Genomic DNA, 57,155 nt, shown 5'->3' with positions numbered 1-57,155 from the left:
AGACGCAGTCGCCCACCGCGAAGGCCGCTTCCAGCCAGTGGGGCAGCGCATGCTCGTGCTGCCAGGGATGCACGGGAATGGCAACGTGTGTCCGAGCCAGGCCCCGTGAGCTCATCTCCCGATCCAGCGCTTGACGGTCCTCATCACTGACGAGCCATGCCATCGGTGCCGGACACGCCTCGTCGACTCCAGCACCGGTCATCACCCGGTCGCGGGCCATCGCGACCCAGCGCAGCGTGATGGGCGCATCGAACTCTGCCATGTAGGCGCGATACTCGTCCTCACTGAGTCCCTGCTTGGCCTTCGCCGTGGGATGGTAGGGTCGGTCGAGCAACGACGCCCACTGCTCCATGATCGCGAAATGCTCGGCCGTATCGCGGCGCAGCAAGTCTCGTGTCGCCACCCGGTGCTCCACCGAACGTTCCGCCTGCCAGAGGCTGTCGGCAAGCGCCTCGAGAAACACTTGCTGCCCTTGTCCCAGGGCCTGATCGTCACCTTCTGCCATGGCACCGAAGACACAACGCATCAAGGTAACCGGATCGAGTGACGCCCACTCACCCCTCGCGTCATCCACCACGATCACCGGGGTCCGAGGCACCTTTTCCCACGCCTGGGCGATACCGGACTGCAGCAGCATGACCACGCGTTGATGCCGATCCTGGGGCCAGCTCCAGAACCAGCGCGAGGGTTGCCCGCCATGGGCCTGGAACACCGGCAGGCGGGTAACCTCGTCATCGACCTCGGAGGCGTCCTGCCAGACCGCGCCGAGATCGTCCAGCATGCCCTCTATCAGCAGACCATCCACCAATGACTGCATGATCTGCGCCTGGGCATGGTGCTGGGCATTGAAAGATTCCATGGTCGTGAACTCCGAAGCGGTATCAGTACGGTCGAGCGAGGGCACATGGCTCGCTCGATGATCAGAAAGGGGAAAATGCGTCATCGGTGAACTCATGATGGCGAGGCCTCTTGCTGCTCGGCGCCCCTGGCCTCGCCGAGCGCCTTCTGCAAGGCACGAAAGGCAATGCCACGCTCGTCGCCCAACATGAAGGTGCTGACGCCACGCGCCTGCCACCGGGCCTTGGCGCCTGGCTGACGCAGGAAGGCGCAGTAGGGAAGGCCCCGTTCGCTCGCCGTGCGCTGGACCGTCTCCAGCGCCTGGACAACATCGGGATGACCGGGCTGCCAGGTCACGCCCAGGGACTGGGACAGGTCCGCCGCCCCCTCCAGCACCATGTCGAGGCCCGGCACGCCGCAAATCGCCTCGATCCTTGCCACCCCTTGGCGGCTCTCGATCATGGCGACCACCATGATCTCCCGATTCGCCTGCACGACGTATTCCGCCAGGGAGGCGTTGCCGAAGGAACCGGGACGCCCGGCATTGAGGCTGCGCTCGCCTTCCGGGGCGTACTTGCACGCGGCCACGGCCCGCTCGAGGGTCTCGGGGTCTTCCACGTTGGGCAGCACGATGCCCTGGGCGCCGCCGTCGAGCAGGCGCAGCAGCGCCTTGGGGTCGGCATCCGCGACCCGAACCAGTGGCGTCAGCCGGTAACTCTCGGCGGTACGGATCATGTGCTCGACGGTTTCCGGGTTGATCAGCACGTGTTCGGTATCGATCACCACGAAGTCGAAGCCCGCCTCCGCGATCAGTTCGATGGAGGCCGCCGTGGGCAGGGAGGCCATGACACCGTGGACTTCCCGCCCTTCGGCCAACGCCCGCTTCAGTCGATTGGCCCTCAGCATGACACCGCCCTCTCCGGCGCAAAGGCCGCCAGCGGGTTGGGCACATGCTTGACCTGGGGATCGTCATCGCCGAAGAGACGACGACGGGTCAGGGCTTCCACCTCCCACCGGGGAGCGAAGACATCGAAGCGGCGGTAGCGCTCACCGTGCTGCGGGTGCGCCTCTTGGTAGGCCTTGATCACGTCCGCTGTCATGGCCCAGAAACGCGACTCTTCCAGGCCAAAGTGCCGACGCAGGAAGACGGCCATCTCAGCCAGGGCGATGAAGAAGAAGGCATCACAGGAGTAATCGCGCACCGCCTCCAGGTCATCGGTGACGATGAAGGAATTGCGGTTGAGGGCGGCATGGCGATCGGGCACGGGCTCCAGGACAGGTGCCAGCTCGGGCCGTGCCAGATGCGACGCACTGAAGCGCACGCCATCATGGAAGTCCTTCAATGCCACCCTGAGCGGCCAGCCGTCACGGTGGATGACCACGATATTCTGGCCATGGGACTCCATCCCCACCCCCTCGGCGAACAGCATGTGGATGATCGGCAAGGTGGCGACCTGCACGAGCTGCCGGGTCCAGGCTTCCAGCCCATGACGCTCCACCCAGGGGGCGATGAAGGGGGCGACGGGTTCCCCCTGGGCATCTCGCGTGAACTGGCTCAGCCCATTGAAGGGCACGGCCCGCTCGCCGTCCTGCAGGAATTCACTGACGTTCTGCCGCCAGATGGCACCGACCTTGCCATAGACGTCGTTGTATCGGGACTCGGGAAAGGCGCGCTCGTCCAGCGCCACGCCGGCGACCTCGCCCAGGATCACGAATCCCGCCGCCCTGGCGGTCGCGTCCGTGTCGATGAGCCGCTGAAGCCACTGGGTAATGACGGGCGCGTTGGTCACGGTATGGCGCGCCAGGATGCGCGTGCTGGACGTATTGGTGATGCTCATCGCCAGCTTGAGATACGGCTTGTCCGTATCCTGCGGGGCCAGGGTGCGGATCGACTGCTGGGCGGTATAGGTCGTCTCGCCCTCGCCCAGCAAAACGATCTCGCCACTGGCCAGTTCCGGGTAGAGCGCGGGCACCAGCGCGTTTTCCCACTGCCAAGGATGCACCGGCATCAGCACGACCTCGTCTCGCGCCAGCCGCCGCCGCGCCAGGTAGTCATCCAGACTCGCCAGCACTCGCGGCCCGGGATCCTCCGCGACCCGTTCGACCAGCGCCATTCCGCTGACCGCTCCCTGGTGCGCCAGGCGGGCCGGCACGGCAAGCCACCAAACCCGCAGCGGCTGCGCGAACTCCGGCCCATAACGCTGGTTGTCCCGCAGGGAAAAGCCGAGCCGTGACTTGTAGCAGGGATGATAGCTGTGCGCGTCGGTGAAGTACTGCTCCAGGGCATCGGCATCCAACGTCTGCGGTGTCTCACGATAGGACACCGGCCAGGCGGATGACTGCACGTCCTTGACTAGCGTCTGCGTCAGCTCGTTGACGAAGCCGGGCTGAATCGCGGCATCCCCCAACGCCGCCTCGAGGTCCTCGAGGAACCGCTGCAGGCTCAATGGCGCCGGGGTGCCCTCATGGTCCTCGACCGTCAGCGTGGAGTGCTCGAGACGAATCAACCGGAAACTGTGGCATTGCCAGCCGCTCACCTGATAGTGGCGCTCGCCCAGGGTCAAGGAGAACGAGGTGGCACCGGAGATACCGAATGACGGCTCGCCGGCGACCTCGTGGGGGAGCACGTCTTCATAGAGCAGGGTCTGTAACAGTTGGCCGATGACACGCTGCTCGATGCGGGCGTGATGCCGCCAGTGCTCCGGGGAAGCGAAAGGCGTGGAGACGAATCCCGGGGCGTCAGCGTCGCCCAGCGTTGCCGCGGCCTGCGGCAGAACACGTTCATGAGATGACATGATGTACCTTCAAAGCCTGATAAATGGAACGGCGACCCTCTCGGTCAGCTCACCGGCTCGGCGCGCCGTTGAGCCCTCGTCTCTGGGACGCTGCCCTCGCGGCTTGCGGAGACGAAGATCTGATCGGGACGTGGGTGGCACAGGAAGTCCGCGTGAGAGATGTTGTAGCCATAGGCGCCGGCCAACGGCAGCACCAGCAGGTCTCCCACCTCGACCCCTTGCATCGCCTGCTGGCGGCTCAACACATCCTTCGGAGTACAGAGCTGCCCCACCACGGTCCAGGCCCGGCGCTCACCCTCACGCGCCCGCCGAGGATCGCGCGGCACATGGATGACCGGGTGGTCGTGCCCCTGGGCCGCGGGCAGGCGAAACTGGTGCGTGCCGCCCCGACAGACGAGAAAGCCTTCCCCATGGCTGACCTTGGTATCGAGCACCTCGACCGCGTAGTAGCCACAGAAGGCCGAGAGAAAACGACCGACCTCGAAGCGCACCAACGGCGGCTCGTGCATGGTCGACAGGCATCGCTCCAGGGCCCGGCACAGGCCAGGCCAGTCGAACTGCTCGGACGGCTGGAGATAGTTCACGCCGATACCGCCCCCCACGTTAAGCTGGACCACCTGCTCCGGATGGCGGGACAGCGCGCGCCACTCGGGCCAGCGCTCCAGATAGAATGCCAAAAGCCGCTGGTGTCGCTGCTCGCATTTCTGGTGCGACATGGCATGCACGTGGAAGCCGACGAGCGTCAGGTTTGGGGCCTCATCCACCGCTTGCACGGCATCGGCCAACTGCGCCTCATCGATACCGAAAGGCGTGGCGGTGCCGGCCATCCTCAGGCGGCTGGAGAAATCCGCGGGCAGCGAGGGATTGATGCGCACGAGCACGGGCTGCACGCGCCCCAGCGATGCCGCGATCGCCTGCAGGCGAGCCACTTCGCCGAGACTTTCGACATGGAAAGCCTCGACACCTCGGCTCATGGCCTCACGCATGTCGGCGTCGAGCTTGCCCGGTCCCGAGAGCACCCAGGGGCGCGGCGTCGAACAGGCGCAGGCACGCTCGATCTCGCCGCCGGACGACAGCTCGAGCCCATCCACCACGGGCGCCAGCGTATCGATGATGGCCGCCTCGCTGTTGGCCTTGATCGCGTAGTAGAGCTCGACGCCCGACGGCAATGCCGCCTTCATGGCACTGCCCTTCGCCGCGAGCGCCGGCAGGTCATAGAAGAACGCTGCCATGGGATCGCGGCATGCCTGTCGATGCGCCTCGATGGCATCGAAGATGTGCCCGGGAATTGGAAAGTGCTCAGCCATAAGCCACCTCCCTGTCCACCGTCCGGGCGACCTGCCAGGGACTGGGCAGCGCTACGTACTCGGCCTGGCGGTCCGCCTGGGCCATGAGCCGTAGCTTGAAGTTGGTCTTGCAGGGCAGATCACCTCCCTCGAGCAGCGCATCCAGCTCGGGGGCCGGTATGTCCAGGGTCTGTCGAACGCGCCGCAACTCGTCCAGGGTGTCCTGCCACAGGGCATCGCCCAGCTCGGGGCGCTGCCAGCTCAGCGCCAGGATCGCCTCGGCGACATGGTTGACGAGCAGGCAATAGGCGATCCGGTTCCACCCCTGCTCGCGGCGGTAGGTCATCGACTCCCTGACGCGGGGATGCAGAGACTCCCCCGCGAGCCAGTCCACGCCCTTGTCGTCGGTCAGCTTGACCCCTTCGAAGTCACGCAGCAGCATCTTCCAGGGCATGCCCTCGTCGTGGATCAGAACGCAATTCTGCAAATGAGGTTCCATGACGATGCCATGACGGAAGAACAGCCCCATGACCGGCGCCACCAGCGTGCGCAGATAGGCCTGGAACCACTGGCGAACGCGGCGCTCCGACGGCAGTGCCTGCTCACCCTCGCCGTGCGTCGAACCGCCGATGAAGGACAACACCAGAGGCGCCAACTGGGTATCGCGGGCGAACAGCGTCGCGCTGAGCAGGCAGTGTTCGGGCGCGAATCGCTGACAGAAGTTTTCCCGCAGGATCACGCCGGTCTGCTCCCGGAACCAGCGCTTCACGGCGTCGTCGCCCTCGGTCGGCGCCCAGTGCACCGTGGCCGGTTCCTGGGCCACGCACAGCGCCTCCAGCACCGAGTCCTTCATCCGGGCGAGCCGGTGCATGATGCGGTCGATGACCAACGTGCTCTCCAGCTCGTACCAGGCGTTCTTGCGTACGCAATTGGTGATGCGCACATTGAGCGATCCCTTGAGGAACCAGGGATGGCCCTCGATATACCAGGTGCGCATGGAAGCGGTGGGCGCGGCGGACCAGCCGCTCTGCCCGAGATCGCCGATGATGCCGTGGCGAATCAACTCCGCCACCCGGGGATCCCGCCGAAAGAGATCGGCCTGCACCGGGTGCATGCTGAGCACCCTGCGCTCGTCACCCTCGGCATGGGTCTGGTCGGCCACATTCAACAGCACATCCCGGTCAGTCAGCCGATTGGCCTGGACACTCAGCCCCTCCACAGGGAAGGAAAACTGGTGCAGGGCCGTGGTCGCATTGAATTCCGGGGCATAGGCGGGCCTGTCCTGCAACAGGTGAGGCGGCCATTGCCTGGCCTTGGGCGTGGGGTGATTGGGATGGCCGAACCATAGCCCCTGCTCGCTCCGACGATAATCCGTCAATGGATGACGTCCGGGATGGTCGACGGCATGCGCGACGATCGTCGTCATGACCTCCTGACTTTGCACGACCTGATCGCGAAGCTCCTGATTGAGCGTGCCGTCATGCCACTGGCAGTGCGCCAGCAGGGAGTCGATCAACTCCGCCATCTCGGGGACATGCCAGCCGGCGGCCCCCGATTCCCGAAGGTAGACATCGGAAAGATAGAAATGGCTGCCGATCACCGAGCGCCGATCCACCATCACGAACAACGACAACGATGCCGACCACTCGATCAACAAAGGCGTGCCATGCAGACGCTCCGGCAGCTCCTCCCGCCGAACCGGCCATCGATAGGTCAAGGTGTCATGGGGAATGGCCACTTCCTTGATGATGCAATTCAGCAACGCATGCGTGGATGCATGTCGGCTCGTCTCGCCGGGTAAGCGAGAGATACGGGCATAGCTCATATGGCCTCCGCAACAATGCCTTCCTTTGAAGACCCACCCCCCCAGGTTTGCCGTACCGTCGGCGCAAGGCTCCTGTGGATGGGTGAATCCGCGCGTCCCTCGCTAGTCACTTGGCGAAGTCGTCATGCAGTGGTGGTTATCTGCCAGCGTTTTCTTAGATGAGAATGATTACAATAATCATTAATGTCAATGCATGCCCCGAGTTGCCAATGCATCGTTCGCCATCGCCTGACCTCCCAGCGTGGTGAAAGACCGAACAGGTGTCGGCCGACGTTGAAAATGAGAACTTTTTTCCTTAGAGTGATCCGGTCCAGGAGCCACACCGACGAGCCCCTATCCCATGCCCTCGATAGCAGCCAGGCCACCTCGACTAACGGGCGAAGCCCTACGCGCCGGGTACGAATCCCGCCGCGTGCTGGACGGCGTCGACCTGGCGGTGTCCGAAGGCAAGCTGACGGTGCTGCTCGGCCCCAACGGTAGCGGCAAGTCGACGCTGCTGAAGACGCTGGCGCGCACCCTGACGCCCAGCGCCGGGCGGGTCTGCCTCGATGGCCAGGACATCCACCGCCGCAACACGCGAGAGGTGGCACAGCGCCTGGGCATCCTGCCCCAGGGCCCTTCCGCCCCGGAAGGCCTCACCGTCAGGCAGTTGGTCGGCATGGGACGCTTTCCCCACCAGCGGCTATGGCGACAGGATGCCGAGCAGGATGCCCGCGCCATCCGCGCGGCGATGGCCTATGCCGATGTCGCGGACTTCGCCGAGCGCAGCGTCGACGCCCTCTCCGGCGGCCAGCGCCAGCGCTGCTGGATCGCCATGGTGCTGGCCCAGGAGACCGATCTCATCCTGCTCGACGAGCCGACCACCTTTCTCGATCTCAAGGTACAGGTCGACCTGCTGGAGCTGCTGGTACGGCTGGCCCACGAACGTGGCCGCACCCTGCTGGTGGTCCTCCACGACCTCAACCTGGCCGCTGCCTATGCCGACGAGCTGGTAATGATGCGCGACGGACGCATCGAGCATCGCGGCTCCCCGAACGAGGTCTTCACCACAGCCAACCTGAAGCAGGTCTTCGGCCTCGACGCCGAGGTGATGCGCGCGCCGAATACCGGCAAGCCGGTCTGCGTGCCGGCCCTTGGTCGGGCGGCGGCGCTGGGAGCCGTACAGGAGGAAATCTCGGCATGAGTGAGGCTCACCGCTTCTGCGCCTGTGAAAGCCTGGCGCTCGGCGACCCGCTGGCGGGCAGCGCCGCCCACGCCGAGCGTAACCTGCTGCTCAGCTGGCCCCGTGCCAAGTGGCGGCGCAACCTGCGCCAGGCCAGCGACATGCCCGATCAGGTGTCGGCACAACTCGAGGCCATCGCCGAGGCGGGGCGGCGGGTCAATCTGATTCATCGGCGCAGCCAACCCAGCGAAGACCACTGCCTCTACTTGATGCCGGAAAATCTCCGCTACGACGTAGCGCGTGAAGAGCTAGCCGTTTTTTTGGCAGCGCTACAGCGGGACGAACCGCTCTTCCATTGGGAGGTAGCCTCGCCCACAGGCCCGCTGTTGCTGTGCTGTACCCACGGCAAGAAGGACAAGTGCTGCGCAAAATTCGGTTATTCCACATACAAGGCTCTGGACGCATTAGCAACAGAGCGTGGACTCCCCTTCGAGGTTTGGGAAAGCACCCACCTGGGCGGCTGCCGGCTCGCAGCCAGCGCCGTGGTGTTTCCCGCACTACGCAAGTACGGTCGCATCGCGCCAGATGATGCGCCCTCCCTGCTCGCAAGCGAGATGGACGACCGCCCCTACCTGCCGTGCTACCGAGGCGATTCGCGACTCAGCCCGATACAACAGTGTGCCCAGGTCGCGGCGCTGGAGTGGCTGGCCGCACGCGGAATAAACGGAGAGGTGTCGGTGGTCCAGCCGACTAACGAGCGTGAATCGCGCCAGAGGTGGCTAGCCATACACTGGCGCGGCGGAAGCGATACCGGACAACTCGCGGTGCGCTGCGAACCGAGGATGCTACGGCGCTTCGACACCTGTGCCGATATGGACGCGGGCCCACCCACAGCGAGCCAAGTATGGGTTGCCACCGAGGTCATGCTCACCCAAGTAGGCTCGCTGCACTCATGAACTCTGCTCAAGTCACGTCATGCCCGTAATGCTGCTTTGCGGTTTTCGTCACAGGATACGCTCTCGATGCCTGGCCGGGATACTCGGCTGGCTATGGCTGGCAGCCACCCCTGCCGTGGCCAGTAATGGTGCTGGCCTGGCCTCGCTCGACTGGACCCTGGCCGAGACCCTGGTGGCCATCGACGCCTCGCCCCAAGGCGTTGCCCAGGTAGACGCCTATCATGAGTGGGTCGGAGAGCCCCGCCTGGCAGAGCACGTGCTCGACATCGGGCTGCGCTCGCAACCCAATACCGAGCTATTGGCGCATCTGGCGCCTACGCATATTGTCATCTCGCCGATGTTCGCCAACCTGGCACCACGCCTGGGAGAAATCGGTCGGGTCGATACCTTGCGTCTCTATACGCCCGGCCACGACACCTGGGAGGAGGCGCTAACGCTGACCCGCGAGCTGGGCGAGATGACCCAGCGCAGCGCGGCGGCCGAAGCGCTGATCGCCGCCACAGAAGCGCAACTCCAGGCGCTACGTAGCTGTCTGCCGGACGAGGGTCGCCCCCTGCTGGTGGTCCAGTTCATGGATGATCGGCACGTGCGGGTCTTCGGTGAGAACGGTCTCTTCCACGCGGTGCTGGATCGCCTGGGACTGGAGAATGCCTGGCAGCAGGAGACCAACGCCTGGGGGTTCAGCCTCGTCGGCCTCGAACAGCTGATGAAGCTCGACGGGCAACTCGTCGTGGTGGCGCCCTACCCCACCGGCGTCGAGGAAAAACTCCGCCGCAGTGCGCTATGGCAACATTTACCCAGCGTCCGCGACGGCACCTATATTACGCTGCCAGCGGTGTGGAGCTTTGGCGCCCTGCCCTCGGCACGGCGCTTCGCCGAGCTTCTGGCAGCCGCTCTGGCTGCCGCCCCCGAGGCCTGAGAATACGCTGATTCGCTTGCAGCGCCGGCGGACTGTCGCATCTACCCTATGCCGGCACCGGCGCCCCAACACATCACAATCGGCGGCGATATGATCCTTCCTGAGCCCAGCTTTAATATGAATGAGTATCATTGATATCATATTTTTCAATGCTATGCTTGCCCACTTCCAGCAAGAACCATTCACATCTTCCAGGCAAGGGAACCCCATGAAGAAGCGAGTGCCCCTTGGTTTCGCCGTGGTCGCCGGCTCGGCGACCATGACCCTGCAGGCTCAGGAACCGCAGGAAACCATGGTCGTGGTAGGATCACGCACCCCCACCCAGATCAGCCAGATACCCGGTGCGGCATGGATACTCGAGAAGAAGGAGCTGCAGCAGCAGATTGAAGCCGGCGCCGATCTCAAGACCGCCCTGGGCAGGCTCGTCCCAGGGCTCGACATGGCCCCCCAGGGCCGCACCAACTATGGCCAGAACCTGCGTGGGCGCAACGTGCAGGTGCTGATCGACGGAATGTCGATGAACAGTTCCCGGGGCCTGTCCCGCCAGTTCGACGCCATCGATCCCTTCAACATCGAGCGCATCGAGGTGCTCTCGGGTGCCAGCAGTCTCTATGGCGGCGGCGCCACCGGCGGCATCATCAATATCATTACCCGCAAGGGCCGGGCCGGCGGCCCAGGCTGGCGCACCGAGGTCGGCATCACCACCGGCTTCAATGACAGCGACGACCTCGACAAGCGCATTGCGCAGTCGGTCAGCGGCGGCAACGAGCGGGTTCAGGCTTACCTGGGCACCGCCTTTCAGGACAACGGCCGCCAGTACGACGGCCGCGGCGACGAGATCTTCCCCGATATCGCCCAGACCGACCTGCAGGACAACCGCAGCATCGACCTGCTCGGCAACCTCACCTTCAGCCTGGACGACAATCAGACCCTGGAACTGGGCGCCCAGCTTTACCGGTCGGGCTACGAGGGCGACCGTGGCGTCTACTTTCCGCACCTCGCCGCCGACAGCCCCAGCCTGGAGGATGCCCAGATCCGCGACGGCTATCGCTCCGACCGCGATCCGGCCACCGACCGCATGATGCTCAACCTGCAGTACCATCACGGCGACCTGCTGGGGCAGAACTTCTACCTACAGGCCTTCCATCGCCAGGAGGAGGCCAGCTTCCAGGCCTTCCCTTACCCCATCAGCGGAGGCTCCGAATTCCGCGCCTCCCAACAAAATACCGACCTCAGTGGCCTCAAGGCGCTGTTCGACGCTCGCTTGACCGACCGAGTCGACCTTACCTATGGCCTGGATCTCGACCGCGAGAGCTTCTATGCCAGCCAGATGACCTTCGACAAGGCCGTGTCCGATGCAACCGGCGGCCTGGTACAGGAGCAGGCCAGCATCGCGCCGCGCTATCCCGGTTACCGGGTCGACAGCCTCACCGCCTTCGCCCAGACCGACTGGCAGGCGACAGACGCCCTCAAGCTCTCCGCCGGTGTCCGGCGCCAGCATTCCGACGTCGAGGTCGACGACTTCAACGACATTCCCGGCGGCGAGAACGACTACGACGCCACCCTGCTCAACGCCAGCGTGCTCTACGACTACGGCAACGGCCACCAGAACTGGCTGCGCTACAGCCAGGGGTTCGAGCTCCCCGACCCGGCCAAGTACTACGGTCGGCCGGGCATCAGCGTCGATGAGAATCCGCTCTCTGCCATCGAGACCGATCAGGTCGAGCTCGGCTGGCGCTACCGGGGCGGGGAGTGGGTGGCCCAGGCGGCGGCCTATTACGCCTGGTCCGACAAGGCACTGGAGGTCAACAGCGGCGACCTGAGCGTCGACGTGATCGACGACAAAAAGCGCGACTACGGCCTCGAGGGCGCTTTGACCCGCTACTTCGATAACGGCATCGAGGCTGGCGGCAGCCTGCACCTGGTGCGCTCCGAACGGGAGAACGACGTCGGTGAGTGGGAGAAGCGCGACGCCCGTGACTCCTCGCTCTCCTCGGCCACGGCTTTTGTCGGCTGGCACAATCGGGTTCGCTCGGCACGCCTGCAGGTCAACCACACCTTCGACCTGAAGGACGATGCCGATCGTAAGATCGACGGTAATACCACACTGGATCTGGCACTCAGCCAACAAACCGACGTCGGCAAGTTCAGCCTCGGTGTGCAGAACCTGCTCGACGAGAGTTACTCCACCGTCTGGGGCCAGCGCGCGGCGATGTTCTATTCGCCCTACTACGGCCCGGAGTACCTCTACGACTACCAGGGCCGCGGGCGTACCTACAGCCTGACCTGGTCGATGGACTACTGATCCCCGCCTTCATCGCAATACCACTCGTTCGCCTCACGCCCACCCTCTTGGTGGGCGTTTCTCGTGCCCGCTCACGCCCCCTATTTCACAAGCCGAAACATTTCCCGCCTTGACGGCAACCGCCCAGATGATAACTACTCTCAACTGTATTTACCAAGGACTGGCCATGCCTCTTCCCCCCTATGGCGAATCAGCGCCTGGGCGGCACTGCTCGGCCACGGCCAGAACGGTCTGCTGGTCGCACTGCCAGTGCTAGTGGAACGCTTCGGCCTGCCATTCTCGCAGTGGGCCGGGTTGATCCTGCTGGGATCGATGCTGTTCCTGCTGGGCAGCCCCTTCTGGGGGGGGGGCGGGTCGCCGACCACCACAACGCACGAGGCGTGGTGGCGCCCTACCCCCCGAGTTCGACACTTTCAGCCCGATTTTGGCCTGAAATCGGTGTCCGCACTCTGAAAAATCAGTGGCTTAGCAAAATCCATTCGAATTCCTTGTAGTGACACGTTTTTCTCATGGTGTCTTGCCATCCGTGGTTTGGCCGGTCTATCGTGATGACATGTTCGTCAAAGTCACCAAATCCGGCCCGCGCCGCTACGTGAAGCTTGTCGAGTCCTACCGTGACGAGGCCGGCAAGCCGCGCCAACGCGTGATCGCCACGCTGGGACGCCTGGAGACCGTCACCGCCGGCGAATCCAGCGCGCTGATCAATGGCCTGCTGCGCGTCTCCGGCCAGCCGACGCTCGAAGAAGGCACCGGCGAGACTGACTTCGCGCCGGCGCGTTCGGTTGGTGATACCTGGCTGCTGACGTCACTCTGGAAAGAGCTTGGCCTGGATGACGCCTTCCGGCGTGTCTTGCGCAGCAAGCGCCAGTTCGATGCCGAGCGGCTGCTGCGGATCATGGTGTTCAACCGCCTCTGTGACCCGGAATCCAAGCTCGGCGTACTCCGCTGGTTGGAGGATGTCTTGGTGCCTGATGTCGACACGGCCTCGATCCGTCATCAGCACCTGCTGCGCACCATGGACACCCTCTCGGATTGCAGCGAAGCCCTCAATGACGTGCTGGCACAACAGCTCAAGCCGCTAATCGATCAAGAGCTGTCGATCGTCTTCTATGACCTCACCACGATCCGGGCAGAGGGCAAGACCTCGCTCGACAGTGACGTCCGCCACTACGGCCCTTCGAAGGAGGGCGGGATCGCCCGACAGTTCATGCTGGGTGTCGTGCAGACGGCGGAAGGCCTGCCCATCCACCATGAAGTCTTCGATGGCAATGCGGCGGAAACCAAGACGCTGCTGCCAACCATCGAGACCGTGACCAAGCGCTTCAACGTGCGGCGCGTCGTGCTGGTGGCGGACCGGGGGCTGCTCTCTCTAGACAATCTGGAAGCCCTGTCCGCCGTGAGGATCGAGGGGCGCCCCCTCGAATTCATTCTGGCGGTGCCGGGCCGCCGTTATGGCGAGTTCGATGACCTGTTGAAGGCGTTCCATCAAACGCACTCCTGAATCCGTGAGGCTGCCCCCCTGAAGCGCTTCTAACCCACTGACCTGCATGGCAATATACCTGATATCGCCATTCACCCAGACAGTGCCATGCCCAACGTCAAATTCCGCGCCAGTCGCCGCACCCTTACCAGCCACGCCGGGCTATCCATCATCGGGCAGTGCTTCGAGATCGCCGGCGTCGACAGCATCGACAGCCGCTTCCCCACCACGCTGGGCATGCGCACCAGCGACGTGGTCAAGAGCTACCTGGGCCTGCTGTGCCTGGGCATGAGCGACTATGATGCCATCGAAAACTTCCGTCGCGACAAGCCCTTCCAGCAACTGCTGACCCTGCAGAAGGTGCCGAGCACGGCGACGCTGCGACAGCGGCTGGAGAAGCTTGCCGCCAACGACCTGCAGGCACGCACCGCCACCTGGTCCACCACCCTGCTGTCGCTGGTGGAGGCACCGATCACCGCCGAGACGACACATGTCTGCCTCGACATCGACACCTTCGTCATGGACAACAGCAACTCGAAGAAGGAAGGCGTCTCGCGGACCTACAAGAAGGTCGACGGCTACACCCCAATCGCCGCCTACCTGGGCAACGAAGGGTGGTGTCTGGGCCTGGAACTGCGTCCCGGCAAGCAGCACACCATGAAGGAGAGCAACGCCTTCCTGGAGCGGGTGCTGCCCCGCGCCCAAGGCCTGACCGAGCGACCTATCTTGCTGCGTGAGGACAGCGGCTTCGACAGCCAAGCGCATCTGGCCCTTCTCGAACGGCAGCGGCTGGCCTTTGCCGAGGAAGGCCGCCAGCTGGACTACCTCGTCAAATGGAACCCGCGGGACTCGGCCACGGCCGATCAGGACACCTGGCTGGCCGTGGCGGCGGACTATTGGGAAGAATTGCGCCCCGGAAAGCGCCAGGCACTATGGACGCAGACCGTCTCGATCCGCGATGGTCGGTCTGAGTACGAGCTCAAGCGCGTGATGCGTCTGGTGGAGCGCACCGCCGATCACGATGGCCAGTTACTGCTCGAACCGGACTATGAGCTGGAAGGCTGGTGGACCAGCCTGGACGAGGCGCCGGAGGCGGTGATCAAACGCTACCAGGCGCATGCCACTCATGAGCAGTTTCACAGCGAGATCAAGACCGATCTCGACCTGGAGCGGCTGCCGTCGGGAAAGTTCGCCACCAATGATCTGATTCTGCACCTCGCCCAGCTGGCCTACAACATCCTGCGGCTGATGGGCCAGATGGGCATGACCGGCGAGCTGAGCCCGGTGCGCCATCCCGCCAAGCGGCGCCGGATCCGCACCGTGCTCCAAGAGTTGGTACATCGCGCGGCTCTCGTGATCCACAAGGCACGGCAGGTCATCCTCGACTTCGGGCAGGACATCGGGCGCATGACGGTGTTGAACACCCTGCGATGCCGCCTTCGCTATCCCCGAGGCACACCATGCTGATCGTCTGTCGGACAACGACATCACGCAGAGGGCTGACGGTCACCGGCAGCCAGCATCACCGTGCCCGGCGGGTAGAAATGCATGTCAAAACGGGCTGCCGTCGCCGGTCGACGCCGCCCTGGTCGGCCATGGCAGGTATGCGTTCGGCGGCTGAGACGGAATCGGAGGTCAAAAAATGCGCACTGGCGGTGATAGGGGAAGTGTCGGCGCCGACTTCACTGATTCAGGGCACTGTCAGGACGCCGATAGCGAAGCCTACGGCGAGATGGCCTGGAAGGATCATCGGTTGATCGTGGCGCACCGGCCTGAAGTGGCCAAGGTGCAGACGGCTGCGCGCGATCAGAAGATCGAGGCGCTCCAGGCCGACGCTCGCCAGTGGTTCGAAAAGCTGGACAACCAGGATGCCGGGCGCCGCTATCGTGGCAGAAAGCTCTCCGATGCCGGCGTGACGGCAAGATTCTACAAGGCCGTCACTGACGCCCATCTCGGCCACATTTTCAAAGTCGATCTGACCGCCGAGACGTTCAACTATGTGCTCGATCAGCGAGCCCTCGATCGCGCCCGCATGCTGGATGGCAAACTGCTGCTGGTCACCAACATGGCCGACCATGAGCCCGAGCAGATCGTGGAGCGCTACCGGGCACTGGCCGATATCGAGCGCGGTTTCCGGGTGCTGAAGAGCGACATCGAGATCGCCCCGGTCTACCACCGGTTGCCGGATCGCATCCGCGTCCATGCCTTGATCTGCTTCCTTGCCCTAGTGCTTTACCGGGTACTGAGGCTGCGGCTGAAGGCCAGCAATCATCCGCTGTCGCCGACGCGGGCACTGGAAATGGCCCGCAAGATCCAGTTCCACCAGGTCCTGCTTCACCGTCGTGAGACGGCGAGCGGCCTGACCAAGCTGAAGCCTGAACAACGCGACCTTTTCGAGGCCATTGGCCTGCCGGCACCGACTGCATCCCGCTTGTAGTGCCAATTTTGAAAGCATGTTTCCAGGCTAATCAGTGGTTTACGCTTATAACTGTCGAACTCGGGTACCCCACCGGCGTCGAGGAAAAACTCCGCTGCAGTGCGCTATGGCAACATTTACCCAGCGTCCGCGACGGCAGCTATATTACGCTGCCAGCGGCATGGAGCTTTGGCGCCCTGCCCTCGGCACGGCGCTTCGCCGAGCTTCTGGTGGAGGCCCTGCCCGCGGCCTGAACACCGCTCCTTAACGCGACTCGGGGGACTTGGCGGAGAACTTACCGAAACGCTGCTGGAAGCGCGCCACCCGGCCCTCGGCGGAGACACGACGCTGCTCGCCGGTATAGAACGGATGGGAAGCGCTGGAGACATCGAGATCGACCAGCGGATAGGTCTTGCCATTCTCCCACTCGATGGTCTTGTCCGACTTGCAGGTAGAGCGGATAAGGAAGGTGGCACCGCAGCTGGTATCGCGGAACACCACATAGTCATAGTCGGGATGAATACCTTGTTTCATGTCGGCCTCGCGTTATGAGATAACATATCAATTAAATATGATTCTCATTGCTATGTAAAGCCCCTCGCCGAGCCCCAGCCGCACCAGCGGCGAGGCGCTATCTGGGTATCCACGGCAAGGGAGGCTGAAAGGTCGTGCCTACTGCTCCACCCTGGCGACTGCATCCCTGCTCGCCGCCTTACGCTCCTCTCCGGTCAGCTCATGCAGCTGACCGCCGCGCATCTCCAGCAGGCGGTCGGCCTGGTCGAAATAGTGGTCATCGTGGCTGATCACCACCAGTGTCTTGCCCAGCGCCCGCAGACGCGGCAACAGCTCGCGATAGAAAACCCGCCGGAACTGCGGGTCCTGGTCGGCGGCCCACTCGTCGAGCAGCAGAAGGTCACGGTGCTCGGCCACCGCCAGCAGCATCGCCAGGCGCTTGCGCTGCCCCTGGGAGAGATTGATATTGGTGACGCGATCGTCTTCGATGTCGAGCTTGCTGTGCATGCCCAGGGCGGCCAGCCACTCCTCCACCAGCGTCGCATCGGGCGACTCGCCTCCCGGCCCCATCAGGCGGTCGAACAGGTGCAGGTCGGTGTAGATCGCCGAGAAGTGCTGGCGGTAGGTCACCCAGTCCGGCGCCTGCAGTGCCCGGCCATCGTCCCGCACCACTCCGCTCTGAGGCTGATAGAGCCCGGTGAGCAAGCGCGCCAGGGTCGACTTGCCACTGCCGTTGCCGCCGATCAGAAACACCACCTCGCCGCGCCGCAGGGTCAGGTCGATAGGCCCTATCGCGAAACCCGGCCGCGCCTCCTCATCGGGATAGCGGTAGGTCACCTGCTCGAGGACGATCTCCTGCCAGCCATGGCGCCGAGTATCGCTATCGAAGCTATCGCGGTAATCCGCCAGGGCCAGCGAGCTCAGCTTCTCGAACGCCACCCGGGCGTTGATCAGCGTCGGCACGGCCCCCACCGCCTGGATCAAGGGGGCACGCAGAAAGAGCAGCGTGAGCGAAAACGTGGTCGCCACCTGCACCGACGCCCAGCCCAGCCCATTGGCCAGAAAAAACACCACGCCAATGGCGCCCAGCATCATGATGTTGAACCAGTTGATCGCGCTGAGGTGGTAGGTGTCGCCGCGCACGATATGGTGCCGATAGGCATCGGCATTGGGCGTATAGACGTCACGATAGAGCCACTTGGCCCGGTCGCGGTTGAGCGCCAGCTCCTTGCGCCCCTCGATCACCGACTGATAGTCCGCGTAGAGCCGGTCCTCGACCTCGCGCAGCTTGGCCATATGCTGGTAGACCCAGGTGACAAGGCACATGCAGACCGCCACGGTGACCGCGGTCCATAACACCGTCACCGCCAATATCGAGGGCGACAGCCAGCCCAGGTAGAGGCAGGCCCCCACGGTCAGCACCCCACCCTGCACCAGCTCCGGCAAGCGCACGAAGGCTACGGTGATATAGCGCACATCGGTAGACAGGCTGGCCAGCAGGCGGGCGCTGCCGATCTGCTCGACGCGCTCGATGTCGGTGTCCAGGATGCGCTTGATCAACTGCCCGCGCAGTCGGAACACGAAGTGGTGGCCCAGGGTGGTCAGGGCCAGCTGCGACGCGAGGGTGATCACCAACAACAGCGCGATCAGGCCCAGGAACTCCGGCAGGATTCGCCAGGGGTCGGGAAAGATACCCAGCAGCCGCTGATTGATAAAGGCGATGACCCCAATGCCTAGCCCTGCACTGGCCAGACTCAGCACCACCACGGCCACGAATGGCCAGCGGTAATCCCGCCATACGATCCTGAACAGCTCCATTACCCTTGGCTCCTCCAAAGAGTTGAACGCGCAGCAGCGTGTCGCGCCGCCTTAACGGCGTTTCTTGGCCGGCTTGTTTTCCGGCTTCAGCGGGCAGCCGCCGCACAGCGGCTCATCGGGCAGCCGATACTTGACGCAGCAGAGTCGCCGCACCCGGGTGGGGGTCTCACCGCCCAGCTCGAGATAGCGCACCGGCTGGTAGAGCGGGTTGCGACGCCCATCAGTGAGCGTCTTGGTGTCGAGATAGCGCAACAGCGGCTCCCCCGCCCCGCTAAATTCAGGATGCTGCGAGCAGGTCTTTCCCACGAACTCCACGTAGTGCCCCAGGTTGCTCCAGAACACCTTGGGCGCCAGACCGGAGACCGCTGCCAGCGCCTCGATCAGCGGCGCGCAGTGCGCGTCGAACAGATAGTCAAAGCGCGCCGAGGGGAGCTGCGAAGGCAGCGGTTCGCCGCCATCTGGTAGCCAGATATGCGCCGGCTGCCCCCTGTCGCCAAGCTCGAGGCGCATCTGCTCGAGACCTACCGGCAGCGCCTGGCCCAGCAGCAGATTGGCCGCCAGGGTGGGGATCGAAACGCCGCTGAAGTGGTGTTTCGACCAGATCGAGGCCGCCGCCTTGCGGTCGGCCCCCTCGCCGAAGGTGGCCGTAAAGCGGCGTATCGTCTCCTCCAGCATCCCAGGCTCGAGCAGGTCGGACATCGCGGTGGTCGGCCCCTCCGGCACCCCAAAGCGGGGCGCCTTGAGCCTATCGAGGGGTGGCTGCCGATAGAGTGACAGCAGCGCTTCGGCCGCAGCGTTGCGGTACACCGGCAACTCCGCCATCCCTGTCATATCCGCCTCCTCTCTTCAGTGCACCATCATCTCTGGCTGGCCATGAGCGGCCACACCTCACAGCCTGCGCAGCCCCCACATGAAATAGGCGCCACCGATCAGCGACGCGACCAGCCCGGCCGGCATGTCATAGGGGAAGATCACTTGGCGCCCCAGCCAGTCGGCCAGCACCATCAGCAGCATGCCCACCAGTGCCGCACCCAGCAGGTGATGGCGGGCGCGTGACAGCCCCAGCAACCTGGCCATGTGCGGCGCCAACAGCCCAACGAAGGAGAGCGGCCCCACCACCAGGGTGGCGCAGGCCGTGAGCAGGGCCACCAGCAGCAGCAGCACCAGGCGAGCACGATTGAGGGCAATGCCCAGCGCCAGGGTGGTGGGCGCCCCCAGGGGGAGAATGTCCAGCCAGCGGGTCAGCGGCAGCGTGCACAGCGTGAGTAACGCGGCCAGCGTTCCCACTATCAGGGCACTGGTGAGATCGACGTAATAGGTGGAGCCCGCCAGCCAGGCAATCACCTGCTGCCCACGGGGATCACCGCCTGCCAGCATTACGCTGCGCACCGCATCGAACAGCGCCGTGACCGCTACCCCGGTGAGCAGCAGGCGCTCCGGTACGAAACCGCTGCGGCGATTGAGTGCCACCAGGATCAGCAGCGTGGCAAAGGCCCCTAGGGTGCCGACCCCGACCAGCATGCCGCTGGTCGGCGCGGGCAGCAGGAAGATCCCCAGGATCAGGGCAATCGCACAGCCACCGCTGATACCCAGCACCTCGGGGCTGGCCATGGGGTTGGCGGAGAGGCGCTGCAGCAAGGTGCCGGCCACTGCCAGCATCAAGCCGCTGGCCGCCGCCGCCAGCACCCGGGGCATACGCCACTGCATCACGTTCCAGTTATCCGGCGACAGCCAGTACCAGCCATTCACCCCCTGCCCCAGTAGCAGGCCCAGGGCGGCAGCCAACAGCAAACCAATGGCCAAGCGCGTGGCCAGGCGCCTGGGAGCAGGATGCCGGCTCGCGATCACGGCCGACGGCTGGGGCGCCTTGTTGCCGTGCAACTTGAGGCGTGGGATCAGCCACATTAACAGCGGCGCCCCCAGGGCGCCGGTCACCGCACCGGTAGGAATCAGCATCGGCACCAGGCCGGTGAAGTTCTGCAGCAGCAGGTCCGTGGTGGCCAGCAGCACCGCCCCCAGCAGCGTGCCCCACAGCAAGCGCTCGCTAAGGCGACGCGCCCCCGCCAGGCGCACGATATTGGGCGCGGCCAAGCCGATAAAGCCGATGATGCCCACCACACTGACGATACTGCCGGTGATGAAGACCGCCAGCCCCATGCCCGCAAAGCGCAGATGGGTAAGCGACACCCCCAGGCTCTTGGCGCTGGCATCGTCCAGTTCCAGCACCGCCAACGGGCGCAGCAGGAACCAGGCCAGCACGCAGCTGATGGCCATCCGCGGCCAAAGAATCACCACGCCATCCCAGCCATTCTGAGCCAGTGAGCCGGCGCCCCAGATCAACAGCCCCGACAGCGCCTCATGATTGAACAGCAGCAGCGCGGTGGCCAACGCGCCCAGGTAGAGGTTCACCACCAGCCCGGCAAGCACCACCACGATCGGCGCCAAACCGCTCCGCCAGGCCAGCATGAACACCAGCCCCACCGCCAAGGCACCACCGGCCAGCGCCACCCACTCGCGGCCAAAGGCCAGCAGCCCCGGCGCCAGCAGGGTCGCCGTCATCAACGCCAGGTTGGCCCCCGAGGCCACCCCCAGGGTGGTAGGCGACGCCAGCGGGTTGCGCAGCACCTGCTGCATCAGCACTCCGGCCAGCGCCAGGCCGCCGCCGGCCAGCAGCGCAACCGAGAGCCGTGGCCACCACGCATAGTGCAACAGCAGCTGGTCGACATCCTCGAACGAGGGCGACAACAGCGTCTTGAAGCCCAACGCCATGCCTCCCTGGGCCTCCAGCCCCAGCCAGAACAGCACCACCAGCGGCAGGCTCAGCAGCCAGCAGGCAAGTGCCGGCGCCCCCCTGCGCATCGCATACCCCGTCATGCCCACTGCCCCTGTTCCCACCGGTGGCACAAGCTACCTTCAGTCATGCGTTCTGCCCCTTTGCCTGGACGATACGGACGGGCCACATCTTAATTAAAAACGATTATCATTGAAATGCGCATGCGAGATGAAGTCGCATTATGGGATGACGCATCGCGGCTGATTTGACATAGTCGCCACCAAGGACCAGAATGCAAATCAATCTCATTGAGATGACCTATGGTGCTCTATGACCGCGGAACGCTCCCAGCTTTACTACACATGCGTTTTTCTGCACGTCTCCTTCCAGGCGATCCAGAATTCGGTCGCCACCTCACCGCGGGGCGACGACACGCCCTGTTGGCTGGATGCTCAGACGCTGCGCATGCTGCTGGGTGAGCTGCAGCGCTGCCGTCAGGAGGCGGCGCCCTTCAAAGAGGTCAACCAGCCGCTGGATACTGCGATTTACCACTGCGGCCTGCTGATGGCACAGTGCCCCGCGGCCCTCAACCGGCAACTCTGCCAGCACCATCTGTCGGCGATCATGGCGCCTCTCAAGGAAGCAAGCGCACAACTCTCGAGTAGCACCCAGCACACCAGCGCCGCCTCTTCATCTACTCGCCAGCGGCTGCGTGGTTGGCTGGGTTGGTAAGCGCGGTCTACAGCTGCCGCGTCTGTTTGTCACCGAGAGCCGCACCAACGACCTGATCGTCCCCGACACCCCGCCAGCTTGCCCCATACCCTCTCCCTGCTGATGCCCCCCTAATGGATCACCAACCCCTGTGGGGCCAGGAGCCCGAGGAGAAGCGCTACACCGGCCACCCAACCCTGTTTACCGCCGACGAGCAGACACTGCCTGAGGTACTGCGCACAGACCGCTTGGGGGAGCGGGTGCGACTAGAGCAGGAGCGTATCGCCTTCAGCGTCGTCGAGCGTGCGGTGTTGGCGACCGAGGGTGTGGCATGGAGGCGTTGAAGCGCACCGCTATCGCGGCGCTACGATGGGCCTGACACTGCGTCGAATCTCGGTAACTGGCCAGCGGAGTATGGGCAATGGAATGGGCCGGCATTGAACCGTGTCGCGCGACGCGCTACAGTATGATCTGAAGCAGGTGAGCACGAGTTGGTATATGGGATGATTAAAAGCATCAAACATAAGGGGCTGAAACTGTTTTTCGAGCAAGGAAACACCAAGGGCATCCGTGCCGATCATATTGACCGCCTCCGTGATCGCCTGACCGTACTTGACGCCGCCACCTGCCTTGACGATATAGCCGCCAACAACTGGGGCCTGCACCCTTTGACTGGAAATCTGAAGGGCCAATATGCCATCAAGGTGTCGGGTAACTGGCGACTATTCTTCGAATTCCGTGACGGCAATGTTTACCTGCTGAACTATGACGATTACCACTGATGGGAGAAACAAACATGGCGATGCATAACCCTTCACACCCGGGCCGGATCATTCGGCAGCGCCTGATTGAAGACGAAGACGGCCACAAGATAGGCAGCGTGGCCATGGTCGCCGAGCAACTTGGCTGTCACCGCAATACCCTAAACCGGGTGATCAACGGTAGCGCCTCCGTCACCCCTGAAATGGCATTGGCACTGGAACAGTTGGGCACTGGACGCGCCGAGTTCTGGCTGTCCATGCAGGCCAATTATGACCTCTTCCAGCTTCGCCATAGCCGAGGCGCGGCTTAGCTTAGATAGTCGACGGTCCCAATGCTCAATTGCCCCCTCCGCCTTACACCTGCGCAACCGGCTGGGTTGGTAGAGACCGCGAGAGCACTGTCTCGAGCCGCTTACTCTTCGGTCCCAGCAGGGCCGCCACCGCTAGCATGCACAGCGCCAGCACGCTGAACATGCCCGAATAGCCCACCCGGTCGAGCGCCATTCCGGCCAGCAGCGGCACCGCCAGGCGTGACGGGGTGAACAGGCTCGCCTGCAGGCCATAGTCCAGCGCCCGGCGCCCCGGCCTGGCGACGTGCATCATCAGCCCGAACACCAGCCCCGAGATGGCTCCCATGGCACAGGCGATCAGCCCCGCACCCAGCAGCCATAACGCCTGCCCTGCCGCCATATGGCTCACTAGCCCCAGGAGCGCCAAGGCCAGCGCCCCCAGGCCTGCGCACAGCGGTAGCGCGCGGCCAATGCCGATACCCCGCGCCAGGCGTTGCCCCGCCAGGCTAGCCAGGGCGCCCACCGTTCCGCCGCCTACCCCCACCCACCAGGCGACTTGCTCCGCTGGCATGCCAAGGTCGAGCATCAGCGGCTTTAGGTAGACCCAACCGGCGCCGACGAAGGGAAAGAGCAGCAGCAACAGCGCTACCCAGACGCCGGCGGCGGGTTGGCGAAAAAAGCCCATCGCCCCGTCATGGCCATGCGCCGAGGCGGCCAGCGTTTCCGGCTGGCTGCGTGTCTCGGCGGGCACCGTCATGCCCCATAGCATAAGGCCCCCCATCGCCAGCAGCAGCGCCATCAACACGAAGGGCGCCGCCCCACCCGCTCGCTGGTGCAGCACCAGCAGCAGGCCACCACCCACCACCGCGGCCAAAAACAGCGCCGCCGAGCGAATGCTGCCGGCGCGCAGCCGTTCCCCGGCGGGCAGGCAGCGAATCGCCAGGGCGTTGACGGGCACATCGGCCCAGGTCGCCAGCAGGCTGATCAGCAACACCCAGGCGTAGAAGCGCAGCGGCTGCGTCATGGGCAAATCGTACGCCAGCCCCAGCAACATCAGCCCCAGCAGCCCCCCAAGCAGGGCGGCCCAGGCGTGGCAGCCACCGCCGCCGAGGTGGCAGCGCTCCACCGGGACCGCCATCACCAGCTTGAGTATCGCTGGCAGGCCCGCAAGCTGTAGCAGGCCGATCTGGGTACCGCTCCAGCCCTGCTCGCGCAGCACCAGCGGCATCCCCAGCAACAGGTAGATGCTGGGCAGCGCCAACACGAAGTGGAACCAGCCGAACGCCAGCTGCTTAGCCGTCATCTTGCCCATCACGCTCTCCTCCGCCGTGCAATTAGGGCGGTGGCGGGAGCCATGGGCAGAGAGATCGGGCGCTCCTCACACACTTCGAAGCCCTGGGCCAGCAAGGCATCACACAGTTCACCGGTATGGGTTACCCGGCGCCCCTGCCACAGCAACGGCAGGTAGTAGGAGAGCATGCGGCGTGCCGCCTCGGGCTCGCCGGGAATCTCAGCGTGCACGCAGATCAGCTCGCCACCGGGCCGCAGCGCGGCATGCAGCTTGGCCAGGCAGGCCGCGAGATCCGGCACGAAGTGCAGCACCGAGGAGCACCAAATCAGGTCGTACCCGCTGCCGAGGGTATCCGTCGCCAGATCGCCGCCGCGCGCCTCGAGTCGTGATGCCAAGCCCGCCTCGGCGATATGCCGGGCGGCCACCTCGGCGGCCTCGGGCAGCTCGAAGACGACGCCGCTCATGTGCGGAAACGCCTTGGCCAGGGCCACGGCCACCCGCCCGGGGCCACCACCGAGATCCAGCAGTCGCCAGGGTGTTTCATGCGCCATCCGGCGTGAGACCAGCTCACAGGCGGCAGGCGCCGTTACCGCGACCTGCTCCCGCGCCAGATGGCCACGCGCCGCCGCGGCCCAGCGCTCACCGCTGGCGAGCGGTGCCGGCCGGCGCTGTTCATCCAAGCCAGCCCCCAGGTTGTCAGCGAAGTCCCGCAGTGAGGTGAGCCGGAAGCGCCAGGCCTCGCCACACGCCATATCGGAAGAAGCCACCAGATAGCGACGTGCCACCTCGCTGCTGGTGTAGTGCCACTCGTCGGCGGCATCCCGCTGGCGGTCGACCAGCCCCATGCTCCATAGCAGGGTCAACCAGTGCTCGACGCTCGCTGGCCGCCAGCTCCTGGCGCTGGCCAGGGCCGCCAGCGTGTGAGGCTGCTGCAGCGTCTCAAAGAGCGCCTCCGCCAGCGCCAGCTGCAGTGCTTCGGCCTGCACCGCGGCGAGGGCCAGATCCCAGTAGGGTTGCAGCGCATGGCCAGGCGCATCGGCAAGCAGGCTCATAGCGACACCCCCAGACGCAGGCCGATCTCCCGGGGCGGGCTGTACTCCCGCACGCTGCCGTTGAGCAGGCCGACGGCATCGAAGCGGCGATCGGTGGCGTTATTCACGTAGAGCCCCAACTGCCAGGGCCCGTGGCGATAACCCGCGGACAGGTCCAGCTCAGCATGTCCGGCGCGATGGAAGTGGTTGGCCGCATCCAGGTAGGTCTTGCCCATGCCGCTGAGGTTGGCCTGGGCATACCAGTCCTGGGGCGAGTCGTAGCGCAGCCCCAGCCTGCCGCTGATGTCTGGCGCGAAGGGGTTGCGATTGCCAGCATGGTCGCCAGTGACATCCACGAACTGACGAAAGCGGGTGCGATTGAGCACCAGCCCCGCCTGCAGCGTCCAAGGGCCGCCCAACCAGTAATCGAGATCCAGCTCGACACCCCGCGAGCGTGCCGCGGCAGCGTTGCTGATCAACACGCTGCCAGGCTGGAGGACCTGCTGCACCTGCATATCGTCGATACTCATCCAGTAAGTGGCGAGCCCATAGCGCAGCCGTTGCGACAGTGCCGTCCCCTTGATGCCCAGCTCATAGGCGGTGACTTGCTGCGGGTCGTAGCCGGGGTAGCCACTCTGGGCCGAGAAGGCGTTGAAGCCCCCGGCGCGGAACCCTTCGGCATAACGGGCGTAGAGCCAGTCGTCATCTCCCAGGCGGTACTGCAGGGCCAGCTGCGAGGTAACGTCGCGCCAGCGCTCGCTGCGCCGCTCGGCTCCCTGGGGCGTCAAGGCCACGCGGCTCTGCTCCAGGCGCAAGCCAGGCGTCAGGCGCCAGCGCTCCCCCAGCGGCAGCGTCCACTGCCCGAACAGCGCCAGGTTTTCTCCCTCCAGCAGCGCCCAATTGCGCTGGGTGCCCATTGGATTGCGTTGCTCGAACTGCAACCGATGGTCGTCACGGTCACCATAGAGCCCCAGCACCCAGCTGCTTTGCCCCTCGTCGCCCTGGCGCTCCAGCCGCAGCTCCTGGGAGAGGGTGGTCAGACGCTGGTCGCGCCCCATGGCAAAACGCTGGGCCGGCGTTAGATCGGTGTCCTGGGTGATGCGGTCGCGGATCTCGCGCCGCGCCGTGATCGAGCGCAGCGTCAAGCCCGGTGCCAGGGCATGGCGCACATCCAGGGACGCATCCTCACCCGACGAACGGTTGCTGCCCGGGTCTGGGGAGGTCACTTGGCGTGCCCCGCGTTCGGCTCGCCCCCAGGGGGCCGCAGCGTCACGATAGGCCAGCCGGCCATAGCGCAGGGTCACGTCAGTGCCCGGTGCCGGCAGCCAGCGCAGGCTCAGGCGCCCACTGTGGCGCTGACGGTCGTCCGCTGCACCATCACGGGCCAAGTTCGCCACATAGCCATCCTGCTGGCGCCATTCACCGCTGACGCCCAGATAGAGCCGCTCAGGTACCAGCGGCTGGGCGGCATCGAGGCGCAAGGCCGCCAGATCGCGACTGCCAAGCACACCCTCCAGCTCGGCATAGGGGCCCTCATCCGGTTGACGGGTATGTAGGCTGATCACCCCGGCCTCGGCATTGCGGCCATAGAGCGTCGACTGGGAGCCATGCAGCACCTCGATCCGCTCCACCCCCAGGAGGTTGTGATCGAAGCCTTGTCCACTCACCACCGGCACGCCGTCGACCAGCATCAACACCGATGAGGAAAAAGCCGTGGCCCCCGAGGTCAGCCCACGCATCACCGGCAGCGCGGTGCCCGACTGGCCGAAGGGTTGAAAGCTCAGCCCGGGTTCATGGCGCGCCAGATCCTCCACCCTACTGGCCCCACTATCCGCCAGCGCCTCACCCCAGACCACCGCCAGGCTCGACGCTACCTCCTCCTCGGCCTGGGCGACCTTATTGGCCGTCACCGTGACCGCCGGCAACACCGCCTCCTGGGCGACCACGGCGCCTGCCCAGCCTGCCACCAGCAGTATCGCCGCGCCGCTGCTCCAGCCAGTTCGTCGCATCGCTTGCCTCCTTCGATTCGGACCTCTGGCGCCCCTGGCATGGGGGCGCTCGAAGGAGTAGGCTAGCGACAAATACGATCAATTATCATATTCACTCATATGCAAAGCGACCCACATCCTATGCGCGACGATGCATCACGCCCCAGCCGCGGCTCACTGCATCAAGACACCCGGCTCCATCGACTCGACGACGGTCTTGCGGTAGCGCTCACGCGCTGCCGCCCGTCCCGGGCACTGATCGAGACAAGCCACGCTCCTCATGCAGACGCTGGGGTGATTATGACCTTCGGCCTAGAGGGTCGCTCCGAATACCGGGAGCGCTGCGGCCCGCGGGTCGACTTCTACCGCGACCACACCACGGTCACCGCCTTCCACCACAGCCAAGGCGAGCGCCATATGCCGGGCGGTGACGCCGTACTCCAGCTTCGCCTGGTCGCCACCGCCGGTTGGCTGACCCGCTATCTGGGCGAACGCTGCCAGGCTGTGCTACCCGCCTCCCGCGGCATTCGGTCGCTGGCCTTCCAGCCCACGCTGGCGAGCAGTCGTGCGCACCTTGAGGCGCTGCGCGCCCTTCTGAAGATGGGCGGATCACATATCCAGCGGCACATCCACGCCCTTAGCCTGCTGGGGGAGCAGCTCGAAACCTTGCTACCGGCGCCGCCTGCGCGACGTATCACCACGGCGGATGCCGAACGCATCAATCGTGCGCGGGAGATTATCCTGGATGAGCTGGATCGCCCCTTGACCCTGGCCTACCTGGCGGTGCGGGTGGGGCTGGGAGAGCAGAAGCTCAAGGCGGGCTTTCGCCAGCTGTTCGCGATTACTCCGGGGCGCTTTCTCCACGAACAGCGCATGCGCCACGCCCACGCCCTACTGGAAAGCGGCCAGCAGGTAGCCCAGGCCGCCTATGCCACCGGCTATTGCCACCCCGGCAACTTCAGCACGGCCTTCGCGCGTTTCTTCGGCTATCCGCCCAAGGCAGTCAAACACGGTAGATAAAGACAACGATTCTCGTTTACTCTATGGAAATCGACTACCCGCGCAAGGAAACCATCATGTTCGAGGTCAAGGGCGCTACCTTCGAGGTCAACGGCACCTGTCTGCTCCATCCCGTGGAGCACCGTTTCGAGGAGGGAAAGATCTACGGCTTGATCGGCCATAACGGCTCGGGGAAATCGACCCTGATCAAGCTGCTCGCCCAACAGCAGCCCGTCAGCCAAGGCGAGGTGCTGCTGGATGGCCGCCCCGTGCGTGACTGGAGCCAGCGTGAGTTCGCCCGCCGGGTGGCCTATCTGCCCCAGCACCTGCCTAGCGCCGAGAATCTCATCGGCCGCGAGCTGATCAGCTTCGGGCGCTACCCCTGGCATGGGCTACTGGGCCGCCACACCCAAGAGGACAAGGCCGCTGTCGAGCGCGCCATCGAACTCAGCCATACCGAGGACTTCGCCGACCGGCTGGTGGACACCCTATCCGGCGGCGAGCGCCAGCGGGTGTGGCTGGCCATGCTGCTGGCCCAGGAGAGTCGCTTCCTGCTGCTCGACGAACCGCTGGCTGCACTGGATATCTCCCATCAGATGGAAGTGCTGGCACTGATCCGCAAGCTGTGCGACGAACTCAAGCTATGCGTGATCATCGTGCTCCACGACATCAACATGGCCTCGCGCTACTGCGACGAACTCCTCGCCCTGCACAGCGGCCGGGTGCTGGCCCACGGCTCCCCCACGGAAATGATGACCAACGACACTCTGGAAGCGATCTACGGTCTACCGATGCAGGTGATGCCTCACCCCAATGGCGAGCATCGCATCGCCGTGGCGTGCTAGGTGCAGGCCACTCCATCATCCTTCCGCGTGAAGGGGAGTGACCTGAGAGCGTAGACGGACAGTACGCGCCAGACGGGTCTACATCCGGGAGATCCTCGAGCATAGCGAGTACGACAAGGGCAGATGGAAGGACTGACCATGAACGCCATTCTTGATCAAGCGACAATGCACTGGGCATACATCGCCCCCCTGCTCAGCGAACCTGAGAGTGAAGCGGATTACGACACCAAGGTCGAGGCCCTGGATGAACTGCTCGACATGGTAGGTGACGACGAGAATCACCCACTGGCAGGTTTGGTAGCGCGCCTCGGTGACATCATCGAAGCCTATGACGAGGAGCATCGTCCCATGCCGGACGTCTCCAACGTCGATGTGCTCCGCTATCTCATGGAAGAACATGGCGTCACCCAAAGCAACTTACCCGAAGTTGGTGCTCAACCCGTCGTATCTGCCATCCTGGCGGGTAAACGCTCCCTGAACTGGCGTCAGATCTGCGGGCTCTCCGAGCGATTCGGGGTGCCGACCGATGCATTCAAGGGCCGCGCGGCTGGCTGACCACCCATGCAGCATGAATGCTGTCATGATAATTCTGATTACACCACCTCCGCTCCAGCCACCGCCTCAGCTGCCAACAGCTTGCCGCTCTCCAGCCGCACCAGCCGGTCAGCGAGGGGGAAGTAGCGGTCGTCGTGGGAAATCACCAGCACCGCCTTGCCCATGCGCTTCAATTCGGGCAACACCTCGCGGTAGAACACCTCCTTGAACAGCGGATCCTGATCCGCTGCCCACTCGTCGAAGACCAGGAAGGGGCGACCCTCCAGATAGGCCACCACCAGTGCCAGGCGTTTGCGCTGGCCTTGGGACAGCGCCTGGGTGGAGAAGGCGCCGTTCTCGACCCGTACCTTGTGCTGCAGATGCAGCTTGGCCAACAGGCGGTTGCCTTCCTCGTCGAGATCGGCACGCGGCGCCTCCAGCAGCCGCTCGAACAGTGGTAGGGCTTGGCGCCCTTGAAACCGGGCAGCAGCGAGTGGTGGATATTGATCGCCCGGCCCGCCAGCTTCTCGCTCATCTCGCTGGAGAGCACCTGCATGTAGCGCGCCAGGATCACCAGCTCGGCACCACTCTCCTCGATCACCTGCCACACCTGGGCTTCCTGCTCGGCCTTGGTCTCCGGGGTGATAGGGAAGTGGTAGTAGGGCAGCCCGTGCCAGGCGGCCAGCGAGGGGCAATCAGCTCAGCCCACACAGCAAAAGCTCTCGCGTCAATGGCGCCAAAGGCAGTCGCAGCGCATCTCGTCGATCGACCCCACGTATCTCGGCAATCTCCGCGGCCGCCGCGACACGCTCATCGGTCACCAGTCGAAACAGATGGGCTTCTACCTCATGCCCCGCCTCATTGGCTGCGGGAGCGCGGCGAATACCGCACTCCGTCAACCGGTCGGGCTCGACCCGAAGACCCAGCTCCTCCGCGAGCTCACGACAGAGCGCCGAGTCAGCCGCTTCACCTGCCTCGATCTTGCCTCCTGGCTGCATGAAATAACGGGTATGCCGCTTACGCACCAGAAGCCATCGCTGGCCAGAGTCGAGCACAATGGCAGCAGCGATGCGGATCAACAGCGGCGAGTCGATATCGTCGGACACGGTCGATAACTCCTTGTTCATGTCAGAAGGCCCAGTCTTCGTCCTCGGTGGCCACCGCACGCCCGATCACGTAGGAGGAGCCGGAGCCGGAGAAGAAGTCGTGGTTCTCATCGGCGTTGGGCGAGAGCGCGGCGAGGATGGTCGGATCGACGTCGGTGACGCTTGACGGGAACAGCGCCTCGAAGCCGAGGTTCATCAGCGCCTTGTTGGCGTTGTAGTGGAGGAACTTCTTGACGTCCTCGGTCAGGCCCACCTCGTCGTAGAGCGACTCGGTGTACTTGACCTCGTTGTCGTAGAGCTCCAGCAGCAGCTCGTAGGCGTACTCCTTGACCGCCGCCTGGCGCTCCGGGGTGGCCTCGGCCAGCGCCTGCTGGAACTTGTAGCCGATGTAGTAGCCATGCACCGCCTCGTCGCGAATGATCAGGCGGATCAGGTCGGCGGTGTTGGTCAGCTTGGCGTGGCTCGACCAGTACATCGGCAGGTAGAAGCCGGAGTAGAACAGGAACGACTCGAGGAACACGCTGGCGACCTTGCGCATCAGCGGGTCGTCGGCGCGGTAGCGCTCGAGGATCAGCTCCGACTTGGCCTGCAGGGTCGGGTTCTCTTCGCTCCAGCGGAAGGCGTCGTCGACGTCCCGGGTGGCGCACAGGGTCGAGAAGATCGAGCTGTAGGAGCGCGCGTGCACGGCTTCCATGAAGGCGATGTTGGCGTAGACCGCTTCTTCGTGGGGGGTACGCGCATCAGGCATCAGCGCCGGGGCGCCGACGCTGCTCTGGATGGTGTCGAGCAGCGTCAGGCCGGTAAAGACGCGGATGGTGAGCTGCTGTTCCTGGTGCGTGAGGGTGTTCCACGACTGAATGTCGTTGGACAGCGGCACCTTCTCCGGCAGCCAGAAGTTGCTGGTCAGGCGGTTCCACACCTCCAGGTCCTTGTCGTCCTGGAGGCGGTTCCAGTTGATGGCATCGACCCGCGAGAGGCGCGGCGCCGTGCCCTGTGCTGCGTGTACGTTGGTCATGATTCGCTCGCTTGTCAGAGGCTGCAGGAAACGCAGCCCTCTACTTCGGTGCCTTCCAGGGCGCTTTGGCGCAGGCGCACGTAGTAGAGCGTCTTGATGCCCTTGCGCCAGGCGTAGATCTGGGCCTTGTTGATGTCGCGGGTGGTGGCGGTGTCGGGGAAGAACAGCGTCAGCGACAGGCCCTGGTCGACGTGCTGCGACGCCTCGGCATAGGTGTCGATGATCTTCTCCGGGCCGATCTCGTAGGCGTCCTGGTAGTAGTCCAGGTTGTCGTCATTGAGATAGGGCGCCGGGTAGTAGACGCGCCCCAGCTTGCCCTCCTTGCGGATCTCGATCTTGGCCGCCACCGGGTGAATGCTCGAGGTGGAGTGGTTAATGTAGGAGATCGAGCCGGTGGGCGGCACCGCCTGCAGGTTGCGGTTGTAGAGGCCATGCTCCATCACCGAGGCCTTGAGCGACTGCCACTCCTCGCGGGTCGGGATGGCGATGCCGGCGCGCTCGAACAGCCCCCGCACCTTCTCGGTACGCGGCTGCCACTCGCGCTCGGTGTACTTGTCGAAGAACGCCCCGCTGGCGTAGTCGGAGTCGGCGAAGCCGGCAAAGGCCGCGCCGTGCTCGACGGCCAAGCGGTTGGAGGCGCGCAGGGCGTGATAGACCACGCAGTAGAAGTAGAGGTTGGTGAAGTCCAGCCCCTCGTCCGAGCCGTAGTGGATATGCTCGCGAGCCAGGAAGCCGTGCAGGTTCATCTGCCCCAGGCCGATCGCACGGGAGTGGGCGTTGCCCTCGGCGATCGACGGCACCGAGGCGAGGTGGCTCATCTCAGAGACCGCGGTCAGGCCGCGCACGGCAATCTCGACGCTGGTGCCAATATCGCCGGCGTCCATCACCTTGGCGATGTTCATCGAGCCCAGGTTGCAGGAGATGTCCTCGCCGGTGTGGCGATAGCCGAGGTCGTCGTCATAGAGGCTCGGCGTATTGACCTGGAGGATCTCCGAGCAGAGGTTGCTCATGTTGATACGCCCGGCGATGGGGTTGGCGCGGTTGACGTTGTCCTCGAACATCACATAGGGATAGCCCGACTCGAACTGCACCTCGGCCAGGATCTGGAAGAATTCCCGGGCGTTGATCTTTGACTTGCGGATGCGCGAGTCGTCGACCATCTCATGGTACTTCTCTGTGACGCTGATATCGCCAAACGGCACGCCGTAGACGCGCTCCACGTCGTAGGGCGAGAACAAGTACATCGCCTCGTTGCGCTTGGCCAGCTCGAAGGTGATGTCGGGGATGGTCACGCCCAGCGACAGCGTCTTGATACGGATCTTCTCGTCGGCGTTCTCGCGCTTGGTGTCGAGGAAACGCAGGATGTCCGGGTGGTGGGCGTTGAGATAGACCGCCCCGGCGCCCTGGCGCGCGCCCAGCTGGTTGGCGTAGGAGAAGGCATCCTCGAGCAGCTTCATGATCGGGATGATGCCCGACGACTGGTTCTCGATGCGCTTGATCGGCGCGCCGAACTCGCGGATGTTGCTGAGCAGGAAGGCCACCCCGCCGCCGCGCTTGGAGAGCTGCAGCGCCGAGTTGATGGCACGGCCGATGGACTCCATGTTGTCCTCGATGCGCAGGAGGAAGCACGATACCAGCTCGCCGCGCTGGCGCTTGCCGCAGTTGAGGAAGGTCGGCGTGGCGGGCTGGAAGCGGCCGCTGACGATCTCGTCGACCAGCGCCCGGGCCAGGGTCTCGTCGCCGCGGGCCAGCGCCAGCGCGACCATGCACACGCGATCCTCGTAGCGCTCGAGGTAGCGCTTGCCGTCGAAGGTCTTCAGCGTATAGCTGGTGTAGTACTTGAAGGCGCCGAGGAAGCTCGGGAAACGAAACTTGTAGGCGTAGGCCTGCTCGAACAGCGACTTGATGAAGGCGCGGTCGTACTGCTCGAGCACCTGGGGCTCGTAATAGCTCTCCTCGACCAGGTAGTCGAGCTTCTCCTCCAACGAGTGGAAGAACACCGTGTTCTGATTGACGTGCTGCAGGAAATACTGGCGCGCCGCCTCGCGGTCCTTGTCCAGCTGCAGCTCACCCTCGGGGCCATACAGATTGAGCATGGCGTTGAGGGAATGATAATCCAGCGTGCGTGCCGCCTCGCCCTGGCCGGCGGGCCGGTGGGTCTCGCTCATGGCTGTCGTTTCCAAAACGCGTCTACTCCCTGTTGAACCCTGGCCACGTCTTCATCCGTGCCCAGAAGCTCGAATCGATATAGCAGCGGTACGCCGCACTTGTCGGCGATGATGCGCCCGGCCAGGCCGTACGCGGTACCGAAGTTGGTATTGCCGGCGGCGATCACCCCTCTGATCAACCCGCGGTTGTGCGGGTCGTTAAGGAACTGGATCACCTGCTTGGGCACCGCACCGTCGGCGCTGCCGCCCCCGTAGGTGGGGGTGATCAGGATATAGGGGCGGGTCACTCGCAGCGGCAGCTCATCGCGACTCAGCGGGATACGCCTAGCCGGCAGCCCGAGCTTCTCGACAAAGCGATGGGTATTGCCCGACTTGGTCGAGAAGTACACCAGCTCGCCATCCGGCTGAGCGGCGCCGAGCGCTGCCTGCTGTGCTTGTGCGGCCGACATGGCGGTCTCCTGCGAATGGCCTCGAAGCGATTTACGACAGCGCCTGGATGCGGTCCGGACGGAAGCCCGACCAGTGGTCGTCACCGGCCACCACCACCGGCAGTTGACGGTAGCCCAATGCTTCCACGGTACGCCGCGCCATGGGGTCGTCATCGATATCGAGCACGCGGTAATCGAGCCCCCGGCGATCCAGGGCCCGGTAGGTCGCGGAGCACTGTACACAGGCCGGGCGGCTGTAGACATGGACTTCCATCGTTCTCTCCTCCATCTCTCTGCTTGCTCCTCGCCATGGAGCGGACATGACAAACGGCAACCCAACAACACCATATATTGTGCCATTACAGGTTAAGATACCTACATATAGGTCTGTCAAGGAGAAAACGAGAAGTCTTCGATACGCGCTGACGTCGCATCGTGTGCCTACTTCGACCGGGGCGCTTGCGCCCCTGGCACGGTGCCGTACTACCTGCCTCCAGCGGCATTCGACCGCTGGCCTTCCAGTACATGCTGGCGAGCAGCCGTGCGCATAATGAGGCGCTGAATGTCGGAGAACACCACCGAGAACAGCTGCCGGTAGGCATCGCGATTATGCGCCTCGATGCGCTCGTCATTCAGAGCCGGATCAATCTCGATCCAGCGACACTCTTTCCAGTCGTTCGCCGAACCACTGCTGCCTGAGCCCGCGCTGCTGGTCTAAGATAAGCGCCAGGTAGTCTCGCAACAGATGGCCACCAGGCGATAGGCTCATGCGGGCAGCGCCAGCTGTAGGTGGACGTCGTGGATCAGACGCAGGTGGTTGAAGGGACTCGCCTGGGTCTCCTCCTGGCGCAGGTGGAAGGCACGCTGCTCCCCTCTGGGCAGCCCCTGGTACTCGGCAATCACCTGAAAAAGCCAGATCTCGTCGGTCCACGCCATGTCGCTGGCCTGCAGGTAGGCCAGGGCGCTGAGCGCCTCGCCGTCGCGGTCGATCACCGCTAGATAGAAGCGCTCCACGTCCTGCTTGAGGGCCTGCTGGCGGGCGGCCACCAGGCTCGCCTGCTGGGCCTCGGCGGGGCCCGCGGCGCTGACCGCCTGAGGCTTGTGTGGCGGTGCGGGCAGCTGGTGAAGCAGCTCGGTCAGCACCCTGGCATCCAGATGGCGGTCGACCGCCGGCGACGCGGCGGCGGTCAGGGGCGCGGCCCGATTCACCAGCGTCGGTACTTCGCTGCGCCGGGCGTAGTTGCCGGGCACGAAGCCGGGTTGCTCGCGCAGGAAAGCGGCCATGCCTGCTACCAGGCGGCTGCGCGACTGCTGCTGGCGGAAGCGCGCCATCAGCTCGATGAGCCGCCGCTGAACCTCCCGCAAGCCGGTATAGTGCTGGCTGAGCTGCTGCTGCAGCTGGCTGATCAGCAGCTTGCGCAGGGCGCCGTCGCTGCCCACCAGCTCGATCAATTCATCGAAATCGATCAGCGCCAGCCCGTCGAGCAGGCGCACGATCTGCTTCTGGGCGCGGTCGTTCTCACGGATCTTGTCGTTCAGGCGACTGACGAAGCCGAAGTCGCTGTTGAGGCGCTGCCAGAGACTGTCGATGGCATCGGCGAAGCGACCGTTGAGGTCGTCCACCTCCTGGCGCAGGCGCAAAAGGTGCTGCTCCTGGCGCCAGTGCTCGCCGGCATCGCGTGCTTCGCGGTAGCTCTGCACCAGGCCGCGCAGCAGCTCCAGGGTCTCCGCCACGTCGGCATTGACATGGCGGCGGGTCTCGTCGGCGAGCATCTCGGCGATCAGGTCACGCACCTTGGGGGCGAGCTTGACGCCACCCTGCTCGTCCGGTCGCCACAGGACACGCGCCGCCAGCAGCTTGCGCAGCGCCGTCTCGCTCAGCGCCGCCATTGGCACCTCATCCCGGGCATAGCCAGCCATCAGCGCCTCGGCATGCTTGCCGAGCAGCGCCAGGCGCTCGGCGCCGGTGGTGATCAGGCGGCTCTCCAAGGCATGACCGTCGCTCACAGCAGGCTCTCCTGGGTGACTGGCGCCTCCTCTTCGACAGGCAGGTTCTCCTCGTCACGGATAAAGCGCACCAGGTCGACGAGATAGTCGATCTTGCCGGTGACCAGGTACACCTGGCGCTCGGCATGGGGCTGGAGCAGGTAGCCGTGCTCCCTCAAGCGCTTGAAGAGCTGCTTGATCTGGGCGTCGAGCTGGTCGCTCTGGGAGCCGAAGAAGCCGTCGGTAGCCAGTCGCTCCAGGCGTTCGCGCAGACTCTGGTTGTCCTCGCACCGGGCGCTGAGCTCGGCGGGCTTGAGAATGTCGCCGGGGGCGATCAGGGCGTCGCGCCCCAGCGCCTCCTGCACCAGCTGCAGCCACTCCAACAGCGGCAGCAGGCTATTGACGGTATCGCCGAGCTGGCGCGACAGCTGCTCCCGAGCGTCGTCGTTCAGCTGTCGCCAGGCCAGGAAATAGACGCTGCCGCCCACATTGGCGGCCAGCCGACGGTTGAGCGGGCGCAGGTAGGTGTCGATCTGCTCGCGGAGCTGGTCATCCTGAAGGCGACGAAAGGCGTGCTCGTCACTCACCGCACAGATGAACTCCCCGGCCAGCAGACGTTCAAGCAGTGGACCGTGCTCGATCATGCGGTCACCTCCTCAGCGGCGCGGGCCTGCAGCCGTTCGGCCAGACGGCTCAGTCGCGGTTCGATACGCTTGAGTCGACGCAGGGAAGGATCGGCCTCATCCCGGTCGATCAGATAGCGGTTGTCAAACAGCAGCAGCACGTCCGACTCCGGGTTGGGAAAGGCGCCGACGATATGGATGCGGTTGCTGTCGCAGGCGTCGAACAACTTCTCGACGTTGTGGTAGGCCAGAGTGCCGATCTCGTCGATGGGCCAGTGGATGGCGATCTCGGCCCGACCTCGCAGCAGCCGAGTGAAGGCGAGCAGGAACTTGCACAGGATCAGGTAGGCCATACCGTGACTGGATGACTCCAGCAGCTGGCGGTCGTTCTTGATCACCAGGTCGGTGCCTCCCTCGTTGAGGTGCAGCTCCAGGCGCAGCAGGCTCTCGAAGCTGTACTGCTGGTCACTGCGCAAGAGTTCCACCACGTCGGCCAAGGCGTCGAGGTAGTCGTCGCTGGGCAGCGGCTGCCCCGATTCGCGCCACTCCCGATAGCGCTGGGCGAACAGCTTGAGCGGCTCCCAGAAGCCCAGCTCGTCGATGGTGGACTGGATCTTCACCTCAGCCTTGCCGATACCTTCCAGGGTCAGGTCGTCGGCGACCTCTTCGGAGAGGCGACGACTCTGGGCGCTGATGCGGCGGTTGAGGTCGCGGAACACGGTGAAGAACTTGTCCAGGTCGTCACTGAGATTGCGCCCCTGCTGTACCAGCTGCTGCTGTTGATCCTCGAGCAGCTGGAGCATGCCGCGCAGCAGCGGCAGCAGCCGCCGGGGCGAATCAGACTCACCGGCGAGCTTGCCCCGCTCGGTGTCCAGGGCCTCGACGAAGCCGCTGCTGGCTCCCTTGATCAGCTCACCCTCCACCTGTTCGCAGCCCTTGCGCAGGGTCTCCAGCTCGCGGCTGCGGCTGGCCAGCGCCTGACGGGTCCGCTCGATACGTTCGTGCACATCCCCCGGGGACTCGCGGATCGGCTCGACCGCCGCGCTCAGCCCCAGGCTCTCCACCTGGTCCAGCAGCGGTTCGAGAGCGCCCATGACCTCCTGCTCGGCGTGCTGACTGCCTTTCAGCGCGTTGAGCGTCTGCTGATAGGCCGCCTTGGCGGCCTGGAAGTCGCTGCGCAGCTGGTCTCGCTCACGCTGTACCTCCTGCTGCTCACGGGTCAGCGTGGCTTCCTTTTCCACCAGCCGCGGTTTGCGCTCGCCCCACTCGACGCGCATGAAGCGCCGATAGGCCGCCAGCTCCTCCTGGCGGGCCGCGGTGATGCGCATGCGCTCCTCCAGGGCGGCCAGCCGTGACTGGGTCTCCTTCAGGGTGACCGGGTCGACGCCCTGGGCTTCAAGCTCCTGGTTGAAGGCAGCCTCCAGCTCGTCTCGCTGGCGCCGATGCTCCGCCTTCAGGTCGCCAAGCTGGCGTTTGCGCTGGTGGAGCTGCCCTTCCAGGCTGTCCAGCTGGCTCTGGGCATCGGCCTTGAGCTCGAGCAACTGCGCCTGATGGGTCTCGGTCAGCGCGTCGAGCGCCTCGTGCTTCTCGTCACGCAGCGCCTGCTGGAGCGCTTCCTGCTCGGCCAGCGCCGCCTCTCCGGCCGCCCGCCGCGCCTGCTGCTGCTTGACGTGGCGATCATGCAGCTGGCGGCGGGCTTCCAGGGCGTACTCCACCTCCTCGTCGGCCCGCTTGAGGGCGCTACGCGCCTGCCCCAGCGTCACCTCGGCCCCCTGGACCCGGTCGTGTTGCGCCTTGAGGCGTTTTTTCGCGGCCTGGACATCCGCCTCGGCGCGAGTCAGGGCCGCCTCGGCCGCCTCGATGGCGGCCAGCAGGCTCGCCTCATCCTGGGCGTCATCGGGCAAGGCAATCGCCGCAAGGTCCAGGACCACGCCAAATAGGTCGTCGCCAGCCTCCTCGGCAAGCTGGGGGGCAAGATCCCGTCGCTCCAGCAGCTCGGGAGCGATCACCTTACCCAGCCGCTGCTCCCACCCCGGACGGTGATAGCGCAGGAAATGACGCAGACTGCCCTGGGCGGGGTCGCGCTGCCGGTAAAGCGCTTCGCAGTGACGCTCGGCCTGGGAGCGCTGCTGGCGAGTCTGCTCGAGCTCACGCTCGGCGCTGTCACGCTCTTTCTTTCCGCTTTCATGCTCGCGGCGCAGTCCATCGAGGGTCGTGGCGGCCGCGCTGCGGTCGCTCTGGGCCCTGTCCAGGCGCGCCTGGGCCAGCTCGGCTTCTTGAGCCTCTTCCGAGGTCTGAGCAGTATGCATCAGCTGTGTCTTGAGCTCGGCCAGACGCTCGACACCCTGCTCCAGGCGCGCCTGGTAGCTAGCCTCCAGGTCGCCTCGCTCACCCTGGCTGCGCGCCTCGAGGCTTCGCTGCGCCTCCCAGTGCCGTTCGCGACAGCTCTCCTTCTCCTCGCCCAGGGCATCGATGAGCGCCTGGGCCTCGTCGGTCTGACGGGCCAGGGTATCGGCTAGCTCGCGAAGCCGCCCTTCCCGCTTGGCCTGACTGGCCTGCACGGCCTGCTGCATGAACTCGAGGTGGTCGCGCAGCTGCTGATGCTGTTCACGCCATTGCGGCAACGCCTCCAGGTCGCGCTCCAGGGCGGGCATGTCCGCCTCGGTATACTGCTCATACTGGCGCTGCAGGTCATTGAGATCGCGCTGGGTGTGATCCAGCTCGCTGCCCAGCTCGCTGGCGCGATCATTGAGGGCATCCCGCGCCTGCTCGTACTCCTGCTCACGCGCCTGAAAATCACGCTGGTGCTGGCTGAGCTGTGCCTCCAGATCGGCCAGGGTGCGCTCGGCGCGATGGCGATCTGCCTCCAGCTGGGGTTTCAACTGCCATAAGGTGGCTTCAAGCTCGGCAAGCTCACGGTCCACCCCGCCCAACTCCCCAAGCCGCTGCTGGAGAGGCGCCAGACGCATCGACTGGCGCATCTGGGCGATCCACTCCCGCGCCTTGGTGTTGCGGATACGAGTCACCGGCAGCTCGACCCCATCCTCCTCGAAGATCGCCGCCAGCATGGTCTTGAGGGTATCCATCTTGCCCTCCTTGGCGTGAACCGCCGAGACCAGCTTCTCGATATGACGTATGCGCCGCTCGGGCTTGACCAGACTGAACTGGGCGGCGATCTGGCGCAGCTTGAGTCCGTCGCGGCGGTTGCCCTGGGACTGGGCCGCACCCTGCTGGGTGAAGTCGTTCTGGATGACCGAGCGGTATTCGGAAGTGGCACCCAGCTTCGCCGACACGCTGATTCCCTCGCGACGCAGCCCGCTGGCCCACTGCGCGTAGTCGAGCGCCACTACCCCGGCATCGCTCTCGATCAGGTAATCCTCGGGACGATAGGGGGCGCCGACGAAGCGATACTCCACCCCGCCGTCGCTCTTGCGGGTCAGCACCGCCTGGCAAACGTTGCCCGCTTCGCGGCGGTACTCGTAGACCAGGTAGCTGTTCCGATGCGGCAGGTAGAAGGCGTCGAACTTCATCCGGGTCTTGGGCACCACCCGGTTGGGTAGCTCACCATAGAACACCGGCACCAGGCGCTGCAGAGTGGTCTTGCCCGACGCATTGGTGCCGCAGATATTGGTGTGGCCGTCCACACTGAGTTCGACCACTCCCTCGAGATGGCCGTGAATCATCACGATGCGTAGCAGGTGAGCCATGCCGCGTCCTTGATCCTGTCATGTCCAAAGCGCCCTATCTTGCCAGAGACCCGGCGTCGTGGCATTCACCCTTCTGCAGCGAGACGCTTAACCACCGCGGCGCTGCCCTAAGCAGATCGCCGCGACCCAAAGGCCACGGCGATCGTCAGGACGGTCGGCGGAGGTACGACGCGATCAGGAAACGGCGGCCTGGTAGCGCCGCTCGACGTCTTCCCAGTTGATCACGTTGAAGAAGGCGGCCACATAGTCCGGGCGTTTGTTCTGATATTTCAGGTAGTAGGCGTGTTCCCAGACATCCAGGCCCAGTACCGGGGTATTGCCGTGCATGATCGGACTATCCTGGTTCAAGGTGTTCTCCACCACCAGCGTCTTCTCCGGGGTCACGCTGAGCCAGGCCCAGCCACTGCCGAAGCGCCCCAGTGCCGCCTTGGTGAAGGCGTCCTTGAAGGCATCGAAACCTCCCAGCTCGCTGTCGATGGCCTGAGCCACCTTGCCCTGGGGCTGGCCGCCCCCTTTGGGCGACATCATCTGCCAGAACTTGGAGTGATTGGAGTGGCCGCCGGCGTTGTTGATCACCGCCTGGCGCTTGTCCTCCGGTACCCGGTCGAGATTGGCGAGCAGCTCGTCCACCGGCACTTCTTCGAGCCCCGTCCCCTCCAGGGCGCCATTGAGATTGTTGACGTAGGTCTGATGATGCCGGCCATGGTGAATTTCCATGGTCGTCGTGTCGATATACGGCTCCAGCGCATCATAGCCATAGGGAAGGTCGGGCAGTGTATGCGGCATGATCTCTCCTCCTTAAGGATGGCAAAGGGGGCTGGCCCCGTGGACTTCATCCCCAAGGATGGCAGATCATCGTTCACCGCGCTAATAAAAATCGTTATCAGCTTATATAGGCTCTGACAATCTCCCTCTGCCGGCTTCCCCATGGCTATAACCCCAACAGCAGCGAGCCGGCCCTCTCAGGAGGGCCGGCTCGCTGCCGGGGTAGCGCCTCGAGGCCACCGACCGTTGAGAGCGCTACCGGGAAGATCCCGGTCTTTTTTAGGTTCTTCGCCGACTGGCGTGAACAGGCTATGTGGGAGGGAGCTTCAGCTCGCGAAGTAGCGCTCAGCGCTACCCATGGGGCGCCTGCGGCGCCTTCGCCCGGCAGAGCCGGCCTCCCACCATCAAACCTGCCAAACATGTTCACGCTAAAGTGCGATGAACCATTTTTTACAGCTTGCTTTCCAGCTCCGGCAGGGCCTCGAAGAGATCCGCCACCAGACCATAGTCGGCCACCTGGAAGATCGGCGCCTCCTCGTCCTTGTTGATGGCGACGATCACCTTGGAGTCCTTCATGCCGGCCAGGTGCTGGATGGCTCCTGAAATGCCCACGGCAATGTAGAGCTCCGGCGCGACGATCTTGCCGGTCTGGCCCACCTGCATGTCGTTGGGCACGAAGCCGGCGTCCACTGCGGCACGCGACGCGCCGATGGCCGCACCCAGCTTGTCGGCGATGCCCTCGAGCAGCTTGAAGTTCTCGCCGCTGCCCATGCCGCGACCGCCGGAGATCACCACCTTGGCGGCGCCCAGCTCGGGACGGTCGGACTCGGCCAGCGCTTCCTTGACGAAGGTGGACTGGGCGTTGTCGGCCACGACGTCCACCGCTTCGACCTCGGCGCTACCGCCTTCGCCAACGGCATCGAAGCCGGTGGCACGCACGGTGATCACCTTGAGCGGATCCTCACTCTGCACGGTGGCGATGGCGTTGCCGGCGTAGATCGGGCGCTTGAAGGTGTCCGGGGACTCCACCGCGATGATCTCGGAGATCTGGGAGACGTCCTTGAGGGCGGCGACGCGGGGCAGCACGTTCTTGCCGGTGGTGGAGGCGGCGGCCAGCAGGTGGCTGTAGTCGCCGGCCAGCTCGGCGAGCAGCGCGGCGGTGGGCTCGGCCAGCAGGTGGGCGTAGGCGGCGTTGTCGGCCACGCGCACCTTGCGCACGCCGTCGAGCTTGGCGGCCGCTTGTGCCACGGCGCCAACGTTCTCGCCCGCCACCAGAATGTCAATGTCGCCGCCGATGGCTTGCGCCGCGGCAACCACGTGGGCAGTGGCGCCGACCAGGGCGCCGTCGTGATGTTCGGCGAGTACCAGAATGCTCATGAAATCAGCTCCCTCAAAGCACTTTGGCTTCGTTTTTCAGTTTGTCCACGAGCTCATCCACGGAGCCCACCTTGATGCCGCCCTGGCGCTCGGCCGGCGGCTCGACCTTGAGCAGCTTGACCTTGGAGGCCACCTCAACGCCCAGGTCTGCCGGCGACTTGACGTCCATCGGCTTCTTCTTGGCCTTCATGATGTCGGGCAGCTTGGCGTAGCGCGGCTCGTTCAAGCGCAGGTCGGTGGTGACGATGGCGGGCAGGGATAGCTCGACGGTCTGCAGGCCGCCATCGATCTCGCGCGTCACCTGGGCCTTGTCGCCGTCGATGACCACCTCGGAAGCGAAGGTGCCCTGGGGCAGGCCGGTCAGGGCGGCGAGCATCTGGCCGGTCTGGTTGTTGTCGGTGTCGATGGCCTGCTTGCCGAGGATCGTAAGGCCCGGCTGCTCCTCGTCCACCACCTTGGCCAGCAGCTTGGCGGCGGCCAGCGACTCGACGCGCTCGTCGGTCTCGACATGCACGGCACGGTCGGCGCCCAGCGCCAGCGCGGTACGCAGCTGCTCCTGGGCGGCCTTGGGACCGATGGTCACCGCGACGATCTCGGTCGCCACGCCCTTCTCCTTCAGGCGCACCGCCTCTTCCACGGCGATCTCGCAGAAGGGGTTCATGGCCATCTTGACGTTGGTGAGGTCGACGTCGGAGTTATCCGGCTTGACCCGGATCTTGACGTTGTAGTCGATGACGCGTTTGACCGCGACGAGTACTTTCATGGTGTCCTCGCTTGGTTCAGTGTAGGAACCGTCTAGTTAGGGAGCGCCGATACGCCCGACTCGCACCGGACCTGCTGGCGTTTCCTTAGAACCGGCTGGCATGCCTTTGTGTGTTTCATGCAAGCGTTTGATAGGCGCCGCAACGCAAAACCCTTTTAATGTGCCACAGGCAGACCCGCGGCAACAATCCCAGCCGATCGGAGCTTCTCGCGGCTCCCGCCGCACATTACCCATCGTAGGGGTGACCTGAGTCGTCTATTATGCCTATCATGGAGAATATCGAGAAGCAAACGACCGTTTTAAATTCTTTCGACGTTGGTGGTAGACCGTAGCCGTGACGTCGATGGCGAGGGAGGAGCAACCGGATGTCAGAGCAAGTAGAGCGTGATTCGATGGAGTTCGACGTGGTCATCGTCGGCGCCGGCCCTTCAGGCCTGTCGGCGGCCTGTCGGCTGATGCAGCAGGCCAATGAGGCCGAACAGGAGCTGTCGGTGTGCGTGGTGGAGAAGGGCTCCGAGGTGGGGGCCCATATCCTCTCCGGCGCGGTCTTCGAACCCCGCGCCCTGGCCGAACTCTTCCCCGACTGGGAGGAGCGCGGCGCGCCCCTCACCACGCCGGCGACCCGCGACGAGGTCTACCTGCTCAAGGACGCCGAGAAGGCCCAGAAGCTCCCCAATGCCCTGGTGCCCAAGTCGATGCATAACACCGGTGGCGACATGCCCCGCTATGTGATCAGCGCCGGCAACCTGTGCCGCTGGCTAGCCGAGCAGGCCGAGGCGCTGGGGGTGGAGATCTTCCCCGGCTTCGCCGCCCAGGAGACGATCGTCGAGGACGGCGTGGTCAAGGGCATCCTGATTGGCGACATGGGCGTCAGCGCCGATGGGCAGCCCAAGGACGGCCATATGCCGGGCATGGAGCTGCGCGCCAAGTACACCCTTTTTGCCGAGGGCTGTCGCGGCCATCTGGGCAAGCGGCTGATCGAAGAGTTCAAGCTCGACGAAGGCAAGGACCCGCAGCACTATGGCATCGGCTTGAAGGAGCTCTGGGACATTCCCGCCGAGCAGCACGAGCCCGGCCTGGTGCTGCACGGCTCCGGCTGGCCGCTGGACAAGAAGACCCACGGCGGCTGGTTCCTCTACCACGCCGAGAACCAGCAGGTGGTGGTCGGCCTGATCATGGACCTCTCCTATCAGAATCCGTGGCTCTCGCCCTTCGACGAGTTCCAGCGCATGAAGCATCACCCGGTGCTCGCCAAGCACCTGGAAGGCGGCAAGCGGGTCTCCTACGGTGCCCGAGCCATCACCAAGGGCGGCCTCAACTGCCTGCCCAAGATGACCTTCCCCGGTGGCCTGCTGGTCGGCTGCGATGCCGGCACCCTGAACTTCTCCAAGATCAAGGGACTGCATACCGCCATGAAGTCCGGCCTGGTGGCCGCCGAGGCGGTGTTCGAGGCCGTCGCCGCCGGTGATGAAGGGGGCACCGAGCTCGCCGCCTTTACCGAGAAGTGGGAGGCCAGCTGGGCTTATGCCGAGCTCAAGGAGAGCGCCAGCTTCGGCCCAGCGATCCACAAGTACGGCACCGTGGGCGGCGGCGCCTACAACTTCGTCAACCAACTGCTCGGCGGCAGGCTGCCCAACGTCCACGACACCACCCCGGACCACGCCACGCTCAAACCGGCCAGCGAGTTCGAGAAGATCGACTACCCCAAGCCCGACGGCAAGCTCTCCTTCGACAAGCTCTCCTCGGTGTTTTTGTCGAACACCAACCACGAGGAGGATCAACCCTGCCACCTGAAGCTGGCCGACCCCGAGCTGCCGATCCGCGATAACCTGCCCGAGTACGCCGAGCCCGCCCAGCGCTACTGCCCGGCGGGGGTCTACGAGGTCGTGGAAGACGACGAGGGCAAACCGCAGTTCCAGATCAACTTCCAGAACTGCGTGCACTGCAAGACCTGCGACATCAAGGACCCGGCCCAGAACATCACCTGGGTGGCGCCGGAGGGCGGCGGCGGGCCCAACTACCCCAATATGTAAGACTCTAGACGGACAGGCGCGAAACGAATTTGTGGGAGGGAGCTTCAGCTCGCGAAGTAGCGCTCCGCGCTACAAACGGGTCGCCTTCGGCGACTTCGCCCGGCAGAGCCGGCCTCCCACCATAAGGCTGCATCACTGATTCAGCCCACTGTGCGATGAACCATCCGCAAGCTCCCTCACGGTGTCGCCGCCCCCCTCAGATGGGACCGTTTCCTTCCTCTTTCAGGGCCTTCGCCAGCGCCTCCACCACCCGCTGCTGCTGCGCCTCTTCCAGATAGGGGTGCATGGGCAGGCTGAGGATCGTCTCGCAGACGGCCTCCGACACCGGCAGCCGGCTCTCCGGGTCCGCTACCGCCGGCTGGCGGTTGAGCGGCTGCGGGTAGTGAACGGCGGTCGGAATGCCGGCATCGGCAAGCCGGCGCTGCACTGCCTCCCGGTTGGCCACTCGGAGGCTGTACTGGGCATAGACGCTGGTGTTGCCAGGCGCGAGCACCGGTGCGGTGGTGATTCCCGCCTGCTGAAGCAGCCGGTCATAGCGCCCGGCCGCCGCCTGGCGCAGCGCCACCTCCTCGTCGAAGATGTCCAGCTTGGCCAGTAGCACGGCGGCCTGCAGGGTATCGAGCCGGCTGTTCATGCCCAGGCAAACATGATGGTAGCGCCTGGCCTCGCCGTGACGCGCCACCAGGCGAATCGCCTCGGCAAGCGCGGGGTCGTCGGTGAACAGCGCGCCGCCGTCGCCATAGGCCCCTAGCGGCTTGCTGGGAAAGAAGCTGGTGGTGGCGACACGGCTGAGGCTCCCCGAGCGCCGGCCGCGCTGGGTCGCCCCGAAGCTTTGGGCGGCATCCTCGACCACCGCCAGCCCGTGGCGGTCGGCCACCGCCTCGATCGCCGCCATGTCGGCACACTGACCGAACATCGACACCGGCATGATGGCGCGGGTGCGCGGCGTAATCGCCGCCTCGAGTCGAGCCGGGTCGAGCAGGTAGGTGTCGGGATCGATGTCCACGTAGACGGGCCTGGCCCCCACCAGCGCCACGCTCTCCGCCGAGGCGACAAAGGTGAAGCCGGGCACGATCACCTCGTCGCCCGGGCCGATCTCCAGCGCCATCAGGGCGATCTGCAGGGCGTCGGTGCCGTTGGCGCAGCCGATACAGTGTGACACGCCGACGTAGTCGGCCAACCGCTGCTCGAGCGCCTCCACCTCCGGCCCAAGGACATAGCGGCCATGGGCCAGCACGCGGACAATGGCCGCATCGAGCTGCGGCTTGATGCGCGCCTGCTGGGCGGCCAGATCGATGAACTGCATGGTAGCGCCTCCCTATACGCTGGTGGCCAATCCCAGCTCCAGCATCCGCGGGTGGCCCTCGCCCTGGCGCGGCGACTCGGGGGTCGCGGCGCGAATCGCCGTCACGGTTTCCAGGCAGTGGCGCACGGTCTCGATATCGAAGCCGCGACCGGCCAGGATCTCGCGGTAGCTGACGGTGTGCAGGTCGGTGAAGCCGGTGGAGAACTCGAAGAGCTCCTCGTCACAGGTGATGCTGCGGTAGGTGGACTGCCGCCCACGCACCGCATCGGGCAGGTCCTGCTCGTCGATGGACAGGAACCAGCGCACCCTGGCCTTCTCGTACTCCAGGTAGCCGGCGGCCTTGTGGTCGTCGCTATAGTGCAGCACCTGATGCTCCAGCTCCCCGAAGATCTGGTGCAGCATGTCGAAGAAGTGGATGCCGATCTCGGCCACCACCCCGAAGGACTTGCGCGGGTCCCCCTTCCAGCTCGCCAGGTACCAGGGGCCCCGGGCGGTGATGTAGGTGAGCTCGACCTCGTACTTGCTGTCGCGCTGTTCGGCAAGCACCTTGTCGCGCAGCTCATGGATCGCCGGGTGATGACGCAGCTGCATGATGCTGTACACCTGGCGACCGGTCTCCTCCTCCACCAGGCGCAGCTCGTCGAGCTGCTCGGGCGTCGGCACCAGCGGCTTTTCGCAGATGACGTCGCAGCCCAGCTGCAGGCCGGCGACGATGTGGGCGCTGTGCAGGTGGTTAGGCGAGCAGACCACCATATAGTCCAGTGCTCCTTCCCCCCGGCGCCGCAGCCGCCAGGCGTGCTCGAGAAAATATTCGAACTCGGTAAAAAAAGCGCAGTTCGTCGAGATGGAGTCGATGATGCCCACCGAATCGTTGAGGTCGTAGGCCGCCACCAGCGAGTGGCCGGTCTCCTTGATGGCCTGCATATGACGCGGTGCGATATAGCCGGCGGCGCCAATCAGCGCGAAATTCATGTCCCTCTCCCTTGGTCGTGGTCAGCCTTGGGCCGTAAATCGATTGAGGGTCAAGCCTACTTCGCCTGGCCGCCACGCGCCACCGGCCGCGAGGGATCGCGGATCCACTCGCTCCAGGAGCCGGCATAGAGGCGCGGCAGGGGACGACCGGCGATGGCATAGGCCAGGATGTTGTGGCAGGCGGTAACCCCTGAGCCGCAGTAGGCAATGATCGCCGACGCCTCGGGTAGTTCGGCCACCAGCTCGGCCGCCGGCTTGAAGCGGCCATCCTCGGCCAGGTTGGCGGGGCTGGGCCGGCAGCGGGCGCCGGGGATATGCCCCGCCACCGGGTCGATGGGCTCGACCTCGCCGCGAAAGCGCTCGAGACTGCGGGCATCGAGCTTCAGCTCGCGTCCGGAAAAGACCCGGTCGGCGTCGACCCGGGCGGCCTCGGCGAAATCCGGCTGCCAGTCGCTGGGGGCGGGCTCGGCGGCGTCGCTGCTCAGCGGTAGCTCGCCGCCCTGCACCTGCCAGGCCCGCAGGCCACCGTCCAGCACCCGCACCTCGGGATGCCCCGCCCAGCAGGCCAGCATCCACCAGGCCCGGGCCGCGGCCAGCTGACCGCCCATGTCGTCGTAGACCACCACCGGCCGCTCGGGGGAGAGGCCGAGACGCTGCAGCGTGGCCGTAAAGGCGCCCTGGCTCGGCAGCGGGTGACGACCGGCCTCCCCCGGCGTGCCAGCCAGGTCACGATCCAGATCCAGGTGCTGGCTGCCCGGCACATGCCCTGCCTGCCACAGCCGTCGCCCGGCCTCCGGCTCACCGAGCCGCGCCCGACAGTCCAGCACCCGGGGCGGATGCGCCCCCCGCAGCGCCTCGGCCAGCTCCGCCGCGGAAATCAGCACGTTCGACATGGTCTCTCTCCTTTTCCCAGGACTTGGCTCATTCACGACTCGGCCCCGCTCAGGAATCCGCCGACGACGGATCGGCGGCGAGGCGCTCGATGGGGGCGCGCCTGGCCAACAGACGCCGGCGGCCGGACTGGCGGAAGTGCACCTCGATCACCGGGTCGGCCGGGTCCCCCTCCACCACGGTCACTTCGCCTTCGCCGAACACCGCATGGCGCAGGCGCTGACCGGGATGATACGCCGCCGCCTCCCAGGCGGGGCCGTCCTCGGCCACCCCGTCGGCGGCTAGCGGCGCGAGCGGCAGCTCACGCCCCAGCGCCGCCAAATAGCCGGCCACCCGGGCCGGCGAGCCCACCACCAGCGGCGCCTGAGCCTCCCCTGCCCCGTCGTCCAGCCGCGCCGCCACTCGCAGGCAGTCCTGCCAGGACGTTTCGCCGATGAAGCGGCTGGGACGGTGCGCGCCGCCGTCGTGGAGGATCAGCAGCCGTTCGCGGGCGCGGGTGATGGCCACATAGAACAGCCGCCGCTCCTCCTCGAGCCGGTCGACGGTGAGGGGATTGTCGCGACCATAGTGGGGAAAGTCCTCCTCGTTGGCGCCGCCCACGGCCACCAGCGGCCACTCCAGCCCCTTGGCACCGTGTACGGTGGTGATCAGCAGCCCGCTGCTGTGGTTCTCCACCGGTCGTTCCAGCAGCTCGATGAAGGCCCCGATGTCGCGGACTTCCGCGGCCTGCTCGACCAGCACGTCGAGCAGTCGCACGTCCTCCTCGCCCTTCTCGCGGCGCGCGGCGGCCCGCTTGAGCACCTTCTCGGCATCCAGGCTGTCGACCACGTGGGTCAGCAGCCGCGCCGGCGACCAGCCGGCGAGCCGCGGCAGCTCGCATAGCAGCTGCCAGCGTCGCGAGAGATTGCGCCGCTGGATCGGCTTGAGCCCCGCCAGCAGCGGGTCGTGGCGATCGGGAAAACTCTGGCTCTCGGCCAGTCGCCTGGCCAGGGCAGCAAGACGTTCTCGAGCCACGAAGGGGGTGGGCTGCTCGAGCAGCCGCTGCAGCAGCGCCGGGTCGTGCAGCAGTCCGGGGCTCAGCGCCAGGCGCAGATAGCCGGCCAAGGCCTGCACCAGGGGCAGGCGAAACACGAAGCGATCCTCCCGGGAGAGCCGGAAGGGAATGCCGGCCTGCAGCAGCTGAAGCTGGAACGGCACCGACAGCGCCCAGCTGCGCACCAGCAGACAGGCCTCGTCGAGACGCCTCCCCGCCCGTTGCCAGCCGGCCAGCTCGACGAGCAGCGCGCCGGGGCCGCTCTCCACCGCCAGGGTGGTGACCGGGTTACCGGGAGCCGCCAGGCACAGCTGATCGGGCCGGCGGCGGTTGGCGGCGATGGCGTGGTTGGCCGCCAGCGCCAGGGCATGGCCGTGGCGAAAGGTGGTAGAGAGCGGATAGTCGGTGGCCGACCCGAAGGTGGCGGTGAAGTGCTCGCGCATGGTGTCGGGGTGGGCACCGCGCCACTCGTAGATGCACTGATTGGCATCGCCTACCGCCATCACTGCGGCGTCACGCCCGGCCAGGGTGGCGAGCAGGCGCAGCTGGGCCTGGTTGATGTCCTGGTACTCGTCGATGATCACCTGATCGAGAAAGCCCTGGACCCGGGCGGTCAGGGCCGGGTCGGCCTCCAGGGCGCGCAGGGGGCGGTAGAGCAGATCCGAGTAGGTCATCAGGCCGTGCTCGGCGAGCAGCTCTTCGAGCCGCTGGAAGGCATCCACGAAGTGGGCGGTCTCCGCACCGAAGTCGAGTCGCTCATAGAGCGCCGCCGGGGGTGCCATCTCGGCCTTCACCAGCCCGCAGAAATGCGCCAGGGCATCGAGGGTCTCGGCTTCCAGCGCGCTCTCGCGGCGCTCCGGGTCGTCGCCTAGCGCCTCCAGGGAGGCCTGCCGCAGCAGCCGCTCGACCTGCCAGTCGGCGGACAGCAGCCGACGCGGCGACAGCGCTCCCCAGCGGGTCAGGCTTCCGGTCAGGCGATGCCCCAGGGAGTGAAAGGTGCGTACGTCCGGCAGGCGCTGACCGGGCGGGGCCAGCGCGGCCAAGCGTGCCTGAAAGTCGTCACGGGCCGAGCGGTTGAACATCAGCACCAGGATACGCGCCGCCGGCACGCCCCGCGCGAGCAACTGCAGCACCCGGGCCACCAGCGTGGTGGTCTTGCCGGAGCCGGCCACGGCGGCCACCCGGGCATGACCGGCGCCATGCGACACCACGGCGCGCTGCTCGGCGGTGAGCCTCACGGGGCCTCGTCGGGCAGTTCGCCGAGCGGCTGCCAGACGCCGGCGCTGGTCAGCCCCAGCTCCAGGCGGCCGTCCTGGCACCGGCGCTGCTCGGCAGCTTCCACCAGCCGATAGAAGACGTTGCGCCCCAGGCGTGCGGCGAGCCCAAAGCGCACCGGCACCTCGGGCACAGGCTCGCCGTCGGGGGTCTCGGTCACCCGCAGGCGGTGCTCATCATCCAGGCTCAGCCGGTCCCCGACGTTGGTGGTCAGCCACCAGCGGCCCGCCGCGTCACGCTCGGCATCGACGACCACGAAGGGGCGGTCGACGACCCGGATGCGCTGCTTCTCCGCCGGCGTCACCAGGTAGACATGGCCGTCGTCGTCACGGCGCAGCACGGTGGAAAGCAGCCTCACCAGTCGCGGCCGGGCGATCACGCCGCCCTCGTGGATCCAGCGGCCGTCGGCCTCGATCACCAGGTCCATCTCCCCGACTCGCTCGGGATGCCAGCGGTCCACGGGCGGTATCTCGCCGGTCGGGTCGACATGCTCGATCAGCGGCTCCAGATTCATGGCGGCAGTCTCCGGCATGGCGCGTTACTGTCAGTCTATACCAGCCCGGCGCGGGCCAGGGCCTGGCGCACCTCAGCCGGGGCCTCGGGAGCGGCGGCGGGGAAGAGGCGGTAGAAATTGGCGGTGGTCTGCATCGCCACTTCATCGACGCTGATGCCGCGCTCGGCGGCGATGCATTCGGCGACCTCCACCACCCAGGCTGGCTCATTGGGCTTGCCGCGATGGGGCACCGGTGCCAGGTAGGGACTGTCGGTCTCGATCAGCAATCGATCCAGCGGTACCCGCCGGGCCACATCGCGCAGCGACTCGGCGTTACGGAAGGTGACGATCCCCGACAGCGAAATAAAGAAGCCGTGACGCACCGCCTCCCGGGCCATCTCCAGGTCCTCGGTAAAGCAGTGCAGCACGCCACCGATGGCCGGGTCGGTGTGCTCGCGAATCATCGCGAGGGTTTCTTCCCGGGCGTCGCGGGTATGCACGATCACCGGCAACTCGAGCTCGGTGGCGGCGATCAGCTGACGGCGAAAGCGCTCACGCTGGACCTCCCGAGAGGGCACCGTCTCGGGTGACTTCTCCAGGTAGTGGTAGTCGAGGCCGCACTCGCCGATGGCCACGACGCCATAGCGCTCGGCGGCCTCCTTGATCGCCTCGACGCTCGGCTCTTCCTCCACCCGATGCAGCGGGTGCACCCCGGCGGAGATCACCACGTCCTCATGGGCCCGAGCGATGGCGGCGATGCCCGGCAGCTCCTCCAGGGTCACGGCAATGGCCAGGAACTGGCGGACATCGCGGGCGCGGGCCACGGCCAGAACGGCGGCGAGGTCGCCACCGTGGGTGCGGGGGTCGAGACGGTCGAGATGGCAGTGGGAGTCGACAAACATGCAGAATCAGGCTCAAAGGGTGAGTGACAGGGACAGCGGCCGGCAGCGCTCATAGGGTGTAGGTGGCTCCCCCCTTATTCAGCTGGCCGGCCAGCAGGGTTTCGATCCGATCGCGTACGGCCTGGTCCTCGGGGCTGAAATGGATACCGATACCCGGCACCCGGCGGCCAGCCACACCGTCCGGCGAGACCCATACCACCTGGCCGGTCACCGGGACCCGCTCCTGATCGCCGGGCAATGTCAGCAGCAGGTACACCTCCTGGCCGAGCTCGTAGCGCTCGCGGGTGGGCACGAAGATGCCGCCCCGCTCCAGCAGTGGCATGTAGGCGGAGAGCAGGGTCTGCTCATCCTGGATGGTCAGCGACAGCGCCTTCTGTGCAGCCATGGCATTCTCCTCCCGTGGCTCCGGCGTCAGGAACGCAGCAGAGCGGACCAGCGAACCAGCCAGGCCTCGAGGACCAGCTGGGGATTGGGGTTGCCGCCGGCCGCCAGCAGCCGACGCTGTTCACGCGCATAGTCCAGCAGACGGAACCAGTCGCGCACCCGGGCGTTCTTGACCGCCTGGCGATAGAGCGGCAGCAGGTCGGCATTGCGGACCCGTGCGCTGTCGCCCGACAGCCCCAGCCGAATCAGGTCTTCCAGCCAGGCGATACCGTACCACAGGATCGCCTCGGTGGACTGGCGATCCAGCCGCGCCGCTTCGGCCACCGGCTCGGCACCGCGCACCAGGGCATCGAAGGTCTCGTGGAGCTGCTGACGCAAGGCACGTGCCGGCGGTGCAGCCAGCTCGGTGGCGAGCAGCGGCAGCCCCCCCGAGACCCGCCACCAGAAGCGCGCTTCCTCCTCGCCGCCCAGCCGTTCGGTGAGCCAGCCAAGGCTCTGGTCGGCCTGGGGCTGCGTCAGGCTCCAGTGCTGACAGCGGGAGCGGACGGTGGCCAGCAGGCACGAAGGCACATCGGCCAGCAGCACGAACTGGGTCCGCTCTCCCGGCTCTTCCAGGCTCTTGAGCAGAGCGTTAGCGGCGGCCACGTTCATGGCCTCCGCCGGGGTAATAACGATCACCCGATGGCCGCCCTGCTGCGCGGTCTGGGCGACGAAGCCGTTGACCGCGCGGATGGGGTCGATACGAATCTGGCGTTTGCCCTCTTCCGGCGAGACGCGCAGCAGATCCGGATGGTAGCCGGCGGCCAGCATGCGGCAGGCATGGCACTGGCCGCAGGCCACCTCCCCCGGGGCGAGGCACAGCAGCCTGGCAATCAGCGCCTCGGCGAACTGCTGCTTGCCCACCCCGTGGGGGCCGGAGAGCAGCAGCGCATGGGGCAGGCGCCCGCTGCCGGCGAGGTCCAGGAAGCGCTGCCATAGCGGCTGCTGCCAGGGCAGCGGGCCCAGCAGTACCGCGGACGCGGGGTCGGCGGGGGCTATAGCCACGGGGCCACCCGCTGCTCCAGGGAGGTTTCGAGTTGCGCCTGGACACGCTCGAGGGGGGCATCGGCATCGATCACGACGATTCGCTCCGGCTCGGCCTCGGCTCGCGCCAGGTAGGCACGCCGCACGGCCTCGAAGAAGTCGCGCCGCTCCTGCTCGAAGCGGTCGCGCACGCCGCCACTGGCGGTCAAACGCCCGTCGAGCCGCCGCTGGGCAGCGTCCACCGGCATGTCCAGCAGCAGCGTCAGGTCGGGAGCGAGCCCCTGCTGTACGAAGGCTTCCAGCTCGGCGATTCGCGCCGCCTCGATACCGCGCCCGCCGCCCTGGTAGGCGAAGGTGGCATCGGTAAAGCGGTCGCACAATACCCAGGCGCCGCGGGCCAGGGCCGGGCGGATACGCTCGGCCAGGTGCTGGGCGCGGGCGGCGAAGATCAGCAGCAGCTCGGCATCCCTGGCCAGCGGCTCGTCGCCGCCGGGGTCGAGCAGCAGCGCCCGGATGGCCTCGGCGCGGGGGGTGCCGCCCGGCTCGCGGGTCCGCACGACCTCCAGGCCTCGCGCCTCCAGCCACTCGGCCACCCGCTCGAGGTTGGTGGACTTGCCGACCCCCTCGCCACCCTCCAGGGTGATGAAGCGGCCCTTACCTTGATTGCCATTCCGTTCGGGGCTTTTCCGGCGATAGCCCTGCGAGGAGGCGCTGTGAATACTTCCCTGTACGCTACCGATGCCGTCACTAGCGTAGGACCTCCTCTCCGGGCTATCCCCGGCGCCCCGCACAAGCCGGTCAGGATCATGATTGCCCATGCCTGCTCCAATTAGCGATTGCGGATATAGCGGTTTACCGCATTATTGTGCTCGCGAAGCGTGCGCGAGAAGTGGTGGGTGCCGTCGCCGCGGGAGACGAAGTAGAGCGTCTCGCCCGGCAGCGGGTCCACCGCCGCCTCCAGCGAGGCACGACCGGGCATGGCGATCGGCGTGGGTGGCATGCCGTCGATCACATAGGTGTTATAGGGCGTTGCCTCGCGCAGGTCGGCGCGGGTGATGCGGCCATCGTAGCGCTCGCCCATGCCGTAGATCACCGTGGGGTCGGTCTGCAGTCGCATCCCGCGCTCCATGCGCCGTTTGAAGACCCCCGCGATTTCACGCCGCTCCTCGGGCGCACCGGTTTCGCGCTCGATCAGCGAGGCCATGATCAGCGCCTCATAGGGGGTGTCGATGGTCAGGTCCTCGCTGCGCCCCTCCCACACCTCCTCGAGGATGCGCTCCATGCGCGAAAGCGCCTGCTGCAGGATCTCCAGGTCGTTCATGCCCTTGTGATAGCGATAGGTGTCGGGGAAGAACCAGCCCTCAGGATGCTCCCCCTCGCGCCCCAATAGCGCCATGACCTCGTCGTCTTCCAGGCCCGCCGTGCGGCTCTCCAGCTTGGGGGCTGTCTCCAGTGCGGCCCGCATCTGGCGAAACGTCCACCCCTCGGGAATCGTCAGCGGATAGGTGACCACGCGGTCGCTGCCCAGCAGGTCGATCAGGTCGCGCCCGCTCATCCCCGGTTCGAGCATGTACTCGCCGGCACGCAGCTGCGGAATCGACTCGGGCTCCACTCGGGTCAGCAGGCGAAACGCCCAGTCGTCGCGAATGATGCCCTTGGCGGCCAGGTCCGCCACCACCCGATTGTAACCGGCCCCCCGCGGCACCTCGTAGAGGGTCGCCTGATCCACCGCGATGGGTGCCTCCAGGCGGCTTTCCCAGTAGCGATAGCCACCGAACAGCGCCGCACCGGCCAGAATGGCCAGTACCAGCAGGATTGTTACCGCGCGCATCGGCGTCCTCGTCGTGTCATCTCAGGTCAGGGTGTAGATAGCCCAGCAGCTGATGGGCCTTGTCCGGCAGGGGATGGCGCTCGCTCTGCGGCCACCAGCGTTTGAGCTCGCTCCCCTCGGGGTCATCGAGGCGGACCAGTGGCCAGACGCCCTGCACCGAATTGCCCAGCCAGGCCAGCTCGGCATCGAGCAGCGCCTCGGGGCCCGCCTCCACCTCGGCGATGGGCAGCGCCTCCATCAGGGCGGCGCGCAGCGTACCGGCCACGCCGCAGCGGTCGAGACGCGGAGTTTCTAGCCGACCGCCCCGCTGCCAGAACAGATTCATGCAGGTCGCTTCGATCAGTCGACCGTCACTATCGCACAGCAGCCCCTCCGCCACCTCGGGGTCCTGCCACTCGCGGCGAGCCAGGACATTCTCGAGGCGGTTGAGGTGCTTGAGACCCGCCAGGGCCGGCTGGAGGCCAAGGCGCAGCCGACACAGTCTCACCCGCACCCCAGCGCGCCAGCGTGACGGCTGCGGCGCGAAGGGCAGGGTTTGCCAGAGAAGGCGCGGTGACGGCTGACTCGGGGGCAGATAGCCGCGTCCACCGCTGCCGCGGGTCAGGATCAGCTTGAGTATCCCAAGCTCTTTCCCGACCCGTTCGGGCAAGCTGTCGAGGCGGTCGCGCGCGGGCATCGGCAGGCCCAGCGCTTCACAGCCGCGCGCGAGCCGTGCCAGGTGAAACGCCCAGAGCAGCGGGATGCCGTCACGCACTAGCACGGTCTCGAACAGCCCGTCGCCGTAGGCCAGGCCGCGGTCGTCCAGGGGCACCGCGGCCGGCTCCGGCAGCTGCGCCTCGCTCATCCCACCTTGGTGAAGAGCAGGGTACCGTTGGTGCCGCCGAAGCCGAAGGAGTTGGACAACGCCACCTCGACCTTCATCTCGCGGGCAGTGTGCGGCACATAGTCCAGATCGCAGCCCTCCTGAGGATTGTCCAGGTTGATGGTGGGCGGCGCCACCTGGTCGCGGATGGCAAGCACCGAGAAGACCGCCTCGACGGCCCCGGCGGCTCCCAGCAGGTGGCCGATCATCGACTTGGTGGAGCTCACCGCCACCGACTTGGCCGCCTCCCCCATCACCGCCTGAACGGCGCGGCTCTCGGCCAGGTCGCCGGCCGGCGTGGAAGTGCCATGAGCATTGATATAGTCGATGGTCGAGGCATCGATGCCGGCATCGCGAACCGCATTGCGCATGGAAAGCGCCGCCCCGCTACCGTCGACCGGCGGCGCGGTCATGTGGTAGGCGTCATCGCTCATGCCAAAGCCGCTCAGCTCGGCGTAGATGGTCGCGCCGCGGGCCTTGGCATGCTCATACTCCTCGAGCACCAGCACCCCGGCGCCGTCGGAAAGCACGAACCCATCGCGGTCGCGGTCCCAGGGGCGGCTGGCCGCTTCCGGCGCCTCGTTGCGGGTCGACAGCGCCCGGGCGGCAGAAAAGCCGCCGAGACCCAGCGGCGTGGTTGCCATCTCGGCACCGCCGCAGATCATGACATCGGCATC

Annotated in this window: 49 protein-coding genes and 3 pseudogenes (2 of these 52 cut by a window edge); 15 read left to right on the top strand and 37 right to left on the bottom strand. The window is 65.7% G+C overall.

The features are described from left to right. From ACZIYR_RS06915 to ACZIYR_RS06895, 5 genes are all read right to left on the bottom strand, one after another. Window positions 1-859, bottom strand: the start of a protein-coding gene (locus tag ACZIYR_RS06915; RefSeq protein WP_483528673.1) for an IucA/IucC family protein. 1,058 nt of this gene lie to the left of the window's left edge; 859 of the gene's 1,917 nt are visible here — the first part of the coding sequence; its start codon is at window positions 857-859; the stop codon falls past the left edge of the window. A 92-nt stretch (window positions 860-951) separates the two neighbouring features. Further along, the gene (locus ACZIYR_RS06910; protein ID WP_473033032.1) at window positions 952-1,743 is read right to left on the bottom strand and encodes an HpcH/HpaI aldolase family protein; all 792 of its coding nucleotides are present in this window, start codon (window positions 1,741-1,743) and stop codon (window positions 952-954) included. Continuing rightward, window positions 1,737-3,632, bottom strand: coding sequence for an IucA/IucC family protein (locus tag ACZIYR_RS06905; RefSeq protein WP_483528672.1), 1,896 nt, complete (start codon window positions 3,630-3,632; stop codon window positions 1,737-1,739). The genes ACZIYR_RS06910 and ACZIYR_RS06905 overlap by 7 nt, the downstream gene beginning before the upstream one ends. Window positions 3,633-3,676: 44 nt before the next feature. Then, window positions 3,677-4,939: a type III PLP-dependent enzyme gene (locus ACZIYR_RS06900; protein ID WP_483528671.1), complete on the bottom strand. Its 1,263-nt coding sequence runs from the start codon at window positions 4,937-4,939 to the stop codon at window positions 3,677-3,679. After that, window positions 4,932-6,743, bottom strand: coding sequence for an IucA/IucC family protein (locus ACZIYR_RS06895; RefSeq protein ID WP_473033029.1), 1,812 nt, complete (start codon window positions 6,741-6,743; stop codon window positions 4,932-4,934). The genes ACZIYR_RS06900 and ACZIYR_RS06895 overlap by 8 nt, the downstream gene beginning before the upstream one ends. A gap of 340 nt (window positions 6,744-7,083) precedes the next feature. Between ACZIYR_RS06895 and ACZIYR_RS06890 the strand changes: the two genes are divergently transcribed. From ACZIYR_RS06890 to ACZIYR_RS06860, 7 genes and pseudogenes are all read left to right on the top strand, one after another. After that, entirely contained in the window at window positions 7,084-7,926 is an 843-nt protein-coding gene (locus ACZIYR_RS06890; protein WP_473033028.1) for an ABC transporter ATP-binding protein, read from the top strand. Further along, complete coding sequence (locus tag ACZIYR_RS06885; protein WP_473033027.1) at window positions 7,923-8,861, top strand: ferredoxin family protein; 939 nt, start codon at window positions 7,923-7,925, stop codon at window positions 8,859-8,861. Before ACZIYR_RS06890 ends, ACZIYR_RS06885 begins: the two co-directional genes overlap by 4 nt. A 19-nt stretch (window positions 8,862-8,880) precedes the next feature. Beyond that, window positions 8,881-9,780, top strand: a complete 900-nt coding sequence (locus ACZIYR_RS06880; RefSeq protein WP_473033026.1) for an ABC transporter substrate-binding protein — start codon at window positions 8,881-8,883, stop codon at window positions 9,778-9,780. Between the two features lie 208 nt (window positions 9,781-9,988). Next, window positions 9,989-12,085 carry a TonB-dependent receptor gene (locus tag ACZIYR_RS06875; protein ID WP_473033025.1) on the top strand — a complete coding sequence of 699 codons (2,097 nt, stop codon included), beginning with the start codon at window positions 9,989-9,991 and terminating at the stop codon, window positions 12,083-12,085. A 553-nt stretch (window positions 12,086-12,638) separates the two neighbouring features. Continuing rightward, window positions 12,639-13,580: pseudogene (locus ACZIYR_RS06870) on the top strand (IS1634 family transposase); the annotation flags it as partial. A gap of 93 nt (window positions 13,581-13,673) precedes the next feature. Next, on the top strand, window positions 13,674-15,032 hold the full coding sequence (locus tag ACZIYR_RS06865; protein ID WP_473032624.1) for an IS1380 family transposase: 1,359 nt from the start codon (window positions 13,674-13,676) through the stop codon (window positions 15,030-15,032). 229 nt (window positions 15,033-15,261) lie between these two features. After that, window positions 15,262-16,002: pseudogene (locus tag ACZIYR_RS06860) on the top strand (IS1634 family transposase); the annotation flags it as partial. A 243-nt stretch (window positions 16,003-16,245) separates the two neighbouring features. Here ACZIYR_RS06860 and ACZIYR_RS06855 read toward each other — a convergent pair. The 4 genes from ACZIYR_RS06855 to fhuB all read right to left on the bottom strand — a co-directional run bounded on the left by ACZIYR_RS06855 (window position 16,246) and on the right by fhuB (window position 21,186). Next, window positions 16,246-16,515, bottom strand: coding sequence for a type B 50S ribosomal protein L31 (locus ACZIYR_RS06855; RefSeq protein WP_473033024.1), 270 nt, complete (start codon window positions 16,513-16,515; stop codon window positions 16,246-16,248). A 138-nt stretch (window positions 16,516-16,653) separates the two neighbouring features. Continuing rightward, window positions 16,654-18,312, bottom strand: coding sequence for a multidrug ABC transporter permease/ATP-binding protein (locus tag ACZIYR_RS06850; protein WP_483528670.1), 1,659 nt, complete (start codon window positions 18,310-18,312; stop codon window positions 16,654-16,656). A gap of 51 nt (window positions 18,313-18,363) precedes the next feature. Next, entirely contained in the window at window positions 18,364-19,143 is a 780-nt protein-coding gene (fhuF, locus tag ACZIYR_RS06845; protein WP_483528669.1) for a siderophore-iron reductase FhuF, read from the bottom strand. A 57-nt stretch (window positions 19,144-19,200) separates the two neighbouring features. Beyond that, the gene (gene fhuB / locus ACZIYR_RS06840; protein ID WP_483528668.1) at window positions 19,201-21,186 is read right to left on the bottom strand and encodes a Fe(3+)-hydroxamate ABC transporter permease FhuB; all 1,986 of its coding nucleotides are present in this window, start codon (window positions 21,184-21,186) and stop codon (window positions 19,201-19,203) included. 229 nt (window positions 21,187-21,415) lie between these two features. Here fhuB and ACZIYR_RS06835 point away from each other — a divergent pair, with 229 nt between their 5' ends. From ACZIYR_RS06835 to ACZIYR_RS06820, 4 genes are all read left to right on the top strand, one after another. Continuing rightward, on the top strand, window positions 21,416-21,817 hold the full coding sequence (locus tag ACZIYR_RS06835) for a hypothetical protein (RefSeq protein WP_483528667.1): 402 nt from the start codon (window positions 21,416-21,418) through the stop codon (window positions 21,815-21,817). 113 nt (window positions 21,818-21,930) lie between these two features. After that, on the top strand, window positions 21,931-22,140 hold the full coding sequence (locus ACZIYR_RS06830) for a Wadjet anti-phage system protein JetD domain-containing protein (RefSeq protein WP_483528666.1): 210 nt from the start codon (window positions 21,931-21,933) through the stop codon (window positions 22,138-22,140). 159 nt (window positions 22,141-22,299) lie between these two features. Next, window positions 22,300-22,578, top strand: coding sequence for a type II toxin-antitoxin system RelE/ParE family toxin (locus ACZIYR_RS06825; protein ID WP_483528665.1), 279 nt, complete (start codon window positions 22,300-22,302; stop codon window positions 22,576-22,578). 14 nt (window positions 22,579-22,592) lie between these two features. Beyond that, window positions 22,593-22,868: a HigA family addiction module antitoxin gene (locus ACZIYR_RS06820; RefSeq protein WP_483528664.1), complete on the top strand. Its 276-nt coding sequence runs from the start codon at window positions 22,593-22,595 to the stop codon at window positions 22,866-22,868. A 43-nt stretch (window positions 22,869-22,911) separates the two neighbouring features. Here ACZIYR_RS06820 and ACZIYR_RS06815 read toward each other — a convergent pair whose 3' ends face one another. The 3 genes from ACZIYR_RS06815 to ACZIYR_RS06805 are packed head-to-tail and all read right to left on the bottom strand — an operon-like array spanning window position 22,912 to window position 27,178. Continuing rightward, window positions 22,912-24,159 carry an MFS transporter gene (locus ACZIYR_RS06815; protein ID WP_483528663.1) on the bottom strand — a complete coding sequence of 416 codons (1,248 nt, stop codon included), beginning with the start codon at window positions 24,157-24,159 and terminating at the stop codon, window positions 22,912-22,914. Beyond that, window positions 24,159-25,190, bottom strand: coding sequence for a methyltransferase (locus ACZIYR_RS06810; protein WP_483528662.1), 1,032 nt, complete (start codon window positions 25,188-25,190; stop codon window positions 24,159-24,161). Before ACZIYR_RS06810 ends, ACZIYR_RS06815 begins: the two co-directional genes overlap by 1 nt. Next, a complete protein-coding gene (locus ACZIYR_RS06805; protein ID WP_483528661.1) occupies window positions 25,187-27,178 on the bottom strand; it encodes a TonB-dependent receptor in 1,992 nt (663 codons plus the stop codon). Before ACZIYR_RS06805 ends, ACZIYR_RS06810 begins: the two co-directional genes overlap by 4 nt. A gap of 279 nt (window positions 27,179-27,457) precedes the next feature. On the opposite strand from ACZIYR_RS06805, the gene ACZIYR_RS06800 reads away from it, so the two are divergent. The 3 genes from ACZIYR_RS06800 to ACZIYR_RS06790 all read left to right on the top strand — a co-directional run bounded on the left by ACZIYR_RS06800 (window position 27,458) and on the right by ACZIYR_RS06790 (window position 29,556). Further along, window positions 27,458-28,177 (top strand): helix-turn-helix domain-containing protein, encoded by a 720-nt coding sequence (locus ACZIYR_RS06800; RefSeq protein WP_483528660.1) that lies wholly within the window; start codon window positions 27,458-27,460, stop codon window positions 28,175-28,177. Window positions 28,178-28,233: 56 nt separating this feature from the next. Beyond that, complete coding sequence (locus ACZIYR_RS06795) at window positions 28,234-29,001, top strand: ABC transporter ATP-binding protein (RefSeq protein ID WP_483528659.1); 768 nt, start codon at window positions 28,234-28,236, stop codon at window positions 28,999-29,001. 123 nt (window positions 29,002-29,124) lie between these two features. Next, on the top strand, window positions 29,125-29,556 hold the full coding sequence (locus tag ACZIYR_RS06790; RefSeq protein WP_473032996.1) for a helix-turn-helix domain-containing protein: 432 nt from the start codon (window positions 29,125-29,127) through the stop codon (window positions 29,554-29,556). A gap of 38 nt (window positions 29,557-29,594) precedes the next feature. Here ACZIYR_RS06790 and ACZIYR_RS06785 read toward each other — a convergent pair whose 3' ends face one another. From ACZIYR_RS06785 to ACZIYR_RS06725, 13 genes and pseudogenes are all read right to left on the bottom strand, one after another. Then, complete coding sequence (locus ACZIYR_RS06785; RefSeq protein WP_483528658.1) at window positions 29,595-29,930, bottom strand: hypothetical protein; 336 nt, start codon at window positions 29,928-29,930, stop codon at window positions 29,595-29,597. Window positions 29,931-29,989: 59 nt separating this feature from the next. Next, window positions 29,990-30,232, bottom strand: a pseudogene (locus ACZIYR_RS06780) (formyltransferase family protein); the annotation flags it as partial. Continuing rightward, entirely contained in the window at window positions 30,231-30,641 is a 411-nt protein-coding gene (locus ACZIYR_RS06775; RefSeq protein ID WP_483528657.1) for an NUDIX hydrolase, read from the bottom strand. The pseudogene ACZIYR_RS06780 and the gene ACZIYR_RS06775, both read right to left, overlap by 2 nt. Before the next feature lie 22 nt (window positions 30,642-30,663). Then, entirely contained in the window at window positions 30,664-31,656 is a 993-nt protein-coding gene (gene nrdF, locus ACZIYR_RS06770) for a class 1b ribonucleoside-diphosphate reductase subunit beta (protein ID WP_473032993.1), read from the bottom strand. A gap of 14 nt (window positions 31,657-31,670) precedes the next feature. Beyond that, window positions 31,671-33,824, bottom strand: coding sequence for a class 1b ribonucleoside-diphosphate reductase subunit alpha (gene nrdE, locus ACZIYR_RS06765; RefSeq protein ID WP_483528656.1), 2,154 nt, complete (start codon window positions 33,822-33,824; stop codon window positions 31,671-31,673). Beyond that, the gene (nrdI, locus tag ACZIYR_RS06760; RefSeq protein WP_483528655.1) at window positions 33,821-34,273 is read right to left on the bottom strand and encodes a class Ib ribonucleoside-diphosphate reductase assembly flavoprotein NrdI; all 453 of its coding nucleotides are present in this window, start codon (window positions 34,271-34,273) and stop codon (window positions 33,821-33,823) included. Before nrdI ends, nrdE begins: the two co-directional genes overlap by 4 nt. 31 nt (window positions 34,274-34,304) lie before the next feature. After that, on the bottom strand, window positions 34,305-34,526 hold the full coding sequence (nrdH, locus tag ACZIYR_RS06755; RefSeq protein ID WP_473032990.1) for a glutaredoxin-like protein NrdH: 222 nt from the start codon (window positions 34,524-34,526) through the stop codon (window positions 34,305-34,307). 491 nt (window positions 34,527-35,017) lie between these two features. After that, the gene (locus ACZIYR_RS06750; RefSeq protein WP_483528654.1) at window positions 35,018-36,259 is read right to left on the bottom strand and encodes a hypothetical protein; all 1,242 of its coding nucleotides are present in this window, start codon (window positions 36,257-36,259) and stop codon (window positions 35,018-35,020) included. Then, complete coding sequence (locus ACZIYR_RS06745) at window positions 36,256-36,882, bottom strand: condensin complex protein MksE (RefSeq protein ID WP_473032987.1); 627 nt, start codon at window positions 36,880-36,882, stop codon at window positions 36,256-36,258. Before ACZIYR_RS06745 ends, ACZIYR_RS06750 begins: the two co-directional genes overlap by 4 nt. Beyond that, window positions 36,879-40,568, bottom strand: a complete 3,690-nt coding sequence (locus ACZIYR_RS06740) for an ATP-binding protein (protein ID WP_483528653.1) — start codon at window positions 40,566-40,568, stop codon at window positions 36,879-36,881. Before ACZIYR_RS06740 ends, ACZIYR_RS06745 begins: the two co-directional genes overlap by 4 nt. 174 nt (window positions 40,569-40,742) lie before the next feature. Beyond that, window positions 40,743-41,354 (bottom strand): superoxide dismutase, encoded by a 612-nt coding sequence (locus ACZIYR_RS06735; RefSeq protein ID WP_473032983.1) that lies wholly within the window; start codon window positions 41,352-41,354, stop codon window positions 40,743-40,745. Window positions 41,355-41,783: 429 nt separating this feature from the next. Beyond that, the gene (locus ACZIYR_RS06730; RefSeq protein ID WP_473032982.1) at window positions 41,784-42,710 is read right to left on the bottom strand and encodes an electron transfer flavoprotein subunit alpha/FixB family protein; all 927 of its coding nucleotides are present in this window, start codon (window positions 42,708-42,710) and stop codon (window positions 41,784-41,786) included. 13 nt (window positions 42,711-42,723) lie between these two features. Then, a complete protein-coding gene (locus ACZIYR_RS06725; RefSeq protein WP_473032981.1) occupies window positions 42,724-43,473 on the bottom strand; it encodes an electron transfer flavoprotein subunit beta/FixA family protein in 750 nt (249 codons plus the stop codon). Between the two features lie 365 nt (window positions 43,474-43,838). Between ACZIYR_RS06725 and ACZIYR_RS06720 the strand changes: the two genes are divergently transcribed. Further along, window positions 43,839-45,506 carry an electron transfer flavoprotein-ubiquinone oxidoreductase gene (locus tag ACZIYR_RS06720; protein WP_483528652.1) on the top strand — a complete coding sequence of 556 codons (1,668 nt, stop codon included), beginning with the start codon at window positions 43,839-43,841 and terminating at the stop codon, window positions 45,504-45,506. A gap of 196 nt (window positions 45,507-45,702) precedes the next feature. On the opposite strand, the gene ACZIYR_RS06715 is transcribed toward ACZIYR_RS06720, so the two are convergent. The 12 genes in view from ACZIYR_RS06715 to fabF are tightly spaced (at most 56 nt apart) and all read right to left on the bottom strand, a layout consistent with a single transcriptional unit that may run on beyond the window. Further along, window positions 45,703-46,812, bottom strand: a complete 1,110-nt coding sequence (locus ACZIYR_RS06715) for a DegT/DnrJ/EryC1/StrS family aminotransferase (protein WP_483528651.1) — start codon at window positions 46,810-46,812, stop codon at window positions 45,703-45,705. A gap of 12 nt (window positions 46,813-46,824) precedes the next feature. After that, window positions 46,825-47,784 (bottom strand): Gfo/Idh/MocA family oxidoreductase, encoded by a 960-nt coding sequence (locus ACZIYR_RS06710; protein ID WP_483528650.1) that lies wholly within the window; start codon window positions 47,782-47,784, stop codon window positions 46,825-46,827. A gap of 56 nt (window positions 47,785-47,840) precedes the next feature. Continuing rightward, entirely contained in the window at window positions 47,841-48,677 is an 837-nt protein-coding gene (locus tag ACZIYR_RS06705) for a sulfurtransferase (protein WP_483528649.1), read from the bottom strand. A 49-nt stretch (window positions 48,678-48,726) separates the two neighbouring features. Next, window positions 48,727-50,946 (bottom strand): ATP-dependent helicase, encoded by a 2,220-nt coding sequence (locus ACZIYR_RS06700; protein WP_483528648.1) that lies wholly within the window; start codon window positions 50,944-50,946, stop codon window positions 48,727-48,729. Beyond that, a complete protein-coding gene (locus tag ACZIYR_RS06695; RefSeq protein WP_473032975.1) occupies window positions 50,943-51,497 on the bottom strand; it encodes a DUF1285 domain-containing protein in 555 nt (184 codons plus the stop codon). Before ACZIYR_RS06695 ends, ACZIYR_RS06700 begins: the two co-directional genes overlap by 4 nt. Window positions 51,498-51,532: 35 nt before the next feature. Further along, window positions 51,533-52,378: a TatD family hydrolase gene (locus ACZIYR_RS06690; RefSeq protein ID WP_483528647.1), complete on the bottom strand. Its 846-nt coding sequence runs from the start codon at window positions 52,376-52,378 to the stop codon at window positions 51,533-51,535. A gap of 49 nt (window positions 52,379-52,427) precedes the next feature. Continuing rightward, entirely contained in the window at window positions 52,428-52,763 is a 336-nt protein-coding gene (locus tag ACZIYR_RS06685) for a PilZ domain-containing protein (RefSeq protein WP_483528646.1), read from the bottom strand. Window positions 52,764-52,789: 26 nt separating this feature from the next. After that, a complete protein-coding gene (locus ACZIYR_RS06680) occupies window positions 52,790-53,800 on the bottom strand; it encodes a DNA polymerase III subunit delta' (RefSeq protein WP_483529056.1) in 1,011 nt (336 codons plus the stop codon). Next, window positions 53,797-54,603 (bottom strand): dTMP kinase, encoded by an 807-nt coding sequence (gene tmk / locus ACZIYR_RS06675; protein WP_483528645.1) that lies wholly within the window; start codon window positions 54,601-54,603, stop codon window positions 53,797-53,799. Before tmk ends, ACZIYR_RS06680 begins: the two co-directional genes overlap by 4 nt. An 11-nt stretch (window positions 54,604-54,614) precedes the next feature. Next, window positions 54,615-55,616: an endolytic transglycosylase MltG gene (gene mltG, locus ACZIYR_RS06670; protein ID WP_483528644.1), complete on the bottom strand. Its 1,002-nt coding sequence runs from the start codon at window positions 55,614-55,616 to the stop codon at window positions 54,615-54,617. A gap of 16 nt (window positions 55,617-55,632) precedes the next feature. Then, window positions 55,633-56,460: an aminodeoxychorismate lyase gene (pabC, locus tag ACZIYR_RS06665; protein ID WP_473032972.1), complete on the bottom strand. Its 828-nt coding sequence runs from the start codon at window positions 56,458-56,460 to the stop codon at window positions 55,633-55,635. Next, window positions 56,457-57,155, bottom strand: the 3' portion of a protein-coding gene (gene fabF, locus ACZIYR_RS06660; protein ID WP_483529055.1) for a beta-ketoacyl-ACP synthase II. It continues 543 nt past the right edge of the window; only the last 699 of its 1,242 coding nucleotides appear in the window; its start codon lies off the right edge, out of view; it ends in the stop codon at window positions 56,457-56,459. The genes pabC and fabF overlap by 4 nt, the downstream gene beginning before the upstream one ends.

It is taken from the genome of Billgrantia sp. NRB1 (assembly GCF_056921725.1).
The sequence above is the reverse complement of the archived record's forward strand: the minus strand, read 5'-3'. Positions and strand labels throughout refer to the sequence as shown.

Bases quoted from the DNA above. Each gene is read 5' to 3' on its own strand.
- ACZIYR_RS06720 (WP_483528652.1), top strand. From the start codon at position 43,839: ATGTCAGAGCAAGTAGAGCGTGATTCGATGGAGTTCGACGTGGTCATC.
- tmk (WP_483528645.1), bottom strand. From the start codon at position 54,603: ATGGGCAATCATGATCCTGACCGGCTTGTGCGGGGCGCCGGGGATAGC.
- ACZIYR_RS06895 (WP_473033029.1), bottom strand. From the start codon at position 6,743: ATGAGCTATGCCCGTATCTCTCGCTTACCCGGCGAGACGAGCCGACAT.
- ACZIYR_RS06835 (WP_483528667.1), top strand. From the start codon at position 21,416: ATGACCGCGGAACGCTCCCAGCTTTACTACACATGCGTTTTTCTGCAC.
- mltG (WP_483528644.1), bottom strand. From the start codon at position 55,616: ATGCGCGCGGTAACAATCCTGCTGGTACTGGCCATTCTGGCCGGTGCG.
- ACZIYR_RS06730 (WP_473032982.1), bottom strand. From the start codon at position 42,710: ATGAGCATTCTGGTACTCGCCGAACATCACGACGGCGCCCTGGTCGGC.
- ACZIYR_RS06850 (WP_483528670.1), bottom strand. From the start codon at position 18,312: ATGGAGCTGTTCAGGATCGTATGGCGGGATTACCGCTGGCCATTCGTG.
- ACZIYR_RS06715 (WP_483528651.1), bottom strand. From the start codon at position 46,812: ATGCAGTTCATCGATCTGGCCGCCCAGCAGGCGCGCATCAAGCCGCAG.
- ACZIYR_RS06830 (WP_483528666.1), top strand. From the start codon at position 21,931: ATGGATCACCAACCCCTGTGGGGCCAGGAGCCCGAGGAGAAGCGCTAC.
- fhuB (WP_483528668.1), bottom strand. From the start codon at position 21,186: ATGACGGGGTATGCGATGCGCAGGGGGGCGCCGGCACTTGCCTGCTGG.
- ACZIYR_RS06745 (WP_473032987.1), bottom strand. From the start codon at position 36,882: ATGATCGAGCACGGTCCACTGCTTGAACGTCTGCTGGCCGGGGAGTTC.
- ACZIYR_RS06900 (WP_483528671.1), bottom strand. From the start codon at position 4,939: ATGGCTGAGCACTTTCCAATTCCCGGGCACATCTTCGATGCCATCGAG.
- nrdF (WP_473032993.1), bottom strand. From the start codon at position 31,656: ATGACCAACGTACACGCAGCACAGGGCACGGCGCCGCGCCTCTCGCGG.
- ACZIYR_RS06825 (WP_483528665.1), top strand. From the start codon at position 22,300: ATGATTAAAAGCATCAAACATAAGGGGCTGAAACTGTTTTTCGAGCAA.
- nrdI (WP_483528655.1), bottom strand. From the start codon at position 34,273: ATGTCGGCCGCACAAGCACAGCAGGCAGCGCTCGGCGCCGCTCAGCCG.
- ACZIYR_RS06705 (WP_483528649.1), bottom strand. From the start codon at position 48,677: ATGTCGAACGTGCTGATTTCCGCGGCGGAGCTGGCCGAGGCGCTGCGG.
- ACZIYR_RS06815 (WP_483528663.1), bottom strand. From the start codon at position 24,159: ATGGGCAAGATGACGGCTAAGCAGCTGGCGTTCGGCTGGTTCCACTTC.
- ACZIYR_RS06905 (WP_483528672.1), bottom strand. From the start codon at position 3,632: ATGTCATCTCATGAACGTGTTCTGCCGCAGGCCGCGGCAACGCTGGGC.
- ACZIYR_RS06880 (WP_473033026.1), top strand. From the start codon at position 8,881: ATGCCCGTAATGCTGCTTTGCGGTTTTCGTCACAGGATACGCTCTCGA.
- ACZIYR_RS06800 (WP_483528660.1), top strand. From the start codon at position 27,458: ATGACCTTCGGCCTAGAGGGTCGCTCCGAATACCGGGAGCGCTGCGGC.
- ACZIYR_RS06790 (WP_473032996.1), top strand. From the start codon at position 29,125: ATGGAAGGACTGACCATGAACGCCATTCTTGATCAAGCGACAATGCAC.
- fhuF (WP_483528669.1), bottom strand. From the start codon at position 19,143: ATGACAGGGATGGCGGAGTTGCCGGTGTACCGCAACGCTGCGGCCGAA.
- ACZIYR_RS06805 (WP_483528661.1), bottom strand. From the start codon at position 27,178: ATGCGACGAACTGGCTGGAGCAGCGGCGCGGCGATACTGCTGGTGGCA.
- nrdE (WP_483528656.1), bottom strand. From the start codon at position 33,824: ATGAGCGAGACCCACCGGCCCGCCGGCCAGGGCGAGGCGGCACGCACG.
- ACZIYR_RS06735 (WP_473032983.1), bottom strand. From the start codon at position 41,354: ATGCCGCATACACTGCCCGACCTTCCCTATGGCTATGATGCGCTGGAG.
- ACZIYR_RS06875 (WP_473033025.1), top strand. From the start codon at position 9,989: ATGAAGAAGCGAGTGCCCCTTGGTTTCGCCGTGGTCGCCGGCTCGGCG.
- ACZIYR_RS06795 (WP_483528659.1), top strand. From the start codon at position 28,234: ATGTTCGAGGTCAAGGGCGCTACCTTCGAGGTCAACGGCACCTGTCTG.
- ACZIYR_RS06885 (WP_473033027.1), top strand. From the start codon at position 7,923: ATGAGTGAGGCTCACCGCTTCTGCGCCTGTGAAAGCCTGGCGCTCGGC.
- ACZIYR_RS06725 (WP_473032981.1), bottom strand. From the start codon at position 43,473: ATGAAAGTACTCGTCGCGGTCAAACGCGTCATCGACTACAACGTCAAG.
- ACZIYR_RS06810 (WP_483528662.1), bottom strand. From the start codon at position 25,190: ATGAGCCTGCTTGCCGATGCGCCTGGCCATGCGCTGCAACCCTACTGG.
- pabC (WP_473032972.1), bottom strand. From the start codon at position 56,460: ATGAGCGAGGCGCAGCTGCCGGAGCCGGCCGCGGTGCCCCTGGACGAC.
- ACZIYR_RS06855 (WP_473033024.1), bottom strand. From the start codon at position 16,515: ATGAAACAAGGTATTCATCCCGACTATGACTATGTGGTGTTCCGCGAT.
- ACZIYR_RS06690 (WP_483528647.1), bottom strand. From the start codon at position 52,378: ATGTTTGTCGACTCCCACTGCCATCTCGACCGTCTCGACCCCCGCACC.
- ACZIYR_RS06685 (WP_483528646.1), bottom strand. From the start codon at position 52,763: ATGGCTGCACAGAAGGCGCTGTCGCTGACCATCCAGGATGAGCAGACC.
- nrdH (WP_473032990.1), bottom strand. From the start codon at position 34,526: ATGGAAGTCCATGTCTACAGCCGCCCGGCCTGTGTACAGTGCTCCGCG.
- ACZIYR_RS06740 (WP_483528653.1), bottom strand. From the start codon at position 40,568: ATGGCTCACCTGCTACGCATCGTGATGATTCACGGCCATCTCGAGGGA.
- ACZIYR_RS06820 (WP_483528664.1), top strand. From the start codon at position 22,593: ATGGCGATGCATAACCCTTCACACCCGGGCCGGATCATTCGGCAGCGC.
- ACZIYR_RS06910 (WP_473033032.1), bottom strand. From the start codon at position 1,743: ATGCTGAGGGCCAATCGACTGAAGCGGGCGTTGGCCGAAGGGCGGGAA.
- ACZIYR_RS06710 (WP_483528650.1), bottom strand. From the start codon at position 47,784: ATGAATTTCGCGCTGATTGGCGCCGCCGGCTATATCGCACCGCGTCAT.
- ACZIYR_RS06865 (WP_473032624.1), top strand. From the start codon at position 13,674: ATGCCCAACGTCAAATTCCGCGCCAGTCGCCGCACCCTTACCAGCCAC.
- ACZIYR_RS06695 (WP_473032975.1), bottom strand. From the start codon at position 51,497: ATGAATCTGGAGCCGCTGATCGAGCATGTCGACCCGACCGGCGAGATA.
- ACZIYR_RS06890 (WP_473033028.1), top strand. From the start codon at position 7,084: ATGCCCTCGATAGCAGCCAGGCCACCTCGACTAACGGGCGAAGCCCTA.